Raw genomic sequence first — 57,671 nt, forward strand, 5'->3', positions numbered from 1 at the left:
TAATTTTAAATCACCCTAACCTTCCGTCAGTCCTATCCTATGGTACTCTCGCTGCTTAAAAACTGTCCGAAGTATTGCTATCTAATGTTGCCCACTTGGGGCAGGTGTAGGGATCGATCGCGCTTGGAGTCGGAGAGTGCGATCGTCCTATTGTACATCTGCGCGGGGATGCAAGACTCAGAAACTCTGTTTCTGAAAGCAACCAGGTTTTTGTAGTTTGGGCGATCCGCTACAATATGCTAAACCTTGTTAGCTGGCATTGTTCTCTATTCGCCAATAAATGGTTCCAAATTAATAGCCATTAATATTTTGGCTTGACTTCGCCCTTGAGTGCATTTACTCAAAAAGTATTGCGATTTTCAGGGTTATTCGCTAGAATAGCCAACCTGTCACGTAAAAAAATCCCATCAACAAGACAGACATTTCCCACATCCGCTTATGACCATTGCCTATACTCCACCTTGGCTGCTGAACAACGGCCTATTAATGACGTTGTACACCGCATTAAGGGCTAGTCGCCGCTGGGAAAAGACGATCGCTGACCCAGAGCCCCCTTACCGAGAACACATCTTTACTGGTGCCTGTGGAGTCCCGATTTTCGGCTGGGTTGCCATCCCCGAAAATCCCCGATATACCATTGTCGGCACTTACGGCATTACTGGCGATCTGGATAATCAATGGTATCTCAAGCTACTAGGCCGTAAAGCTTATGCCCAAGGCTGTGCAGTGGTGTTATTTGACTGGCGAGCTCACGGCAAAACTGCCCAACTCTCTCCCACCCTGACTTCTGATGGCTTATACGAAGGCGAAGATTTCGTTCGGATTGCTGCGGCTGCTAAAGAAATGGGATGTCCCGCCCCTTTTTGGTTCACGGGTTATTCTCTGGGCGGACAATTAGCCTTGTGGGCTGTAAAATCAGCTCAGACGATCGCAGATTGGGGGCCGGACTTAGGGCTCGAAGAGTCAGAACTAGCAGGCGCGGCGGTGATTTGCCCCAGCTTGGACTCGAACCGTTCTCTGTCTTATCTAGTTAAAGATGAGTGGGGGAAATTTTTAGAAAAAGCGATCGCGCGACAGTTAAAAAAACTAGCAAAAAACATCGCCGCATCGCATCCAGGGGCGATCGATCCTGCCGCCATTGAACGCGCCAACAGCATTTGGGGCTTTGACCACGAACTGGTAATTGGCCCGTTAGGTTTCTCCTCTGTGGAAGAATACTATGAGGCTAGCAGCGCTCTACACATTTTGCCTCACCTCAAAAAACCCACTTACATCCTTTATGCAGCCGACGATCCGATGTTTGACCCGGTGCTTGTCCCTGAGTTGCAAGCCATTGGCGCGAACAATTCTGCCTTAGAATTAGTGGTGACAGCCTACGGCGGTCATGTTGGGCATATCAGTAGTAAACGTTGTCAGCATCAATTTGGTGATAGCGATCGGTGGTGGGCATGGAATCGGATTTTACAGTGGTTCGATGCCTTGAGTGTTGATTAAGATTATCAAATAAAACCTTAACACTCCTCGGCAATAGTTGCGGGGAGGAAAGGATTAGGGGGTTTAATCCCTCCAGTCCCGAAGGTTAAAAATCTTTCGCAAAAACACCAGACATCTGGGTGCAAGCTGAATGGATTACTGAGACACAATTGTGCATAATTTGCACAGCCAATTGACTTAACCTCGATGTGACAACAGCATAAGGATTAGAAGCAATTTTAGTTAAAAACTGGTGAATAAATATCGATTAATTTATTCGTTTTTTTGCGAATTGTGTCAGCTATTAACTAGGTAAAACTAAAGCTCCAACTCTCAATCTAATCAAACCGCAAATTGCGATAATTACTCTCTGGTATTTAGAGTTCGCTGTAGTTGGCTAGCATTGTTAGTGTTATCATCCCACGTCCTTGATTGATGCCCTCGTCCTCGGCAACAACAAACAGCACCGCCTCGTACAAAATCTTATTTTAGTTGAGAGACGGGGCGATCGCATCAAAACCAAAGAAACCGGGTTTTTGGGCGTGGCTGTCAGTTTTAACGAAGTATTTTCGTCAAAAACCCGGTTTCTGACTGCCTGCGCGTCAAACAAAAGAAACTAAAGAAACCGGGTTTTTGGGCGTGGCTGTCGGTTTTAACGAAGTATTTTCGTCAAAAACCCGGTTTCTGACCACCCGGCTTCGATTTTCAGCTTTTAGAGAGAGGTAAAAACTCGCCCGATCGCTACACTATTAACTAGGAACTCAGCAATTTTGGAGAAGAGGTGAATTGAAATTCGTTTCCGACCCGCAAATAAAAGTCAAAATCCGCAAAATGAACGAGCGGGTGCGGTGGCAAGAACAGTCGATCGTCGATCGGGGAATCGACCAAACTCGGATGGTTTTGGAATCTCCAACCACCGACTCTCCAGAGTTTTCGTTTTTAGTCGTAGGCGACAGCGGCACGGGAAATCACCGCGGCTACAATCCCCAGCGGCAGATTGCCGAACAGATGGTATCCGAGCGCGAAACTTGCCGTTTCGTCCTCCACACGGGCGATGTCGTTTATCTCGTCGGTTCCAGCGAATATTACTTGCAAAACTTTATTCGCCCCTACCGAGAATTTATAGTCGGCGGCGAGCATCCCTCTCGGATTGCCTACGATCGCATGGTGTTTAACTTTCCGTTTTTGCCCGTACCGGGAAACCACGACTATTACGACTTGCCCATAGTCTACGGGATTCTTTCAGCGACAGCTTTGCCGCTGCGGCGGCTGTTGGGTTCCAAGTTGGATCTCGATGTCGGCTGGCACGGTTCCGATCGCGGAAATGCCTACGCCAAAGCGTTTCTCGACTACCTGCAAGCTCACAAAATGCCGGGAGAACTCGATCGCCACCTAGACGCCCACTACACCGCCAGCACCAGCACAGGCCGCTGCATCCGCTACCAACCCGGACGCTTTACCCGCTTACCCAACCGCTACTACACCTTCCGCAGCGGCGGCATCGACTTCTTCGCCCTCGACTCCAACACCTTCAACGAACCGTTACCGATCCCGAAAACCAAACAGGGCGACATTCGCCGCCAGGATTTGGAACTCGATCGGCAGAAGTTGGAACAAGAAAAATTGGCAATGCTCGAAATGTGCGATCGGCTCAACCCCCAAATTCCCGAGGAAGACGAACAGCTAGACGACTTGGGCGCCAAGTTAGAGCAAGTTGACGAAATGTTGATGGATATTGACAAACAACTGTCGTCGCACAAAACAGCCGCCACAGACGTTGAACAGCTCGAATGGCTGAAAAAAAGGCTGATTGCGTCTTGGGCTGATTCCGAGGTGCGGGGGCGGGTAATTTACCTGCACCATCCCCCCTACGTGACAGAGGCGACAAAGTGGAATCAAGCTCAAACTTTGGCGGTTCGGTTGCGATTGCGCGAGGTGCTTGACGGGGTAGCCGATGCAGTTGGGGAAATAGCGCGGGGGCGTCCGCTAGTAGATTTGGTGCTGACTGGCCACGCTCACTGTTTGGAATACCTGCGGACTGGGGATACTGGACACGGCGACTCTGGGATTAATTGGATTATCTGCGGGGGAAGCGGCCACAGTCTCCGCCGCCAGCGCCCGGAAGGGCCGATGTTGCAGGAAGCATTGAGTCCTGAAGCTTATCGATTGGCGCGTGAGTCTGGTTCCGAAACAGCCAGCCGACGGGTAGCGGAATCTTTGCTATTTGTCGGCCGCAGCGGCCAAGGTTCCCACAAACGCCGTCCTTATTCGTGTTTGCGGATTGATGTTCTCGATGGGTGTCCCCCGAAGTTCCGCATCCGACCTTTGATTGTCGAACGATTTGAGGGGAAATGGCAGGATATCTCGATCGAACCTTTTGTGATTTAACTTTCGTTTTTCTGTAAGTCTCCATCGCCCTTAAAAAGGTGGACTTTGACCGATTCCGGTTCCCGCCTTTTTAAGGCGCCGGGGGCGATCGAGCTCCGAATGCTGGCACAAAATACTCGTATTAACTTAATTGAGGAGAAAAATTCAATGATTGCTAACTTAACCGCCACCGGCTGGGAAATAATTTACCACCGCGCCCATGCTTTACTCGCCGCCCAACTTGGCGGACAGTGGAAGCGCTCGAAATCTCCGCTTCGGTTGTACGAAACCATAGCCGCGATTTCGCATCACGATGATTTGGAGAAAGAGTGGGAAGAAAATATTTTAACTGAAGCGGGCGCGCCCTTTGATTTTACCTTGCAGACGGAAACTTCTCTGCCGAAAATTAAAGTCATGACGCAGAATGCCCTATATCGCGGTAGGTGGGTAGCCATGCTGATTTCTATGCACATGAGCTATCTCAATGAAGGAAAGCGGGGAGAGTCGAAGGAACTAGACGAGTTTTTGGACGAACAACTGGAAAATCAAAAAAAATGGCAAAAAGAGTTGAATATTTCTGAGGAAGATGCTAAGGCAGCTTATGCTTTTTTCCAGTGGTGCGATCGGCTATCATTAATTCTTTGCAGCCGCGAGTTACCCGCCGGAGAACGAGCTTTAGAAATTAGTGTCGGCCCGGACGGCAAGCGCTACGATATTGTACAGAACAGCAACGAACTCGTGACTGTAACTCCTTGGCCTTTTGAAGAAGATAAGTTTACGGTGAACGTCGAAGCGTGCCTTTTGGATAAAGTTAAGTTCGACAGCAACAAAGAAATAAAGGAAGCGTTGCACAAAGCTCCCCGCGAAGTCTTAGAGTGGACTTTTGTCAAGTCTTAATTAAACCTTTGAAACATTGGTGAGGGTTGTTGTCGAAGTTTAGCGGGCATGGCCTTTGTGTTAACTTAATCTTAAAACCATGTCTCATATTATGTCGGGTCGATTACCCCTAATACGGTAGGGGCGGGTTCACGAAAAATATCTGCCAATAATTGACAATCTCAAAAACCCGCCCTGTTAATTGCTCGATCCGACATGATATCAATCAGCATTATAGTTGAGTCTTTATCCCCCCTAACCCCCCTTAATAAGGGGGAGTAGGGGGTGGACAAGAACACTCAAAGTCAACTCCTACTCCCCTTATTAAGGGGGATTTAGGGGGAGCGAAACTTCGATATAAACGTTACGTATTACCTATTACCTATTACCAACTATGAAACGTTCAGCTTGCCTAATTTTCAATCCCGTCGCCGGCAACAGCAACCCAGACCAAGACTTAGCTAAAATTCAGGAACTTTTAGAGCCTTTTATTGACTTAGACATTCGTCTGACAACCCCAGAATTAGACGCAGATCAAATCGCCCGCGAAGCAGTTGCTAGGGGAGTTGAAGAAATTATTGCTTCTGGGGGCGACGGCACATTATCAGCAGTTGCTGGGGCGATTGTGAGCACAAATATTCCTTTAGGAATTATTTCGCGGGGAACGGCTAATGCTTTTGCTAATGCTTTAGATATTCCAAATACAATTGAAACCGCCTGCGCCACTATTTTGGGAGGGTTGACGCGGGTGGTGGATGCCGGGATTTGCAACGGTGAAATGCCGATGGTTTTGTTAGCTGGAGTGGGTTTTGAGGCAGAAACCGTCGAACTAGCCGATCGCGAAATGAAGAACCGCTGGGGAATGCTGGCTTACATTCTGTCAGGAATTAAACAGTTAAACAATTTAGAAAGATTTGAAGCGGAAATAGAAACCGACGATAAAATTATCCACCTTACTGCTGTGGCCGTAACAGTAGCAAATGCAGCGCCGCCTACTTCCATTTTAGCTCAAGGCCCGGCGGGGATTGTTTTTGATGACGGCTTGCTGGACGTGACGCTGGTTGCGCCTGAGAATAAAGCTGGGGCGATCGCAGCTTCTTATCACCTATTGCAAACCGCTTTGAGCGGCAATCCTACCGATCGCGATGACATCGGTTATTTGCGGGCAAAAAAAATAAAAATTACTACCGATCCGCCTCAAAAAGTGGTTTTAGACGGGGAAATTATCGGCCTGACTCCGGTTTCTATTGAGTGCGTTCCGGGAGGTTTAACTATTTTTGTACCGCGAGTTGAAGAAGCACCAGTGGTGGAAAAACTCACTGGTTTAGCGGACATCGAAGTTACATTGAAGCCCTCAACTTAAAAATTTTAGCGAAACAAACAAAAAGAAAGACCGCCCGGGCGGTCTTTTGTTTTTAGGCGTCTAAAATTTGGCGAATGCGGCGCTCCAAACGTTCGAGATCGAGTCCGCCTTCATCGCGGCTGATGCGTCGCACGGTGACGTTAACATTGCTCAAATCGGCAAGCAAATCTTGCAGGATTTCTTGTTGCTGCCGAGCTTGAGTTATTTCGCGCGGTTCCTGCACCAAATCGCGAACAATTGTATCTTCCGCGCGCGAAGCAACGATCGGGTCTGCTTCGCCGTCTACGTGCACGAAAGTGCGCCGACCGGGCCCCCGTTCTTCTTCAATTGGTATTACTGCTGTTACTCGATCGGAGCGTACATATTTGCCAAATCCCAGGTGGACTAAGACAGAAGATTGTATTTTCATAGATAGCAATTTTTATTTGTTAGTTATCTATATTTTAACTTTTAGAATTACGATATAACAACTAAACTGAGAGCTATTATTACTACAATATGTGTCGGTTTTTTCTCGATATTATAGTTGTCAATTTGAGGGAAATATGGTAATATATTTTACGAGATTTCCACGCTGTGGCAGGGGTTGAAATATTCGCATCATCCCACAGTGTGCCAGGGGTTGAAATATTCGCATCATCCCACAGTGTGCCAGGGGTTGAAATATTCGCATCATCCCACAGTCCGGCAGGGGTTAAAATATTCGCATAATCCGACAGTCCGGCAGGGGTTGAAACCCCCGCCTCATAGCGAAAGTCCTCTTAAGAGGACTGAATAATTTATTGAAAATTATCCAATTTGTGGGTAAAAAATTCGCAAATAATGTTAGTGCATATCAAGATAATACCTGGGTCGAATCAAATTACTAAATAAAATATGATTCCCTAGTCCTCTTTAGAGGACTTTTGCTATGAGACAGGGGTTTCAACCCCTGTCGGACTGTCGGATTATGGCAAATCTCGGACTGTTAGATTACTGTCGGAATATGGCAAATCTCGGACTGTTACATTACTATCGGAATATGGCAAATCTCGGATGGTTAGATTACTATCGGAATATCGCAAATCTCGGACTATTAGATTACTGTCGGAAGATGGCAAATCTCGGATTGTGCGAATCTCGGACTGTCAGGGCGCGACAGTTGGCTGATGGGTTAACATAAAAATAGAGCAGTTTGCGATCCGCAGCGCATTTCAGGGACACAGCCTACCGATTCTAGATTTGAGCATTACTTCCACGGAAAAACAGGAAAGCCTAAATCATGCTAATTAGTCTCGACTTAGTTATCAGCCTCCTGACGACAATTCCCTTCGGCACCATCAAAGACAAGTTTCAGCGCAACGAAACAGTTATCAAATTATTAAAAAGATTTAACCTCGACCCCGATGCTCCGCCCGCAGATTTTAGCGGAGTCTATGTTTATACTTTAGTAGAATACGGCGCTGGCAAACCAAAGCAGATTTTAGAACTGTTTCGCCAAAAAGAGATTGAATCAGCATTTCGCAAAGCCTTCGAGTCCGATAGCCCAGCCATTTTAATTCAAGCAGGCGATGAATATCTGAATGAGAGTGCTTTAGGCAAAGAAATTCGAGATTTAGGCATTGACCCCCGACGGGAATTCATGGCATTTGCCGCCGTGTTTATGGAAGTCGCAAAGCGGACGCGGACGCTGGGAGATGTGATGATGGGAAATTCGATCGCCTCTTTGCAAAAACGCCTATCTATGGTAATGGATCGCATCGAACGCCTCCCCACTATCGAAGGAATTCGCACCGAATTTGCACGACTGGAAGATCAAGATTATCCCGCACTTCCCGCTGCAGCATCAACTAATATTCAAAAGTCTCAAGCTTTTATTTTATCACAACAAGTTCGAGGTTGGTTTGAAACATTAAGTTATAAGTTTGAAACCTATCAAATCTCGGAAGATAACTATTTTGAATGGATTATCAATGTCCCCGTCAGACGCAATCGGTACGATCGCATTTTAGTGCGCGGAATAGCCGGAGAAGCGGGACTCAGAGACATCTCAGCCTTGCGCGAGTCGGTAGAAAAACAGCGCACCGATGAAGGCTGGTTAGTTACGGCCCGCCGCATCAGTCGCGCCGCGCGGGATGAGGTAGAGAAAGATGAAAATCGTAATTTAGCTTGCTATACGTTTGATGAACTACTCGACCAAGATGCCGATTTTACCGCTTATCTGGATTGGCTAGAAACAGAAATAACCAGCAGAGAAATTGATACTAAATATGTGCCGCTAGCCTGTACGAAAGAAGAAATTGACCCCGATACTCACCGCAAGATAGGCGTGAGTCATTATGACGGGCGAGATGGCTGGATCGAAGGTTATATTGACCTGTGGTTGAATGACCCAGTAAAAGAACATATTTCAGTTTTAGGAGAATTTGGGACGGGGAAAACTTGGTTTGCGATGCACTATGCTTGGATGGCACTGCAACGCTACCGAGATGCTCAAAAGCGCGGCTTAGAACGCCCGCGTTTGCCGTTAGTAATTCCTTTGCGAGATTACGCCAAAGCAGTTAGTGTCGAGTCGCTATTTTCCGAGTTTTTCTTTCGCAAGCACGAGATACCTTTGGCGGGTTATTCGGCTTTTGAACAACTGAATCGCATGGGCAAGTTTCTGCTGATTTTCGATGGTTTTGATGAAATGGCCGCTAAGTGCGATCGGCAAGAAACCATCAACAACTTCTGGGAACTAGCAAAAGCCGTCGTTCCCGGCGCAAAAGTCATCCTCACTTGCCGTACCGAACACTTTCCTGAAGGCAAGGAAGGACGAGCATTGTTCAATGCAGAACTGCAAGCATCAACAACCATTTTAACAGGCGAAACTCCCCAATTTGAAGTCTTAGAATTAGAGAAATTTAACGACGAGCAAATTGGGCAAGCGCTGTCATTTCAAACAGAAGCGGCGACCGTCGAAAAAGTCATGGGAAACCCGCAGTTATTGGATTTAGCGCGTCGCCCGGTGATGACCGAGTTAATTTTGGAAGCATTGCCCGACATTGAAGCTGGAAAACCAGTCGATATGTCGCGGATTTATCTGTATGCGGTGCGGCGGAAGATAGAGAGAGATATCAAAGCAGAACGTACTTTTACTTCTGTAGCAGATAAGCTTTACTTTTTGTGCGAACTGTCTTGGGAAATGCTGTCTACCGACCAAATGAGCCTGAATTATCGCGGTTTTCCCGATCGCATTCGCAGCTTGTTTGGTTCTGTCGTACAAGAGGAAAAAGACTTAGACCACTGGCACTACGACATGATGGGTCAAACGATGCTGATTCGCAATGCTGATGGCGATTATACTCCAGCGCACCGTTCGTTATTAGAGTTTTTTGTCGCTTATAAATTTGCAGCGGAATTGGGAGTTTTGGCCGCAGATTTTACGGAATTAGTTGCGCCTGAACAGTCTTGCGTCAATCCTGATGCAGCGCCTCAATCATACACCTGGTCTAATTATTGTCGGCTTCAGGCTCAGAAGAGAAATAACAACGAACTTATCGCGCCTTTAAAGGGATTTGTTGCTGAAGATTTAGATCAACTTCTTCAGAGTTTCGGACAAGCGCCACTGACGAAAGCAGTCATGGATTTGTTGTTGCCGATGGTTTCTGAAACCGGGGTTTTGCCTCTTCTAGAAATTCTGGAAGCAACGCGAGGTAAAACAGAAAGCGAGGTGGGTTATGTGGGAGGGAATGCGGCGACGCTGTTGGTCAAAAAGGATAATGCTGTTTTGGAAGGAAAAGACCTTTCTCATACCATCATTAAAGGTGCTGATTTTACAAAGGCTAGCCTGCGACGTGTCAATTTTGCTGATGCGAATTTAGCAGAGTCTGTTTTTGCTAAAGCCTTTCGTACAGTTAATTCGGTCTCATTTAGTCCAGATGGCAAACAATTTGCTACAGGTGGTAGTGATGGTGTTGTTCGTTTGTGGGATGCAGTCAGTGCCAAAGAACTTTTAACTTGTCGGGGACGCAAAAATTCAGTGCATTCAGTTGCTTTCAGTTCGGATGGTGAATGGCTTGCCAGTGACAGTGTGGACAATAGTATCAAGCTTTGGGATAGTCATACTGGAGAATGTTTGCGGACTTTCACCGGACATGAAAATTCCGTGCGTTCAGTTGCTTTTAGTCCCGATGGTGAATGGCTTGCCAGCGGCAGTTATGACAAGACTATCAAGCTTTGGAATAGCCATACAGGAGAGTGTTTGTACACTTTCACCGGACATAAAAATTCTATCAGCTCAGTTACCTTTAGTCCCGACGGTGAATGGCTTGCCAGTGGGAGTTTTGATAATACTATCAAGCTTTGGGATAAGCATACAGGAGAATGTTTGCGGACTTTCACCGGACATGAAAATTCGCTTCTTTCAGTGGCTTTTAGTCCAGACGGTCAATGGCTTACCAGTGGCGGTTATGACAATACTATCAAGCTGTGGGGCAGCCATACCGGAGAGTGTTTTCTGACTCTCACCGGACATGAAAATGGGGTGAGTTCAGTTACCTTTAGCCCCGACGGTGAATGGCTTTCTAGTGGCAGTTTTGACAATACTATCAAGCTGTGGGGCAGGCATACCGGAGAGTGTTTGCGGACTTTCACCGGACATGAAAATGGGGTGAGTTCAGTTACCTTTAGCCCCGACGGTGAATGGCTTTTCAGTGGCAGTTTTGACAATACTATCAAGCTTTGGGATAGGCATACCGGAGAGTGTTTACGGACTTTGACCGGATATGAAAATGCGGTGTTTTCAGTCGCCTTCAGTCCCGACGGTGACTGGTTTGCCAGTGGTAGTAGTGACAATACTATCAAGCTTTGGGATAGGCATAGCGGAAAGTGTATAAAGACTTTCAAAGGACATAAAAATAGAGTGAGTTCAGTCGCATTCAGTCCCGATGGTCAATGGCTTGTCAGTGGCGGTTGGGACAACACAGTTAAACTTTGGAATATCCATACAGGAGAGTGTATTAAGACTTTCACAGAACATAAAAGTTGGATTTATTCAGTGGCCTTTAGTCCTGACGGTAAATGGCTAGTTAGTGGTAGTTATGACACTACTATTAAACTCTGGGATAACCATACCGGAGAGTGTTTTCTGACTCTCACCGATCGTGAATCTAGAGTGCGTTCAGTTGCTTTCAGTCCCGGTGGTGAATGGCTAGTCAGTGGCAGTAGTGACAATACTATCAAGCTTTGGAACAGTCATACTGGAGAGTGTTTGCAGACTTTTACCGGACACAATAATTGGGTGAATTCAGTCACTTTTAGTTTTGATGGTGAATTGATTGCCAGTGGTAGTGATGACTATACTATCAAACTTTGGGATAGCGATACCGGAGAGTGTTTGCGGACTTTTATCGGACATGATAATTCGGTTTATTCAGTCGCATTCAGTCCCGAAAATCAACAGTTTGCAAGTGGCAGTTATGACAACACTATCAAGCTTTGGGATAGCAATACTGGAGAGTGTTTGCGGACTTTAAGCGGACATGAAAACGCCGTTCTTTCAGTCGCATTCAGTCCCAGCGGTGAATGGCTTGCCAGTGGTAGTAGTGACAACACGATTAAACTCTGGGATGTCAATACAGGGGAGTGCATTAAGACTCTCACAGATGGACTTTATGAGGAGATGAATATCACAGGAGTTAGAGGTTTAACGAAATGTGAGAAAACGACGATCAAAGCTTTAGGGGCTGTTGAAAATTAATCATCGCAAAGGAGAAATTATGCAGTCAGCAATACGAATTACAACCAAAGTTCTTGCAGGAAATAAACTTGAAATTCAAGTGCCGCCTGGATCTGTGGGTGAAGAGGTTGAAGTGTTTGTGATTATACCCGAAAAGCCTCCGGGGCGGCGTAAAGTGTTGGAATTGCTTACAGAAATCCGCAGCAGTCATGTTTCCAGAACTGTTGAAGAAATTGACCGGGAACTAGAAGAAGAAAGAAACTACTGGAGCAGTTAAACCTAATTTATTCTATGGCAAATTCAGTTAATTTCCGCATATTAGGAGGGTCAAAACCAAGTATAATATCTTGTTTAGGAACTCCCAGTTCTACGAGTTCATTAGCAATACCCACCTCGGTTCCATCTTGCTGAATCCAGATTTTATTGTCCATAATATCCAGGTGCAAAACCGGGCCATAAATTCGCCGCTGATTGCGCCAGCCGACATATACTAATTGATAATGATCGCGCTCGACATCAAAGATAGTTTGAGCCTGAATGCGCTCATCCCAAACAAGACTAGCGTGTTCCGAGAGCAGATTTTGGATGTGCTGCCGATAAAGGTCTACATTTGCCATTGTGCGATCGCCTCTTGCTCTATATCGTAAATCATCAAATGAATTTGATTTTGTTGAACTAAAGACTGAATAAACCCCATTGTAAAAAAACTATCGTAGACATTACTGGGTACTGCAAGGTATAAAATGCGGTCATTTTCTTGTTGTTGTAAAGCTGCTCGATAACTAATGAATTGTCCTAAAGCTGTGTAAAATTGGGATATTTTGGATGGGCCAATAAAGCTTTTGATTTCAACTGCGATTTTCTGTCCGTCTTTTTCTGCCGCAACCACCTTTTCGGCACCCAAGTCTATGTAAAGTTCGAGAGTTCCTGCCTGTAAAGTGTATGGATCGTGAGTAATCTCCCATCCATCTTTCTGGAGAGCGATTTTAACGACTTCGTGAAAGGCATCTTTAGCAGGCATGGTTGTACTGACTCGTTGTGTTTAATATCTTGGGTAGTTGTTGTATTTTAAGTATATGCCCTATTCATCTAGAACATCACTGACCCACGGGTGCCCAGAAACCGGGTTTTTTTCGATAATACTTCGTTGAGGCGAGCAGATGCGGCCAAAAACCCGGTTTCTTGTCGAACTTACTCACGGGTGGTCAGAAACCGGGTTTTTTTCGAGCATACTTCGTTAAGGCCAACACAAACGACCAAAAACCCGGTTTCTAATGTAGCCTACTGACTAAACTGTTGAGCGTAGTAGCCAGCATAGCGATCGCCCTTTTCCAGCAACTCCTCGTGCGTCCCAGATTCCACAATTCGGCCTTTTTCCAAAACTAAAATGCGATCGGCTCTCCGCACAGTCGCCAAGCGGTGCGCGATAATAAACACAGTGCGATCGCGCATCAATCTTTCCAGCGCTTCTTGCACTAAACCTTCGGATTCCGAATCCAGTGCCGATGTCGCTTCATCCAAAATCAATATTCTCGGATTAAGCAACACTGCACGGGCGATCGCAATTCTTTGTTTTTGGCCCCCAGATAAATTTACACCCCTTTCTCCTACCCAAGTTTGATAACCGTCAGGAAACTCACTAATGAATTGATGAGCGTTAGCAATCTCCGCAGCTTTTTGCACATCTTTCAGTTCATAATAAGATTGACCGAAAGCGATATTTTGAGCAATTGTACCCGAAAATAAAATCGTTTCTTGCGGTACAATTCCGATTTGCCTCCGCAGAGTATTTAAGGTGACATCTTGAATATCAATACCATCAATTAAAATCTGTCCCGCTTGCGGATCGTAAAATCTCGGTAGCAAATTTACTAAAGTAGTTTTACCCGCACCCGATGCGCCCACGAGAGCAATCATTTCTCCGGGAAGCACCAACAAACTCATGTTTTGCAGGATGGGTGTCTCTGAGTTATAGGCAAAATTAATGTTGCGATATTCGACTTTTCCGGTAACATGGGGAAGTTCAGTTGCCCCAGGCTTTTCGACTACTGTTGGTTGAATTGCTAATAATTCAAAAATGCGATCGCTAGAAGCCTCTCCCTGCTTGAAATCGCCGTAATTAGCAGTGGTAATGGCGATCGGGTCAATTAAAAGTGCCACCCCTGCGATATAACTGATAAATTCAGTACCTGTGAGATTTCCTTGAGAAATTTGCCAACCTCCCAGGAAAAAGAGCAAAATCACGCTCATAGCTTCCAGAAAGCCAACTACAACGAACTGAAGTGCTTTTATTCTTTCTGACAAATACTTAGCGCGGCGGTTTTGTTCTGCTTCTTCTGCAAAGCGGGCAATTTCGTAGTCTTCAGCCACAAATGCTTTGATTAAACGAATGCCGCTGAATACTTCTGTCAGCAAAGCGGATAAATCAGAGATGCGATTTTGACTTTGGCGCGAGTAACTTAGCAGTTTCTCGCCAAACCAACCAATTAAAATAGCCATCAGCGGTGCAATAATTAATGCACCTAAAGTTAATTGCCAGTTGAGATAAATCATATATCCCAGGACAGCAATTAGCTGCAAAACACAAGGGATAAACTGATGAAAAAATTTATTTACGACTTCGCCAATGCGGTCAATATCTTCTGTGAGGCGGTAGGATAAGTCTCCGGTTTTGGCAGTTTCAAAGTAGCCGATATTAAGTTTTTGCAAGTGGGAGTAAACTTTTTTGCGGATTTCCAAAGCAATAGTCAAAGCGGCTTTTGCCATCAGCGTATCTTGACCGTACTGGGCTGTACCGCGAATTAGAAATATAATGGCGCTGAGTGCAGCAATTTGAGCGAACCCTTGTAAATCTCCTTTACCTATAAATTTGGCAGTTTCGCCAACTAGCCACGCTATAATTGGCCAAAATATGGTAAATACTACCGTACAAGCTAATGCTTTACCGATGGTGTGTTTTTGGGGACGGAGGTAGGGTAAGATTTGCCAGTATGTCGATCGAGTTTTCAAGATATTTTGCCCTCGCAAATTCTGTTTTTGGGGATCTCTGCAAGAATATTCAAACTTCGATCCCCCCTAACCCCCCTTAATAAGGGGGGGACAAGATTATTATTGCAAGTTCCCCTTTTGAAGGGGGATTTAGGGGGATCTCTGCGTAAGTCATAGAGATATCTGAGCCAGAATATGATAACAGCGATCGGTAAATAATACTAATTCTCAAAACTCATGGAATAGTTGCTGTAGGGTGCGTCGCCATCTACAATCTTCAAAAACAGCGACAATCTCAAAGCGACGCACCTTACTATAACCTCGATCGGGTTTCTGGAAGTGGGTCGCCATTTATCAACAATCATTCTTGCCCGTCTGCATGAGTCGCTAGTACCTGAGCCCCCGCCACAACTTCGCCCCGAAAGGCGGCTGACTGTCCGGGTGCAAGAGTAACTGGTTGAGCGAAGATAAATCCGTTGTCAATTAAATTGCCTGACTCGTCCAAAACTTCATAATTAACTTTGACATTCTTGATTGTTTTGCAGCCTCGATTAAGCACTTGACCGCTGAAAAAGTTACCGTCATAATTAGCCGCCGCAATTGAAACTTTTGCAGCGATATTGGAACCGGGAATGCAAGTTTGGGAAGTTCCCGATGCTGGCTGTTTATCGCACAATTGGCCCAAGTCTAATGTTTTGCCGTCGGGGGTTTTCATGTAGCAAAACGGTTCATCAACTGGTGAATTTTGAGCAAGTGTATTTGTATAGTTTGTAAGCAAAGGGCGAGACGATAGTGGCGAGATTAGCCAACTTAATAAAGCTACTGTAAAATGTAAAAATTTCATATTTTTCTCGGCATTTTCGGAAAGTAATTGTACAATATAGTTTACCTCAAATTTAGGCTAGCATATCTATATGTAGGGCGCGCCACCCTCAAGCTGCATTGTGCTATGATAAGATATCAAACTTTAGAAAATAAAGTCATGGTCGTTACTCAAGATAACCCCAAACAAAAAACGGTAGAACTGACCGTAACTTGGGAGAAGTTGCCAGACGACTTCCAATTAGAAGAAAAACCAGTGGAGAATACAGGTCAACCGCTAATTGCTGGAGCACTGCGAGAAATCTTAGAACTGAGAGGAGCGATCGGGCCACGAATGCTGATAGCCAGCAACTTTGGCATTTGCGCTACTGTCAACGGCGAGTTAGTTATCAAGGCACCAGATTGGGTTTATGTACCGTCGGTACTGCCTGCAGAATCCAGAAGAGACCGCAAAAGTTATACCCCAAACTTGGAAGGAGAAATCCCGACCATTGTCATGGAATTCTTGTCGGAAACAGACGGAGGCGAATATTCTGTCAAACGTACTTTTCCTCCGGGAAAGTGGTTTTTTTATGAACAAATTCTGCAAGTACCAACTTACATCATTTTTGACCCAGAAACTGGCTTGCTGGAAGTATATCGCTTGGAAAATGGCAACTACGAATTAGAATTTCCCGACACGGAAGGTCGCCACTGGATGGCAGATGTTGGTTTGTATTTAGGAACGTGGCGAGGGGAGAAAGAACAGCGTTCAGGCTATTGGTTGCGCTGGTGGGATGAAGCAGGAAATCTGCTTTTATGGGGTGTAGAACAGTTAGCAGCAGAACGCCAGCGGGCCGATCGCGAACGTGAACGAGCCGATCGACTGGCTGAATATTTGCGCGATCGGGGAATTAACCCGGACGAGATTATTTGATAAGTTGTACGCCATATCTGTAGGGACACGGCATTGCCGTGTCCGCAATTACTCCCTATTATCTAATACTCGGCTTTCTATTCCTAAGATTCCGCGCTCCGGGAATTTTCCGGCTCGGACGGCGAGTGTTCAAACTGCTAGCAGTTCGAGCATTCAAAGCATCAGCAGAAGGTATCAAACCCAAGTCTTGCAAAATTTCAACAGCCGCTCTTTGTCCAGTTTCGCAACCGCCTTCCATGTAACCTTGATTTTCCAGCGAAGTGTGTTCTCCGGCAAAATATAAATTGCCAACTCGTTCGCCTTCAACGCCGTACATTTGCGTCCACTGTCCGACTAAATAGCAGGAATAAGAACCTTTAGAAAAGCGTTCTCCCGGCCAATATGCTCGCACAGCTTTGCCCGATCGCAAATTTCTCACTCCGGGAAAAACTCTTTCAAATTGGTTCAAAAATCTTTGTGCTTGGTCTTCTGGAGTTCCGGCACCGATCGACAAACCCTGCTTTCCTCCTGTAAAATTAGTAACTAAACCGTTAGGAGTAGGAGCGAAAGGCGTAGCTTCCCAGGTATTCTGGAATCCTAAATCGCTATAAACAGAAGCAGTCGATCGATAAAGTTCCCGCCAAATTCGGCTGCGGTAGCCAGTAATTAACTTAGAATTAGTACCGTAACCCAACTGCTCGATCGCCCTGCGCTTTGGTTGGGGCAAAGGTACGTTAATTTTAACGTCTCGCAGAGTGCTGAACGGTAAAGTTAACAAAACTCGCTCGTAAGTGCGATCGAACGCGCTTAGTCCCGATCGCAAATTTACCCGATAGCGGCCATCCGGCAAAAGAGTAATCGCTTCCAAAACCGTCCCCGCCTCGATCGAACCAGACAATTGACCCGCCAAACGGTTGATAATTTGACTGTTGCCGCCGTCAATTTGATAGCGCTCATCGCTGTCGCCGTACAATTCAAAACTGCCCGCTTCAGAACTGATTAAAAACAGCAGATTTAACGCCGACTGCTCCTCGGGATCTCGACCGTATTCCGTCGTGTAAGCAATGCGGAGTAACTGCCGGACAATCGTGCTAATCTCGGCTTGGTCTACATATTCAGCGATCGAAAGATTGTCCAATCTTTCCGCTGCTTCCGTAAAATCAAGATAGCTAATTTCATCGCCAACCGCCTGCAAATCAGCAGTAATTTTACTCGCTAGTGGCGCAAATTCCGCGATTAATTGCTCAAGAGAAAAGCGCCGTCCTTGAAAGAAAAAAGTATCCTTCACCAATCCACTCTGCACTTGGGCTAAGTCGATCGCCCGCAAACCCAATTCCGTCGCCAGCGAGATTAAATTAGTGTGGCCGGTGTCAATAAATTCTCCCCCCAAATCCGCCGGAATCAGCGTTCCAGCCACCTTGGGAATAGTGCGTATCCGCCCCCCCACGCGGTTCGTTGCCTCGATTATATCGGCACGCACACCCGCTTGGCGCAAGCGATAAGCCGCCGTCAAACCAGCAATTCCCGCACCCACAACCAAAATCGGCGATCGTCCACCCTGTTGAGCAAAAGCTCCCTCTCCCTCCCTGGTAAAAGTCGCAGCAGCGGCAGCCCCCGCAGCAGCTAAACCCCCGTGCAGCAAGCGGCGCCGAGATATGGCAGAATTAGGAATGCGATCTGTCAGCATCCCCAGCAGTTCATCAGCCGGAATGCCCGTTTCCCTTGATTTCTGGGCAATGCTTGCAGCGCGGCGCAGCATTGCCATCAGTGCAGATTTAGCCATAATTAAGACATCCTCACAAAACAAAACTTTGATGTAAACTGGATTCTCGATCGTGCAATTTCCAGACTAAAGTCCAGAGAGATTTTTTTAATAATGCTAACCCTCAGAACACTGTTCGACAGCAAATTTTATCTCGAAAACAACCCAGATGTCGCCGTAGCAGTTGCCAGAGGCACGGTATCGAGTCCCTTCGATCACTACCGAAAAATTGGCAAATTTGAAAATCGCGACCCGAATGCCCTGTTCGACGCCAGCTATTATTTAGACACCAATACAGATGTAGCGGTATCAGCCAAACTCAATGGCTTTTCAGGGGCCGATCACTTTATCAGATTCGGTCAATTTGAACTACGCAACCCCAACCCATTCTTCGATGTTAATTTTTATCTAACAAGCAACCCAGACGTGCTGACTGCAGTCCAAACCAATCAATTTACCCCATTTGAACACTACTTCAAAGCCGGTCAATTAGAAAACCGCAAAGCCAGCATTTTCTTCGATCCCAGCTTTTATCTAGAAAAATATCCGCTGGTAGCAGCAGCAGTCAATAGCGGCGCAGTTAAAAGTGCGATCGACCATTACATTCAATTCGGTCAACAAGAAGGATTGTTGAGCACTCTCCCCGATCCCGCCGACAATTTGAACGCAGCACAAAACCTGGGTATTCTCACAGAAATTCAAACGGCGAGCGATTTTGTGGGAGATGCTGAACCAGCCGACATTTACAGTTTCATCCTCAATACTCCCAGCCTTTTCAGTGTAACTGTTGACGGTTTGAGTGCAGATGTTGATGTAGAATTAATTCAGGATCTCAACGGCAACGGCGCTGTTGGATTAGACGATATTATTGCTTCGTCTAACAATTTAGGCACGTCTTCAGAAACAATTGTCAGTAATGGGGCTTTGCCTGCGGGGACTTATTTCGTCCGCGTTTCTCAATTTCAAGGCGATACAAATTATGACTTGAGATTGCTAGCCGCTCCCTCAGTAATACCGCCCCAAATTTAAGAAATCAATCGATTTTAAATTTTAAATTTTCGATGGAATAATTGCAGAATTTACCCACGGAATTCAGAAACACCGTGGGTTATGCACCTTCCTCCAGCAAAGATAATAAAGCTGCTTTTTGATGGGCTACATAAGCCACGGGATTCTTAGTTTTTATCGCCTTACCTTCTGCCACTGCTCTTTTTAACCATAGCCGCATTTGCCCTATTTGAACATCCAGAATTTCCGCAAGAGATTTATCATCTAACGGTTGCTCTAAATTACTGAGAATTAAGGGTAAAACTGCTTCGTAAATATCTTTTGGAGGAAATTGGACTGTTGGTGTTTTCTCGTGTACGCGCGGCGAAGCTATCCCGTAGGGAATCGCATCTTGCGAAGTTCCATTAGATGCAACATCTATTTCTTCCGAGGCTGGTGCTTCCACTTCTGTTTTTGCGGATACAATCTCCGATACTGAGTTTAACAGTGATCTATTTACTGCAATATCCGATGTTAATGAGTGTGTCACTTCCACATCTGTAACTGCGGCTTTAATTTCTAACAACGAACCTTGTTGTTGTGGGTTTTCCTTGGTTTCTATGGCAGTTTCGATCGCTCCCAATTCTGATGCTTTAGCTTCCAAAATTTCCCTTAACTTTCCCCTTATTGAACTCCCAGGTATAAATAATGGAAATGGCAAAGGTTGTGCTCCCCGTTTCAGCAGTTGGCGATTGCCTTCTGGTACGGCATCATCCAGCACAAAAACCGGGACATCTTTGATCTTTTCTAGCGCTTCCACCGCACCCGCCCAAGTACCGCCAGTACCGACGGAACAACTGATGACAAGGGCGCGATCGGCTAAGGCATAAATATATTTGTTTCGCCCCATCGCATTCCCAACATTAAAACGAGCATTGGGATCGCAAGCAGATACTAAAGTTAGTCTGCCTTCTTTAATGCCAGCGCGATATTTTCCAGCAACAGCAGAAGCGGCCAAACTGTCAGCCAGTACGCCAACAGCCGTTCCTCCCGCCTCCAGCGCGCTTAACATTGCCGCCGTATCAACCCCGCGCGCGCCGCCTGAAATTACCTGTATTTCTTCTTCGGCGCAAATCTGTGCAACTCTCTGAGTGCGATCGAGTCCTTCTTCATCAACATCGCGAGAACCGACAATAGCTAATCCTCCCTGGCCTAGCAATTTTATGTTGCCAATTCCATAGAGAATTGCTGGTGCTAAATGTTTCAAGATTTGCTTGAGGCGCTTGGGGTATTGAGAGTCGCTTCTTCCCAATATCCACAGCCCTTGATTCGTCCATTTTTCAACAGCTAAACTCAGCATTACCCCTCGTTCTAATAATGCCGAAACTCTGTTAAAGTCAAGCTTACTTGCCGGAATTGATTGTAACAAATTTAAACAATGTGAACTTAGCAAATCCGCTGGGCGCTTCTGATTTTCTAGCAGCCAACCAGCCAAATAATTATATTCGCTAAGCGTTAGAGGCTGCTGTTCTGTTTGCCGATTTTGCCCGAAGCTGGCGCACAAGAGTAAAATTGCTTGAGTATCTGGTGGTAGTACATGATTCATATATCTAATCGGCGAGAGAGTTGAGGGATAATGCTAGCGGAAAAACTGGCCCGCTACCACGTTGACGTAAAAGTGCCGCAATGACTGTAAAAGTCCATCGGGAATCTACCATATCGTCAACTAAGAAAACTGTTCCTTTTATTCCTTCCCAAGTGTCAATCGCAAATGCACCATCCAAATTATGAGCTTGCTGATAACTATTATTCATCTCTTTTTGAGGTCGTGTTGGGTTAATTTTCCGAATGACTGGCTGAAAGGGCAAATTTAATCTATTGGCCAGCTTTTGAGCAAAATTTGGTACTAACTCGGGACGATTTAAAGAAGGTACGCAAGTCACCCAAGTGGGAAATGGTTGAGGTTGCCAGCGCTGAATCATTTCAAAAGCGCCCTCAACCAGTGCATCATTAAAATTATTATCCCGATACTTACCTAGTTTAACTAATTCTCCCCAACCTGCGTCACCCCATAAAGACAGAGCTCTTCCGGCTTCGGCTATTAAATTAGGTTTAATATTTCCCGATAAACGGTAAATTGGAAATGCTTGAGAAGGCCATTGTTTTCGGGGTTCGATAATTCGATCGCACCGCCGCAGGTACTGAGTTGCTTGATTTACCATTTCCAGAGAAGGTGTTTCTGGCAGTAAAGGTTTACCCAAACACACAGCACATTTGCCACAGTTAGTTGGATTGGGGTCATCTAATTCTCCTGCAAGAAAAGCCATGAGGCATTGTGTGCTTTCGCCCATGTATTCTCGCATTTTATCTTGTTCTTGGCGGCGAATTTCTGTCAAAAGTTCAATTTTATCGGTGTCTGGCTGATAGTTGACGGGGGTAGCGCACCACTTGGAACTTTGTTTGATCACCGGGGCGGGTGATTCTAGGGATAGTAGTTTTAAAACTTTTTCAATCAGCCCTCTAGAAAGATTTAGTTCTTGCTCTAATTGGAGAACAGATAAGCCATTATTGGCTTGGTTTAGTGCGTGTAAAATTAATTTCGTATGAGCTTGAGGAGGAAAAGCTGTCCTAATAAAATAGTTGGTAATGTCATCATCTTCATCGCCACTTAAAAGGATACCATATGCTTGTTCTACGGCTCTACCCGCTCGCCCTACTTGTTGATAATAATGAACGGCGGAACCGGGACGCTGGTAATGAATGACAAATCCTAAATCTGGTTTGTCAAAACCCATTCCTAAAGCTACAGTTGCAACTAACGCTTTAATTTCGTTGTTGAGGAGTTGGTCTTCTAAGGCTTCTTTCTCTACATTCTCTAGCTGGGCGTGGTAGGCTTTAGCATTAATTCCTTGAATGGTTAACCAGTCCGTAACCCGTTCGGAATCTCTGACAGTTAGGGTGTAAATAATGCCGCTTCCCGGTAAGTTGGGCAACTGTTCTGCTAACCATGCCATTCTTGCTGCTGAACTGCCCAGAGCGATATTTTGGAGTTGCAAGCTTTCTCTAATTAAGTTTCCTCTGATGACGCGGAGATTTGAACTTAATTGCTCGACGATATCGTTAACAACTCGGTTGTTAGCTGTAGCGGTTGTTGCTAAAACAGGTATGTTTTGAGGAAGAGCTTGTAAAATTCGGACAATTCGGCGATAATCTGGTCTAAAATCATGTCCCCAGTCGGAAATGCAGTGGGCTTCATCGACGACAAATAACCCAATTCTCGGAGATATTGGTAGCAGAATGGTGTTTGTAAAGTCTTGATTGGCGAGTCTTTCGGGGGAAATTAGGAGAACATCTATTTCTCCTGCTAGCAACTGAGTTTTTACGAGTTGCCATTCCTCTGTATTGGAGGAGTTAATTGTTGCTGCTTTAATACCAATTCGCTCGGCTGCCGCAATTTGGTTTCGCATAAGAGCGAGTAGAGGTGAAATCAGGAGTGTGGGGCCGGCTCCTCTATCTCGCAGCAGCCGAGTTGCTAAAAAATAGACTAAGCTTTTACCCCAACCAGTGCGCTGTACCACCAGCAGTTTCGATCGCTCTTCGATTAAAGAGGCGATCGCTTCCCACTGTCCGTCTCGAAAGTCAGCTTGTGTGTTGTTGAGGGCTATCTGGAGAAGCGATCGCGCCCGATTTTTCAATTCTACTGTCATATTGCTAACCTGTTGGTAAAAGTTCCTGATTTTGTAATTTAGTGCTAAAAATAACAGGACTAATTACTAACATGATATCACCAACTACCCAAGTCTTAATTCGTACTTTTTTGCCCGCTGGGAGAAGGCAAAGATTGAACAGGTGCCGGAGGCCAATTAGAGCGACTTCTCGTTAGAGTAGTAGACACCAAAGCATAGCCCAAAACAGCAGGAAGCACGATCGCACTCAGAAACACGATCGCCACAGCCCAATTCATCGCAGTCGAGATTGGGCCGTAATGAGTGCGGTAAGGGTCAAACGTTGGTAAATTAGGCATCGGGGCGTCCCGCAGCGCGATCGAACGTTTGAACCGCACCCGCCTGTCGTCTAGCTTTTCGAGCAAAATCCAGCCAACTTCCGCCTCTTCACCGCATAGCTTGTGAAAAATCGCAGGATTGCGGAACAAATCGTTGCTAGCCCGCACAATCTTGTACTCCCAAACCGTCAAATCAACAGAATTGGGATCGGATTTGGGATTGCCCTTGGATCGCGCATTTTCAGGCGCATTAAAATTACCATCTTGAGATTCGTACCGAGTCAAAACTTCCTCCTCCTCATCGCATTTTTGCCCCGCATCCCATTGCTCGTGGCTCACCAAAATACCCACAACCGCAGCCTCCAAGCCGAGACTGCCAACCATCAAACTCCAAATCAGAATTTCAACCATAAAAGGAGTTAAAAGTTAAAAATCAAAAACTCAAAAGACTCGCTTTTAACTTTCAATCTTTAATTTTTAAATAGCCTTCAACCACACAATCTGTACCCACTGTGCGCCAAGAAACCCGCTCTAAAGTTAAAGCCTCAGTCATTGCCGAAAAGCCCAAATCTCCCACCGGAGTTGGAGCTCCTTGGCCACCGACAATTTTAGGAGCAATAAAAGCCATAATTTTTTGAACTGCACCCTCAGCAATTGCCCTCGCGGCCAAAGTGCCACCGCACTCCCAGAGTACAGAAAGAAAAGATCGATCGTACAAATAAGCCATAACATTAGTCGGTGTCAGAGGCGAGAGCTCCACAACCTCCACCCCTTTGGCGATCAAAAATTCCTGAAATTCCGGGTTAACCCCAGGCTCAGTCAGCACCAAAGTAGCCGCCACAGAGGTTTCCCACAACCAAGCCGACTTCGGCAAATCCAGAGTGCGGCTCATCACCACCCGCAGGGGATTATTCCTATCAGGCTGGTGACTCGTCAGTAGGGGATTGTCCAGACGCACCGTATTTCCCCCAACAATCACAGCATCGCAGCCGACGCGCACCCGGTGAACCTCGCTGCGAGCCTCCTCGCCTGTCACCCAAGCGCTGTGGCCGCTACTGGTAGCAATTTTACCGTCCAAAGTCATCGCATATTTCAAAATTCCCAAAGGCCGGCGGTGCAAAATCCGGTGCACAAAAGCCTCGTTGAGTTTTTGGCAAGCTTCCCCTTCCACTCCCGCCACCACTTCAATGCCAGCCTCTCGCAACCGGGCTAGCCCAGTGCCAGCTACCAAAGGATTCGGATCGACCATGCCAGCCACTACTTTTGCCACCTTGGCCTTAACTAAAGCTTCGGAACAGGGAGGAGTCCGGCCGTAGTGGTTGCAGGGTTCCAGGTTCACGTAGACAGTCGCTCCTTCGGCAAGTTCCCCCGCTTCCTGGAGCGCAAAAACTTCGGCGTGAGGTTGACCGGCACCGGGATGAAACCCTTCGCCGACAATCTTGCCGTCTCGGACAATTACAGAACCGACAAGGGGGTTGGGTGCGGTTTTGCCCAGAGCACGGCGAGCCAATTCTATGCAGCGGCGCATCATGGCTCGATCGAACTCTTGAACTTCGCTGTTTTCCAGTTGTTTTGTACCTTGCTGCTGTCCGTTAGCTAAGCTGGCGATCGCTTTAGCGTGCGCCGGAAAAGTTTCCATGAGATTTTGCTATGATATCTATCCCTGAGTGTACTGAGTTTGATGCTAATTTTGGCAGCGAACCCACAATCAATTGCGGCGGGGGCAAAATGTACGTTACCACTGAGATATTGCACCATTCTCAATTAGCCTTTATGAACAGGCTTTCCGGCCTGTTCCACAAGAAAATTTATCTTTTGTGGAACAGGCCGGAAAGCCTGTTGCTGACAAGGGTGCAAGATGTGAGTTACCAGGAGTGAAGGGCTATTTAGGCCGATCGACCCGCGCGCCCGATCGCATAGCTTTAAGATTAAGAAACAATAGCAGGTGCTTGAGAAAACAATGAGTCAGGACATGGAGCGGGAATTTGCCAGCCGCGACGAATTAATTGCCTACGTGCGCCAACAGTTCCCCGAAGCCGCCGCCGGGGACAGCAGTGTACCCCCGATCCTAGGCGGGCGGAAAGCAGCCGAGACAGCCCTGCAACAAATTGACCCCGGCAAATACGCCTCAACCCGCAATTTCCTCAACGGTGCGGTAACGCGCTTGTCGCCCTATTTGCGCTACGGCATTTTGAGTCTTGCCGAAGTCCGGGATGCCGTGCTGGAGAAGGTGCGGCATCCAGAAGAAGCTGTGAAACTTGTCAACGAGTTGGGTTGGCGGGATTATTGGCAGCGACTCTACGCCGAATTGGGCAACGGGATTTGGGAAGACCGGGAACCCTACAAAACTGGTTACACTGCCTCATCTTACAGCGAAACTCTGCCGGAGGATGTCGTCGAGGGATCGACTGGTTTGGTTTGCATCGACAGTTTCAGCCGCGAGTTGCGAGAAACTGGTTATTTGCACAATCACCAGCGGATGTGGACTGCCGCTTATCTCGTACACTGGCGCCGCGTGCGCTGGCAAGCCGGAGCTCGCTGGTTTTTGCAACATTTGCTAGATGGAGATCCGGCGAGCAATAATCTTTCTTGGCAGTGGGTAGCCAGCACTTTTAGTCACAAACCTTATTTTTTTAATCGGGAAAATTTGGAGCGTTACACTAAGGCGGTTTATTGTCGCGATTGTCCTCTGTATGGGCAATGCGATTTTGAGGGAACTTACGAATATTTGGAAGGGAAGTTATTTCCTTTGGGAGAAAAGGTCGATCGTAGCGGCGGTTCTAAAAGTTGGGATCGGCCTAAAAAAGCTCGCAGAAATTAAAATGTCATTAGTAGACCTCTTGCAAAAATCCTTTTCCTCAATTGATGGGACGGGCTCTGGGGCCCATCCCACAAGAGTTATTTTTTCTTGTGGGATGGGCCCCAGAGCCCGTCCTAATTATTTTTGCAAGAGGTCTAGTCATTAGTCAGTAGTCAGTAGTTATCAACAGTTAACAGTCAACAGTCAAAAGTTAACAATTACTAATTTATGAACAATCCGATTATTTGGCTGCACGGTGACTGTTTGAGTCCTGAAGGCCCCGCTTTTCAAGCGCACCCAGAGGCACCGGCAATCTGGGTTTGGGATGATGCGCTGATTGATGAATGGCAGTTGAGTCTCAAACGAATGGTGTTTATTTACGAATGTTTGCTGGAGTTGCCGGTAGTTATTCGGCGGGGCGATGTGGCTGCGGAAGTTATCGCTTTTGCGATCGAATCCGGTGCGAATCAAGTGGTAACTACCGAAAGTCCCAGTCCTCGCTTTCAGGATATTTGCCGGAAAATTAAGCGATCGCACCCAGTAGAAGTTTTGCCACCGGAACCCTTTGTCCGCTACGATGGTTACATTGATTTGAAGCGTTTTTCTCGCTATTGGCGCGTCGCTGAAAAATATGTTTTCTAATTGTAATTGGAAATTGGAAATTGGAAATTGGAAATTGAAAAGAGGTGTTCTTTTCTCTTCTTCCCTCTTCCTTCTTCCCTCTTCCTTCTTCCTGAAATCCGTTACATCCGTTACATCCGTTACATCCGTTACAGAACTTCCTTCTTCCTTCAACTCCCCTTCAAACGCTCCAACAGCCATTGAAATCTCGATGCCGCCAAATCGGGATTTTCGACATTTCCCCGGAGGGCGTCCTCGCCGTCGGGATCTTCATATATTAAACCATCACTATCATCGCCGAAGCGTTTGACTGTACCCCGCAGTCTCGACGACAGAAATTTGGTAATCGCCCGATAAAACCGCAGGGAAAAAAGCACGTCTTGCTCGAGTTTTTCAGTTAACAGTCGCCGGGGAATTGACAGGATGAGGCACTCTTCAATTGCCGTGACGCTAGCAGAAGGAAGCCTCCCGTCTACAAAAGACATTTCGCCTAACACTTCCCCGGAAATAATTTTTCCAATTTCTTTGTCGCCCAAAGATGATACAGCAACGCTCAAAGTTCCCTCCAGAACTATGTACAGGGCGTCTAAGGGCTTACCTTCGGTGATCAGGGTTGTGCCGGGGAGGACTTGGGTGCGGGTGCCGTTGGCGAGCATCCAATCGATGTCGCGATCGCTCAATTCGCCTAATATCACTAGAACTTTGCTCATAAAGTCAGGTTGAGATGAGATAATTTGTATTTTTTTACTTGTTTAGTTGCGTGCTGTTGTGAGATGGTCAGACCCTGAGCGAAAGCGATGGCTAAACTTTACAAATAGAACACTAAATTTTACACAATTTTCATAATATTCAGTAATTTTGACACGATCGAGCCACAAATCTTTCTCGAATCGGTGGTATTATTCTACATTACTTGTCAGGAACCCTGCAGCAGCCGATCGCGTTGTATTAACTGCACTTGCTTGGGACGGCGGGGTTGCCCAAACTGTTTTAAAAGCTTGTTGTCTCTTGGTTTAGAGCTGGTGCGCCCTCAAAAACCGGATTTTTCCCGCGTGGCTGCGAGTGCAGCGCCCCCAAGTAAAGTATTGTAGGATGCAAGCGAGGCGAACGATCGACCCCTCAATTAAACAGGATTAAGGATGAAATCATCCCTAGGATTGATTTTTTGCCGATCGATCTGTAAATTAAAATTAGCCTCTAAACCCACCGTCCGTTCTTGAATCTAATCAGCTTGAGAGTTGACTATTCAACGGTAAAATGGCAATCTAGGAACAACACAACTCATATTTGTGTCTTTTTTTCCCAAAGCTCTCGACGTTCTCCCTCAAACACTTACACTTTTAACACACCCTTCATTGAGGAGTTGCTATGAATAGTCTATTTTCCAAGTCTACTTTTGCGTTAATAAATCTTGCAGCTTTAGCTGTTTGTTGTAGTACCATGTCAGCGAAAGCTGAAACTGGCAACTTGCCCGATGTCGCTACAACTGCAACAATCGCAGCTCAAAATATTGACCAAACTTCTGAGCCAGCGGCAACTTCAGCAGTTAAACCCGACGCAGAAACAACGGCTAGTAATAAAAAAATTGATTCAATCAGTTGGAGCGAACTAACAGAAGCGGCAGAGCCAGCAGCCTCTGAACCGGCCGCCAACTTGCAAGTATCTATTGCTGCACCCGAAAAATCGGAAGCAGCAACATCTGAAATTGCTGAGACAGAAACAGCGCAAAATACATCCATTGCTGCTGAGACCCAAAAGTCGGAAGAAACCGCTAAAATTGCTGATAATGGTGTCAAAGTGCAGTCAACAGTCGAGACTGTCAAAAAGAGCGATCGACCTACCTCAATTGTTGCCCAGAGCAATAATCTTGAAGTAACAGCAACAAAGGAAGAAAAAGAAGTCCAAACAGCACAAGAATTGTTGAGCAATCCTGTCAGCACTTCCGCCTCAGCTCTGACAAACCAACCGAAAGTTGCCCAAAAACCTGCAACTGTCTCCGAAGCAACTGAAAAAGTAGCTCAAGGAACTCAAATCCGACCAGGCCGAGCAACCCGTTCTGGGCCCAGCTACATCGGCATTGGCGGCAATCTAGGTTTTGGCGGAGATTCAGCTTTAGGCGACGGTTCATTTGCCATTATTAGCAAAATCGGTTTGACGAACAATTTGTCGGTGAGACCGACTGTTTTGTTCCAGGACGACTTAGCTTTTCTAATTCCCGTTACCTTCGATTTTGTATCTCAAAATACCGTCGAAGTCACCGAGGATTTTGTGATTACTGCTGCTCCTTATGCAGGTGCTGGCGTGATAATTTCTACCGGGGATGACGGTACTTTGGGCTTCCTGATTTCGGGGGGTGTAGATGTGCCGCTGACGAGAAATTTTACAGCCACAGCCGGACTGAATATTGGTTTTGTAGACGGAGCTGAAGTGGGATTGTTGGTCGGTGTCGGCTATACGTTCCCGAATATTGCCCGGTAGTGTTGCTGTTTGAGCAAACGCAGGAAAAATAAATATGTGCGGGGTTGGCTGTAGGAATACAGTCAACCCTTTTTGATGATGGAAAATCTGCCTATGCGATCGATGTAGGGTGCGCCATAAGCACAGACCGGTAATGTAGGTTGCCTCATCAGCACAGAGCGCCGATATTGATTTTTGTGAAAGATATAATGATGGTGCGATCGATCTGAGATGTTGCGTCATTTTCAATAAGGTTTTTATGGACGGGCAGGATGCCCATCCCACAATCAAATTCACTCATGAGTGGAACAGGCATCTTGCCTGTTCTTGAAAATGGTGCAACATATAAGATCGATCGCACTTTCTCACCAATCACCCGAAAAAACCGTGACTAAAACAGAAATCTTAGCAGCACTCAAAAATCTGACAGCAGAAGAACGCCTAGAAATCATTGAAACAGCTTCGCGGATGATGCGCGAAGAAATAGAAGAAAAAGCCCAGCGCAAAGTTGAGAGAAAGCGGAGACTCAGAGCCGCAGCAGAAGCAGCGGTTCCTTTGTATGAACCAGGAGGGCCACTGCACGATTTGTGGTCGCCCGACAGCGAACCCTATTTCGATTCAGAGGAAGAATACCTGAGCGCAGGGGTAGAAACTAATGCGTAAAAGCGAAATTTGGCTTGTCAGACTAGATCCAACGGTGGGAGATGAAATTGGGAAAACTAGACCTGTTGTGGTTGTCAGCGATGATGAAGTGGGAAATTTGCGGCTCAAAGTAATTGTTCCAATTACAGCATGGAACGATCTTTTTTCCCGCTTGATTGGATGGTGCAGCTCGAACCGACATCAGAAAATGGCTTGGCGAAACTCTCCGCCACCGATACTTTTCAAGTCCGTTCCGTTTCCCAACAAAGATTTGTCCGACAACTCGGAACCCTGTCCGAGACAATTATGGAAGAAATTACAGAAGCACTGACAATTGTTCTGGATCTAGATTGAATAACTAGGCAACAGCGTACAAATAGTGTTATTTATAGATAGATTGTATGGCGCGATGGCCTAAATGATTCCTATACAACTTACACTCAAAAATTTTCTCAGCTATCGCGAAGCTGCTTTAGACTTTCGCGGCCTGCACACCGCTTGCATTTGCGGGCCTAACGGTGCTGGAAAATCCTCCCTCTTAGAAGCCATATCCTGGGCAATTTGGGGCTGTTGCCGCAGCGATACGGAAGACGATATCATCCATATCGGCGAAACTGATGTGCGCGTTGATTTCACTTTCTCCACAGGCGGCCAAATCTACCGGGTGATTCGCAACCGCCGACGCGGACAATCGGGAAGTTTGGAATTTCAAGTAGCAACAAACCCCCCCTTCCCCCCCCTTGGTAAGGGGGGGCCACAAGAAGTGAATTCTTCCCTTGGTAAGGGGGGGCCACAAGAAGTGAATTCTTCCCTTGGTAAAGAGGAACCCGAAGAAGTAAATTCTTCTCCCCCCCTTAGTAAGGGGGGGTCGGGGGGGGTGAATTTTCGCACGCTCACAGACAAAGGTCTGAGAACAACTCAGCAAAAAATCCTCGAACACATCAAACTAGACTACGATACTTTCATCAACTCGGCGTATTTGCGGCAGGGGCGAGCTGATGAATTTATGCTCAAAAAGCCGATCGAACGCAAGCAAGTTTTAGCCAACCTACTCAAACTCGACTCCTACGACACTTTATCCGACCAAGCCAAAGATACGTCCAAACAATTTAAAGCTCAAGTCGATGTACTCAAACAGAGTTTGCAAACCGTACAAGAGCAACTGCAACAAAAAGAGACCATCGCCTCCGAACAAACTCAATTGCAGCAAGCAACCGATTTACTTCAGCAGCAGCAGCAAGCCGACACAACCGAGTTACAGCAACTGCAACTCCAGCACCACAACCGCCAAACTTGGCAAAAACTCCTCGCCGGCCACCAGCAACAGCACTACAATATCACTCAAGAATGCCGCCGCTTGCAGCAAGAACTTAGCGCAGCCAAACAGCAGCAAAATGAGCTACAAGCCCTCCTAGGGCAAGAAAAGGAAATAACAGCAGGCATCGCGTATTTCCACAGCTTGCAAGCCACAGAAGAAAGTCTGGCGGGAAAATTTAAGGCAAACCAACAAGCCCAAAATCAGCGCCAGCAATTGCAAGAACAGCAGCGGCAAGAACTGAGCTTTTTGCAAAGCAAAATTCAGCAATTGCAAGCTCAATTAGAGGTTTTAGAACAAGATGAAAAAGATGTTCTGGAGATTCTCAAACAGCAGCCGGAGGTTGACAAAGGACTCGCACAGTTGCAAGCAGTTCGATCGCGCCTCAACGAACTAGAGCAACTGCAACTGCAAGTTTCGCCGCTGCTACAACAGCAGCAGCAAAAGCAACAAAAGCTCGATCGCGCCCGCGCCGGTTTAACCGCCCGCTTAGACGAAATCAACCGACAGGTGCAAGTTCAGCAGCAGCAGCGACAACCCCAATTACAGCAGGAAATCTCGGCCATCGCCAATCAAATTTTGCAGTTGGAAAACAAGCGAGTTTATCAGCAGCGAGTCCGCGAAAAAGGTCAAGAAAGGCACGACTTTCTCGGAAACCTGCAAGCCAAAAGCCGCGACTATCAAACCAGACTTGCCGAGATCGACCAAAAACTGCAACTGCTGCGGAAACATGAAGGAGAAAAAACCGCAGGCGAAGGTAAAGCCTCGAATTTTGCAGAAAACGAGCCATCGAATTCGCATTTAATGGTGCGGGATGCAAATTTTGGCAATTGTCCTTTGTGCGATCGACCTTTAGACGAACACTACTGGAATTTGGTAGTCACAAAACACCACACCCAACAGCAGGAAATCTGGAACCAACTGTGGGTTGTGCGCGAACAGTTGGCCGTCTCCGAGCGCGAAATTCAAGTTCTCAGACATGAATACCGCGAACTAGAAGAGGAATTAGCGCCCTACCAAGAATTGCGAGAACGTCGCAGTCATTTACAAGCACAATTAGATGGCCTTAGCCAAGACGAAAACCGGCTGCAAAGTATGCGTCAAGACGCGGCGGAAATAGAGCGGTTGCTACGCAGCGGGGAGTATGCAGCCGATGACTTGGGCGAACTCCAGCAAATCGAACAGCAACTGCAACAGCTCAATTATAGCGATCGCAGCCACTCCCTCGCCCGCAGCGATGAAAAGCGCTTGCGGTGGGCGGAAATTAAGCAAGCTCAAATCAAAGACGCTCAGCAGAAACTGAATAAAATTAATGCCCGTCGCCCAGATTTGCAAACTCAATTAGCCACGGTACAGCAACAGTTAGAACAGCAAAAAAATAGCTCGGAAATCCAGCAGCAAATTCTGTCTTTAGATAGATACATTGCGGAAGTTGGCTATAATTTGGAACAGCACGAACACGTCCGCAGCGAAATGCGCCGAGATCAGTTTTGGATCGCCCGCGCGGAAAAATTGCGATCGGCAACTGTGCATTACCCGCAAGTGCAGCAGCGGGTTAATGAAATAGCAAATTCCATCGCAGTGCGCGATCGAGATTTGCAAGCTGTCAGCGCTCAAACTTCCGCGATGAACCAGCAGTTGCAAGAACATCCCGATCCCACAGCGCGCATAAGTGCGATCGAACAGCAAATCAGTCGCCGTCGCCAGCAGCTAGACCAACATTTGGGAAGTCTCGGACGCCTCCAGCAGCAGCAGCAAAATCTGGAAAATCTGCAAGTTCAGCTAGTAGCTCAAAAAGAGCAAATGCAAGTTGCTAAACGCCAGCAGCGAGTTTATCAAGAGTTGGGTCAAGCATTTGGTAAAAACGGCATTCAAGCTTTAATGATTGAAAATGTTTTGCCTCAACTCGAAGCTGAAACCAATCAGATATTGTCGAGATTGAGCGCGAATCAATTGCACGTTCAATTTATTACTCAGCGGGCTGCTGCTTCTAAAAAAGCAACTAAATTGATTGACACTTTAGACATTTTAATTGCTGATGCTCGCGGTACTCGCGCCTACGAAACTTACTCGGGCGGTGAAGCTTTTCGGATTAATTTTGCGATTCGGCTGGCGCTGGCGAGACTGCTGTCTCAGCGGGCGGGTACGGCTTTGCAAATGTTGATTATTGATGAGGGGTTCGGGACTCAGGATGCGGAAGGGTGCGATCGGCTGATTGCTGCAATTAATGCGATCGCCTCCGACTTCGCCTGCATCCTCACCGTTACCCATATGCCCCACCTGAAAGAAGCTTTTCAAGCCAGGATTGAAGTAAGCAAAACTGCTCAGGGTTCTTGCCTTAGCTTGTCAATTTAAAAGGGTTGATGAGCCGGATGGAAGGAGGAGAAGAAAAAAAGTTAAAAATCTCAGTATTTTCACCTTCTGTTTTATGGATAAGTGCCTAATGCCTTCGGTGATACTATTTTCCCAAAAGAAGGCAATTGTAGACCCATCATCCAAACCATGATGGAATCAGTCATTGCCATTCCCAAATCTAACATCTAAAATGGTATTATATCATGTCCCATCATTGACCATAATATCCCGGCAGGGCGGGTTTTTGAGATTGTCAATTATTGGCAAATATTGTTGGTGAACCCGCCCCTACAAGAATCACGATCGATTGACCGGAGATGGTATTAGTCGTCTCCCTCGCCGACTTTTTTGGGCTGCTGACTTTGTTCACAAAGCTAAATTAAAAATAAGATTATAGAATAAGAATAGCTTAAGGTGTGTAGAATTTTTTATTCTTCTGTCCGCTCCGCAGGAGCGTGAATATTGCTACAGATGACAACAGACTCTTTCAACCTGTCTCTCCTAGAACGGGCGATCGCAGCGTCGAGCAACAGCATTCTCATCGCGGATGCTCGCAAGCCTGACATACCTATTATCTACTGCAATCCTGCTTTTGAGAAATTGACCGGTTACAGTGCCGAAGAAGTTATTGGACGCAACTGCCGGTTTTTGCAGGGCCCCGATACCGATCAGGCAGAATTAAATAAACTCCGCCGCAGCTTGGAAGCGGGAACGGAAATTCAGGTAGTGCTCAAAAATTATCGCAAAGACAAAACTCCTTTTTGGAACGAATTAATGGTTTCCCCCATCTTAGACAATGAGGGAAAAGTAACTCATTTTATCGGAGTTCAGAACGATATTAGCAAAAGAGTAGCAGCCGAAACTGCCAGGGAAGAAAGCGAAGAAAGATTGCGCGTGATCGCCAGTACAACTCCCGTTCCCCTGTTAATTACGCGCCTAGAAGACAGCATTATTTTGTATGCAAATCCTGCTCTTGGTGAAAGTTTAGGTTTGAGTAACGAAGAACTAATTTTTGGCAAAACAATTGAAATTTATGCTGATATCAACGACCACATTCAATTGCTAGAATTAGTCCAAGAAAATGGCTTTAGCGACCGCGAAGAAATCTGCCTCAAGAAAGGAAATGGCAGTTTTTTTTGGGTAAAAATGTCGATGCGAGCGATTAATTTTAATGGCGAAGCCGCAATTTTATCGGCATTTTACGATATTACCGATCGCGTAGAAGCAGAAACAGCACTACGGCAAAGCGAAGCGAGGTTTCAAAAACTAGCCGCCAATGTTCCGGGAATGATTTATCAATTTCAGTTAGCAGCAGACGGCACTATGTCATTCCCCTACGTCAGTTCCGGCTGCCGCGAGCTCTGGGAATTAGAACCTCTTGTACTGCAAAACTCAGCTATTCCCGCGCTCGAAATGATTCATCAAGACGATGCGCCAAGCTTCCATGAATCTGTTGCGATCTCAGCTAAAACTTTAGAGCCTTTGCGGTGGGAAGGCAGATTTGTTTTTCCGGGCGATCGGATTAAGTGGGTTAGCGGGGCTTCCCGGCCAGAACCGGGCGAAAAAGGTGACATTATTTGGGACGGCGTGTTGATTGACATTAGCGATCGCAAACTTGCAGAATCAGCACTGCGGCAAAGCGAAGCCAGATTTCAAAAAATGGCCGCCAATGTGCCGGGAATGATTTATCAATACTTGCTGCATCCCGACGGTTCAAATGAATTCATTTATCTCAGTTCCGGCTGTTGGGAACTCTACGAATTAGATCCTGAAAAAGTTCAACAAAACTCCGATTTAATTTGGGCAAGGGTGCATCCAGAAGACCTAAAAAATCTGTTAGAATCAATCGCCCTTTCCGGCAAAACTCTCAAACCTTGGATATATGAAGGACGGATCATAACCGGATCGGGAAAAGTGAAATGGATTCGTGGCATTGCCCGCCCCGAAATGCAGCCTGGGGGTGATATACTGTGGGAGGGAGTGACAATCGACATCAGCGATCGCAAGCTAGCAGAAATCGCCCTGGGCCAGTCAAAAATCGCCCTACTGCAAGTCAATCAAGAACTTGAAAAGCGCGTTCTAGAACGCACGGAAGCCTTGCAAACATCCAAAAAAATGTTGTGGTCGGTAATCAACAACATCCCTCAGTTAATCGCCTGGAAAGATCGAGATTTAGTTTACTTGGGAGGCAACAAAAACTTTGCCAAAGTCGCAGGTTTCAATCACCCCAGTGAAATCGCCGGTCTCACCGACTTCGATATGCCCTGGAAGCCGGAAGAAACAGAATTTTTTCGAGCCTGCGACCGCCGGATTATGGCAACCAACACCCCAGAATATCACATCATAGAATCTAAAATGCAAGCCGACGGCACCCAGTGCTGTCTGGATACAAATAAAATACCTTTACACGACAATTCCGGCAATGTTGTCGGCATTTTGTCTACCTTTGAAGACATCACCGATCGGCTTTCGCTAACAGCTAAAGTCCGGGCTAGCGAGGAACTATTTCGCACAATTTTTGAAGATGCACCCATCGCTATCTACTTAGCTAATTTAGATGATAACAAGTTAGTGAGAGTCAATAAAACTTACTGTGAAATGCTGGGATATACCGCAGCAGAATTGCTAGCCAAAACATTTATTGAACTTGGGCATCCCGACGATTATCCCAAAAATGTCCAAGTTGCTGATTCTCTCGATCGGGGAGAAATTACTCACTATCAAATCGAACTCCGCCAGATTACCGCTACAGGTAAAATTGTTTGGGTAAACGTGACAGCTACTTTGATTCGAGACGGTGAAGGACAACCTATTTACAACTTAGGGATGATTGAAAATATAACCAATCGCAAAATTTCCGCCGCCGCACTCCAAGCTTCCGAATCTCAATTAAGAAAACAAGCCGCCCAATTGCAAGAAGCCTACGAACAACTACAAAACGCTCAAATCCAATTAGTTCAATCAGAAAAAATGTCGAGTCTTGGTCAGATGGTGGCTGGGATTGCCCACGAAATTAACAATCCGGCAACTTTTATTAACGGCAATATTTCTCATACTTACAACTATTTTCACGATTTAATTGAACTGTTAACTCTCTACCAGGAATGCTACCCGTCCCCTGGGCCTCAGATTGCTGAAAAAATTAAGGACTTAGAGTTAGATTTTCTGAAGGAAGATTTGCCAAAAATGCTAAATTCCATGAGAGTAGGAGTAGAAAGAATCAGTAAAATTGTGTTGTCGCTGCGGAATTTTTCGCGACTGGATGAATCTGAAATGAAGTTGGTAGACGTTCATGAAGGGATTGACAGTACACTATTAATTTTGCAGCACAGATTGCATCAGGCAAGTATAAAAAGCGGGATTGAAATTATTAAAGAATACGGAAAGATATCCAAGATTTACTGTTGTGCGGGTCAGTTAAACCAGGTATTTCTCAATATTATCAGCAACGCGATCGACGCTCTAGAAAACCAACCGCAACCTCGGACGATCGTGATTCGCACCCTCATGAAAAAAGCTGGGTTGAAAAGCCACAGTAAAAACCAGCTCAGTAATTGCGATCGCATTGTAATTTGCATCGCCGACAGTGGGCCGGGAATGAGCGAAGAGGTTCGCAAGCGGCTATTTGACCCGTTCTTCACCACCAAGCCCGTAGGGGCTGGAACCGGCCTAGGATTATCCATCAGCCATCAGATTGTGGTAGAAAAACATAAGGGAAGCCTGCGGTGCATCTCAGCGCCCGGACAGGGAGCGGAATTCTGGATTGAAATCCCCTGCTGAGCGATCGTCGATTAATCTAAAAGTTTAAATATCTAACTTTTAACTCCCAATTGCCGTCGGTGCTTGAGTTATCAGGGTTTTGAATTAACCGCACTCAGAGACCGGAACAAATCGCACTCAGCGGTGTGCTAATCTGCTGCCCTTATTCGCTAGGCAATTATGCTCAAAAAACTACCTTTATCCTGGTCTCGCTACATTCCAGCCGGGTTGACGCTGGGTTTGGGTGTGGGACTGTCGCTTCTCACATTCGCCTTGGTTTGGGACTGGGAAGACAAGCGCCGCGACTACGAAATGCACCGCCGCATTGACGATATTTCGATCGGCATCGAACGCCAGCTCAACTCCGACTTAGATACTGTTCTCGCCCTCAGCGACTACATGAAAGCCTTCAACACCGTCGAGCGTTCCTCTTTTGCCCGGTTTGTCGCCCGTCCCCTATCCGTCCACCCCAGCCTGCAACTCCTGGCTTGGGCCCCCCGCGTCCCCCAGGACGAGCGACGCAACTACGAAACCAAAGCTAGAACCGAAACCGACCCCAGCTTCGAGATTACAGAGCGCGGGCCGCGAGGAGAACTCCGCAAGGCCCTCCAGCGTTCCGAATACTTCCCGGCTTTCTACGTCGAACCACCAGCCGGAAACGAGACAGCATTAGGCTTTGACCTCGCCTCCCACCCAGAAATCCGCGCCGCGCTCGATCGAGGGCGCGATACAGGAGAAATGGTTGTCACCAACTACATCGGCTTAACTCAAGGCAATTCCCCGGAACTAGGTCTTTTGGCCATAGTTCCGATTTACGAAAACAGCAGTAACCCGACTACCCTGGAATCCCGTCGCCAACTGCTACAAGGATTTGTTCTGGGCGTATTTCGAGGCAAAGATATTTTCCAAACCTCTTTAAAAGGACGCAATACCGAATACCTCAATATTTATCTCGTTAGCGAGGCTCCAGACAAGCAACAAGCAGCGTCGCTGTTACCCCAAACGGCCAACCCGGTTCTCAAAAATCTCCCTGCTGAGGGGCAAATTCAGCAATTTGCGGTGCAGTTCCAATCCGCAAGCCAACAAGTGCTTCCAGCATCAGCCGCTGCGGAACCCTCCCTCATGCAAAACTGCCCGATTCTTGACAATCCAGGCCCGAACTATACAGCTTGCAGAAGGCGGCTAAAAATTAGCGGCCGCCAGTGGTCTATGTACGTGTCGGCAACCCCGGAAATTCGCAGGCTTCGCAAGCACTGGCGCTCTTGGGGAACTCTGACGATGGGGATGCTGTGGACTCTGATTCCGGTGACATATATGCTGACATCTTTGAGTCGCACCGCCCAAATCGAAAAGCTAGCCGGAGAAAGAATTCGCCAAGCCGAACAGTTGCAGGCTGCTTACCTACAGTTGGAACTCGAACAAGCTAAATCCGAGCAACTGCTGCTGAACGTTTTGCCCGCAGCGATCGCCCTGCGTTTGAAGGACAATGAACACAATATCGCCGAAAGTTTTGCGGAAGTAACTGTGATGTTTGCCGACATTGTGGGGTTTACAGAGCTTTCGTCGAGAATTTCAGCGACGGCGGTGGTGGAAGTGCTCAACGATATTTTTTCGGCTTTTGACCACTTGGCCGATCGCCACGGTTTGGAGAAAATTAAGACTATTGGTGACGCTTACATGGTTGTCGGCGGTTTGCCTACGGCTAGAGAGGATCACGCCGAGGCGGTGGCGAACATGGCGATCGATATGTTGCACGAAATTCGGCTCCTCAGTTTAGAACATTCGGAACCTTTCAGCATTCGGATCGGGATTAGCAGTGGGCCTGTCGTTGCCGGCGTTATCGGCTTAAAAAAGTTTATTTACGACCTCTGGGGCGACACAGTAAATATTGCTTCGCGCATGGAATCCCACGGGATTACCGGCTGCATTCAAGTCACCGCCGAAACCTACGAGAGATTAAAAGATAAATATACTTTTCAGAAGCGCGGCGCCATTCAAATCAAGGGCAAGGGATACATGGTTACTTATTTACTGACTGGGAAAAAAGATTATTAACTCAGCCCAAAAACGGATACAAGCCTCCGATTCCCCGATCGACTAAGACTTTCGATGGCCAAGCTAAGATATGATAAGCTCAAGGCATTCTGTCACGCCTGCACCAAATGAGGAAAAACCATGACGACGCTCCTAATCCAAACCGAAAGCGTCCCACTGACGGTCAATTTCCCTGCGATCCAATCGATGACTGTTGAACAGTTTTATGAATTCTGTCTAGTTAATCGCGATTTGAGAATTGAGCGTACAGCCAGTGGGGAAGTTATCATTATGTCACCCGCCTTTTCAGATACAGGGAACCGCAACATTAAAATTGCTCAGCAACTTGCGAACTGGGCAGAAGAAGATGGCACAGGTGAAACGTTTGACTCCAGTGCAGGCTTTACCTTGCCGAATGGAGCAACTCGCTCTCCCGATGTCTCATGGATTAAACTAGAGCGCTGGAATGCCTTAACTGAAGAAGAAAAAGCCTCATTCGCACCGATTTGTCCAGACTTTGTGATTGAATTGCGGTCTGCTAGTGACACTCTCAAGGGATTGCAAAAAAAGATGCAAGAATATATTGACAACGGTGTATCGCTCGGCTTTTTGCTCGATCGCAAAAACAGAAAAGTCTACATCTACCGTCCCAATCGCGAACCTGAAATCTTAGATAATCCTGAAACAGTCAGCGCCGATCCAGAGTTACCGGGATTTGTCTTGCGGATGGCAAAAATCTGGTGATTTAGATCGTTACACCATACTCAAAGACATCAATTCATCGGTCATTTCAAAATTAGCTGTCACGCTTTGCACGTCATCCAAATCTTCCAGTGCGTCCATTAACTTCAGGAGCGATCGAGCTTTTTCAGGAGTGTCTATTTCCACTGTATTGCTGGGAATCCAGCGAGTTTCCGACTGCACAACAGCAAAAGTTTTTTGTTTCAAATGATACTCCCCGCTCTTTCAGAGACTGGGATTCTTGGTTCATAGATCCTTTATTTTTTAGCTCGAATCACTAAATCAATTAACTGTTATCGTCCCAGAGTTTTACCCCATTCGCTTGAGCCAGTTTATGAGCATTGGATTTGACATTTCCGGGCGTGAACGCACGGAGTAGTTTGCGATCTAGCTTAGACTTCAGTTTGTGCTTCAGTGGGTTACGATACCCCATCCTCGATCGAAGTTGGCTAGGCTTGCTTTTGAGCTTGCTTTCTTTTCCTCAAAACAGCCCGTTGAATTGTCAGAAAAATTTTCCCCTCTTGTTCATTAATTTCACCGTCAGCCTCGATCATCTCAGTGCATCGCTTTAAAAGTGGTTCGGCAAAGTCGAGTTCGAGTTGTTCGAGTAAAATATCCAACTTGGGAGGCAATTTAGACTTATTTTTCACAGCTTCAATCTCAGCTAAAGACTTGGGATTTAAATTTGCCGCTTGTAATTGAGGTAATAACTCATCCCATCGGGTGAATTTTTGGGTGGTATAGACGACATACACCAAAATCCAATCCATCACCGTTTCTTGTGCGATCGCTGTCTCTAAATATTGCTCACTTTCCGCTTGCAATACCTCTTGTAAATCTTCGAGCTTGGTTTCGATTTTCGAGGAATCGATATCGGCTTCATAAAACCGACAGGCACCGTATCCCAGCGCGTAAATCATTGTCGCACTGGCGCTAGCATTAATTACCGCACCCGCCAAGGGAATATTGCTGACAAGCGTAACTCCAGCTTCGATCGCTAAATTGCTACCCAAGGATAAACCGAAAATAGCGACAACTTCTTTTTGGCGATCGCTCGATTGCAAATCCTTTCCATAGGCGGCAGCTATTTGATAAACCAACTCGGCGGATAACACCGTCATTGCCGCTAAATCCATGCCAGCCAATGCCAAAGCTGCGCCCGGAACTAAACTGCTAACCAAGCCACTTCCTGCAGCTAGCAAGGCTTTTTCCACCATTAAGCGATGTGCGATTTCTTGAGGTTTCTCGTGAGGATATTGGCGCTGCAACTCTCGAACTTGCGCCTCGGCAGTCACAACATCAACTTTATTGATCGCATTAACTAACCAGTCGATTTTGAAATTTTCAGTCAGTTTTTTTAGGATAGGACTCTGGGAAATCGAACCGAGGGCTGAACCAAAAAAATTGGGAAATTGGAGTGCTGCACTTCCGGCATTCCCTACCGCATTCCCTACCGCACTCGCGGTATTAACAACAATCTCACCTCCAGCACTGCTTGCTGCATTGCCTACCGCACTAGCCGTATTAACAATCGCACTTCCGGCATTCCCTACCGCATTACCTACCGCACTCGCGGTATTAACAATCGCACTTCCGGCATTGCCTACCGCACTCGCGGTATTAACAACAATCGCACCTCCTGCACTGCCTGCTGCATTCCCCACCGCACTCGCGGTATTAACAATTGCACTTCCGGCATTGCCTACCGCACTCGCGGTATTAACAACAATCGCATCTCCAGCACTGCCTGCTGCATTGCCCACCGCACTCGCGGTATTAACAATTGCACTTCCGGCATTCCCTACCGCATTCCCTACGGCACTCGCCGTTGCAGAGACGGCTCCGAAAACGGAACCGAACCAATTGGATTTACCCCCTGGTTCAGCCTGCACATTCGATTCGGATATATCCTTGGTTTCGGATACTTCGGTTGCTGACAGAACTTCTTCTGAGTGCGTGCTGTCCATTTTGCTTTCGTTGTTATCAAAAAATTTGGTTTAAAACCCCTTCTTCAGTGGCCGGCTTTAATTTCTTAAATCCATGCCTAAAAATCAGGGAACTGCTGGTATTTGTAGTATACTACAATCGTCAAGGTTAAACTCCTGTGCCATCGTGAAACAGTTAAGACACACTTTTAGGCATAAATTGTTGGACTCAGAGCAGCGAATACTCTTAAAACAGCTAGAGAATCAACGCATTCTCTTTACCAGAAAACAAATAATTTGGTTCATTTGTTAAGTAGGGTAGGGCATACCCGAACTCGCTTGTTCATATCAAGCGTACGCTTTTGGAGATAGACCCTCTGGGGTTGCTGTGAGTTGAACTCGTCAATTGGTATTTTGTACGGTTGAAAGGTTTAAGAATTGCCGCAAGGACATAGCGCTTAAAGGTCAGTCGATGAATTAAGAATCCCCACGCCTTCAGGCCCGGGAGTGTCAACTAGCATGGCTTTACTGTGGGTTGAGATTTTCAATGCAGCTTTTTCAGCAATGCGTTGGATTGACACTCCCCACTCGCGTACAGATAGGGATTCGTTTCCTGGTAATAGTGTAGCGCGATCGTCCCGCTGGCGAGTTTTCGTCTTTTTTTGCAGTGCCAGCAGGACGCTCCAGATCCCTCATCTTTCAACCATTAAACCATGACCGAAGACATCAATTCATCGCTCATTTCAAAATTCGCCGTCACACTTTGCACGTCGTCCAAATCTTCCAGTGCATCCATTAACTTAAGGAGCGATCGAGCTTTTTCAGGAGTGTCTATTTCCACTGTATTGCTGGGAATCCAGCGAGTTTCCGACTGCACAACTGCAAAACTTTTTTGTTTCAAAACATCAGCCAACTGTTCCAAATTAGCCACACTTGTAAATACCTCTGCACCTTCAGTATCCTCATCAATTAATATCAAATCATAAGATTCCGCCGCCGCCTCTAGGGACGCTTCAAACAATTGTTCCTCATCAATCGGGCCGCGTACCGTACAAACTCCTTTGTTGTCAAACATCCAGCCCACACAACCAGTTTCGCCCAAGTTGCCGCCATTTTTAGTAAAAGCTTCTCGCAAGTCAGCCGCTGTGCGGTTGCGATTGTCTGTCAGCGCTTCAATCAGAATAGCAACCCCGCCAACGCCGTAACCTTCGTAGCGAATAGCTTCTAATTCCGAACTTCCCCCCGCCAAGCCGGCACCTTTGGCGATCGCCCTTTCTATGTTTTCATTAGGAATATCCGCCGCCTTGGCTTTTTCAATAGCCGTCCGCAGTTGAAAATTGCCAGCGGGATCGGGAACTCCGCTGCGGGCCGCGACAATAATTTCGCGAGATATCCTAGCAAAAACCTTGCCTTTAACGGCATCAACTCTCGCTTTTTGGCGTTTAATATTCGCCCACTTACTGTGTCCAGCCATACCGATTTAAGATTTTCGATTTAAAATGTGCGATCGAGATTAAACAATAACACCCAGATTCGGACTAATCAGATGAACGTAGGGTGCTCTTCTGCCGCGCACCTTACACACATAGCATAAAATGCGATTTTTCGCACGAATCTCAACTTTAATTAAACCGGATCGCGGTTTCAGAGTCAGTCAGGTGAGAAGTATCGCCATTAAGTGCGATCGACCATTCTCCCTCACCCCGCACCACTTTCACCAAACAGCACAAAGAAGCGTTTATTTCCGTTTCCGCACCGCCCGCCAGCCCCATCGCAGTTCCTAAAACCGACGCACCGTGACCTACCAATAACATATCTTCGGGAAACTCAGCCGCGAGACGTTTAGCCGTTTCCCCCGCCCTTTTGAAACAAGCTTCCACGGTTTCGGGATAATTAGCAATACCGCTTTTGTAGGAAGCATCAATCCTGGGAAAACGCCTGCACAAAGCTTCGAGGGACTCAGTTTCCGGCATTTCTGTCATCCATTCAGGATTCAGCCATTCGCACAATCCCCACTCTAGTTTAATTGACAAATCGAGAGCTTCAGCCGCGTGATTTGCTGTTTGGACAGTTCGCAGAAAAGGGGAAGCAAAAATATGAGAAATTCCTTCACCTTTGAGGCGATTTGCGAGTTGTTTAGCTTGAATGTGACCGTCTTCGGAAAGGTGGGGATCGTAGCGGTGTTCTGCGGTGAGAAACCAGTCGGGGTTAACGAAGTCGATGCGGTTTCCGTGTCGTGCGATCCAGACTGTTTGTGGCATGAGTTGGTTTGAGTTTTGCTTCTAGGTGTAATATTATATCAAAGATGCTGATTTGGGCTCTTTATGAAATTCGAGTGGGATGAAAACAAGGCTGCGGTAAATTTGTCCAAGCATGGGATCTCATTTGAGGAAGCCAGAACGGTTTTTGACGATCCCCTCTACGTCGATTTCTACGATCCGGATCACTCTGATGAAGAAGATCGCTATATTATGGTTGGAGAGTCCCAGCAAGGTAATTTATTGATAGTGTCGTATACAGAAAGAGCAGATTTTATTCGTTTGATTAGCGCCAGAAAAGTAACACGAGTGGAGCGAGAAGTTTATGAAGAAGGATGAAACAGGGATGGACGATGAGCTTCGGTCGGAATATGATTTGAGGAAGTTGCGTGTAAGAAGGGTAGGATCGGGACGAAAGACCTTTGGTGGTGTAAATATTCGTTTAGAACCGGATGTTGCAGAGATGTTTCCCGATTCTGAAGCAGTGAATGAAGCTCTGCGGTTTTTGATTAGAATTACTAAAGAAAACGTGGTATCTGAGAAATAAGCCCGCGAAATAAGCCCCCCGATCGATCCGTGGGGTCGCTTTAAAGTCTTTAATTAATTTTATCGCCACTGTGCCTGATAGTATGTGCAACTATTTGACACTGCGCTAAAATTAGATCACTCACTCTGTATTGTCGTCAAATGGCTCAATCTATAAAGCAACTCCACGCCCAAATTCAAGCCATGCCCAGCGATTCGGTTAAGGCGATCGTGCTTTCATGACTGAATCAGTCCAACGGTAATCTCAGCGACTTTGAACGCCTAATAGCAGAAATTGCCCAAGAAACCGAGGGATATCAGTGGGGAGAAATTGACACAGCAAATGAGTTTCAACCCCTCAGCGAAGAACAAACGATCGCAAGCAGTCTCGCAGCCTTGCAAGATTACCAGACAAACAAGACGGGCCGAAGAGCACGATCGGGTTAAGCAATGGGCAGATAGTCTAGGGAGCGATCGTTTTGGCTACCTATGCCAAAATAAAGTTAGAAAATAAAGTTAACCATTCATCATAACTTTTATGACTCTTACACTCACCTTACCCCCCCAAATCGAAGCACTGCTGCGCCAACGGGCGGAAAGTACAGGACAAGATATAACCAGCGTTACCCTAGCTGTTATCGCGTTCGGACTTAGCTTTGATGAAAGCGATTTCTTCGAGGCATTAGAAGGGATTCAACGCGGACTTGATGACTTCGATCGGGGTCAGTTTTCTACTCTGGAAGAGTTTGTCGATAGACAAAACCAGAAATACGGACTTTCTTTGGAAGCATAATGTATCGCATTGACTTTTCCAGTACAGCTCAATCTGAAGCTGATGCAGCGTTTCTGAACTTTTCCAAATTCACGACTCCCGAACGCGCTCAAGCATGGTATCAGGGTTTGATTAAAGCGATTTCCTCACTGAAAGAAATGCCGCGTCGTTGTGTTTTAGCCCGTGAAAACGCGTTTTTCAGCCAAGAGATTCGCCAGCTTCTGTATGGAAGTGGTAAAACCACGTATCGCATACTCTTCACTATTTTTGACGATCAACCCATACCAACGGTGAGGATTATCCACATTCGCCATGCAGTCCAGCGTGCGATTGGCGAACCCCAAGATGAGGCATGACCTTATGCTTAGCTTATCTAATTTTTTTGAAATAAGCGATCGCAAATTGCCATGCCCTCCGCAGCCGCGAATTACATTCGCCCCCTAACTCGCAGCATCTTATTCCCACCTTTTTGAAACTCATAAGGAGCCTCTTGAATTTCTACACTAAAACTTCTCTTTTTCAATTCTGTGAGAATCGGATTTAAGTGATCGGATTCCTCCCCGCTAAAACTCTGCAATAGAGGGAAGACTCGGACTTCCTTCGCAACTCGACACATTTCTGTAATTGCTTCCAGATGAAATTCTTCGGAAAGTAGGTGAGAATAAGCAAATAAGAAATGGCTGCACAAACCTAAATCGAATTCACCGTTCTCGAAAGGCAAAACAGGCAGCTCAGCATTCAGGTAGCGGCCTTGCTGCAAGCCTGATGGAAAATCTTCTAAAAATTCCTGCATCGCCTTCATTCGCACTTCGCCTAGCTGGTACGGCGATTCAAAATTATTCCACAGGTAGCCGTCTAAATTGGCTTTAACACCGTCAATCACAGTTTGATATGTTTCTTGGATGCGATCGCCAATTTCCACCGCAGTAAACTGATAAACTGGATCGCAAGAAATTACCTTTTTACCTTGGCGAGTCATTTCGGCATTGAAACTCGCCGGGCCGCCTGCACAATCAAGAATTGCTAGTTTGAGGTCACTTGATGTCAAGCTAAACATTCCTATGTATTCATCCAAGCAGCGTCCCCAGGGAATTACTTTATCCAATTTTAGTGACACTTGTCTTTGTCCCGCAGAGAGAATTATTTAATATTTTACCTCAAATCAGGGTGGTTTTTTCCTATCTCCTTTCTGTGGCGGGTTGATTTGTATCGCGAGTTATGTATAGCAATCCTTGCAGGAGTCGTACAAAGATGTAGGGTTAGTGCCTTTGTTTGCCTACCCCGGCCTCATGAGGGCAACCACGGGGGGTTTGCCCCTACAAGAATTACACAAATGATGCGAGGATTGTTATATGAAGAATTTTGCTCAAACGAGATATTAATCCTGACAACAGTTGGCGGGCTTTACACTTTCTTTACAAACAAGGGGCAAAATAGTTAAGTGCGATCGCACAATTTTTATGCTTCCACCTGTGGATTTTGCAGCGAAGCGAGGCTACACTGGACAGCAGGGAAAATAAACTAAAATCCACTAGCTAAATTGCTCTTGTTCAATGGCAGGCTGCAACCAGGGAAGAAAGATGAAACATACCATTCAAACCGCTACAAGTCTGAGTTTGTCAGCACTCCTGGTGCTATTTAGTTCGCTGCCCAGTAGAGCTCAGTTACCTGCAGTCAGAAATCCTGCGCCTGCTAGGAACCCAAACCAACCCAGAGTACCGCCGCCACCTCCGGGTTCGAGTTTGCCGCCGATCGGCAATTCTGGTTCGCTGACACAAGAAGCAGCTTATACTTTAGGATCGGGCGATCGCATTGCTTTAGAGATATTCGGCGTCCCTGAATTCAGCAGAGAATATCAAGTGTTAGTTGACGGGACGCTCAATTTGCCAATCATTCGTAGCGTCTCAATTCAAGGGTTGACGCTGCAACAAGCTGCTAATGTGATTACCCAGCGATACGAACCCTTCATCAATGTTCCCGTTGTTACCGTGACTCTGGTAGTCGCTCGCCCCCTAAATATAGGTCTTGCCGGTGAAGTTACTCGCCCGGGTTCCTACAAGATTAATCCCACTAGAGATGGAGGAGGAGTAAAATTCCCGACTTTGATGGAAATGCTGCAACTCGCACAAGGGGTGACATCAGCAGGAGATATGCGAAATGTCCAAATTCGTCGTCCCCGCAGAGGCGGGCCGGAGCAAGTTACTACTGTTGATTTGCAGGATTTTTTAGATACGGGAAATTTGCGTCAAGACGTTACCATTCGAGATGGAGATACAATTTTTATACCGACAGCAAGTGCCCTGAATACTCAAGAAGTTCGTCAAAGAGCCAGTGCTAATTTTTCCGCTGATATTACTAAACCAATTGGCGTAGTAATTGTCGGGGAAGTAAACCGGCCGGGGCCTTATACTGTATTTGCTTCGGATGTGCGATCGAGCAACCAACAAACAGAGTTGAGTTTTGTATCTATCGACCAACAGCAAGGAGCAGTTGTGGGCTTACCAACAATAACTAGAGCACTGAAAATTGCTGGTGGTATCACTACAGAAGCTGACATTCGCCGCGTACAAATCCGCCGCCGAGTCAGAGGTGGCAACGAACAAACTATCATGGTAAATCTGTGGGATTTGCTGCAAAAAGGCGACGCAACTCAAGATATTTTGCTGCAAGAAGGAGATAGTGTAATTATCCCGACAGCAGCTACTGTAGACTTAGCTGAAGTTTCTCAAGTTGCAAATAGCAGTTTTTCTCCGAACGCGATTAGCATCAATATTGTAGGAGAAGTAATTAGGCCTGGGGCTTTGCAGGTGCGGCCTAGTACGTCCCTGCACCAAGCTTTGCTGACAGCAGGCAGTTTCAATCAATTGCGGGCTAAAAAAGACAAGGTAGAACTATTGCGTTTGAACCCCAACGGTACTGTTTCTCGCCGCACGATCGAGGTGGATTTTGCTCAAGGCTTGAATCCTAATAATAACCCCACTCTCCGCAACAACGATGTGATTCTGGTAGCGCGATCGGGCTATGCTAGGGTAGGAGACAATATCAACAGTTTCTTGCAGCCAATAACAGGAGTTGCAAGTGGGATCAACGCTGTTAGCGGCGTTTTTACTGGGTTTCAAGCAACTATCAACGCTTTTCAAAACTTATTTTTGGGAGGGGATTTCGAGCGACGAAATCAGCTCAGAGAGCTTCGCGAACAACGTGAAGACAGACAAGAGCAACGTCAAGACAGACTGCTAGACAGAGAGCTACAACGTGAAGATAGATTGCAGCAAGCAGAAGACAGAAGACTGCAACTTGAAGACAGACGCTTGCAACTCGAAGACAGACAGCGACAAATAGATCTTGAGAATCGGCAAATCGAGATCCAGGAGCAGCAACTTCAGCTCCAAAATCAGCAGCAGCAAATGCAGCCACAGCAAATTCAGCCAACTACTCCTTGATAAGGCTCGGGTGTTGAAAGTTAGCCACCCTCTTTTTGAATCGGCGGTTGAAACTGCTGCATAGAGTCAAACGAAGTTTGAGCAAAGGGGGACTAACAAATAAAGGGGGTATTCAAACCGGATTTGCTATTACATGGCACATCCCAAATCTACGGCAAACATCCAAGGCGTTGCTGATTTACGGTATGAAACGTTAAATATGCCCGTCATAGAAACCTGTCTCCACAAAGCTTTTGGATTTTAAAGTTATTTTTTTTTCATACCCTGATTAAGTAACGCCACCTTGAGATTGCTTCACTGAGTTCGCTGGGCAACAGAAATACCTTACTTTTGCGTAAGTCCTGTAATCCTAACAATTCGAGCCTTGAAACGTATAAGTTGCTACATCAAAGATAAAGGTTCGATTGAAATTGTTCCCCTTTGTCCATGTCCCAAACTACATCAATCATGAGAAAATTTTTGTCTTCGGGAAAATTAATCAACCTTTCGTTTCCAACAACTGCGGCTGCAAAACCTGATTTAATTTGCCGCTGCGAAACCCCTCCAAATCCAAAGTCGCGTACACAAAACCAAACTCCTGAAACACCGCCACCAATTCAGGCAAATCGGTATTTAGCACAAACTCCTGAATCTCCTCTGCAGGTAACTCAATGCGCGCCGTATCTCCGTCCGATCGCACTCGCAGATTTTTCAGTCCCAACTGCCGCAAATACCGTTCGGCGCGCCCCACTCTTTGCAACTTTCCAACGGTGATTTCTTCGCCGTAAGGAAAGCGCGAACTGAGACAAGGTTGAGCCGGTTTGTCCCACCAAGGCAAACCCAATTCTTTTGCCAATTGCCGCACCTCAAATTTAGTGATTCCTACTTCGGCTAAAGGCGATCGCGCGCCGCGTTCCTTTGCCGCCTGAATTCCGGGACGATAATCCTTTAAATCATCCGCATTAACCCCATCCACCACATAAGGATAACCCTTTGCTAGTGCTAGGGGTTTCAAAGTATCGTGCAGTTCGCTTTTGCAGAAATAGCAGCGGTTAACCGGGTTAGAAGTGTAATTTGGATTTGCCATTTCCTGAGTTTCTACTTCCTCGTGGGCAATACCAATTTCTGCTGCTTGAATCCGCGCATCTTCTAAATCTTCTGGCAGTAAAGACGGCGACACAGCCGTCACTGCCAAAGCGCGATCGCCCAACACATCAAAAGCGATTTTTGCCACCAAAGTGCTGTCAATTCCGCCGGAGTAGGCAATCAAAGCCCGTTCCATTTGTGCGAAAATAGTTTTTAATTCTTCGAGTTTTTCTATTAACATGATTTCAACTTTTATTACTGCTATTCTGGAGCGATACCGAGGGCTGCCAATCGAGCCAAAAGTTCTTGATTTCGCTGTCTTTCCTGTTCCAGCAGCGTCTCGGCTAACTCTTTGTCTTGCTGTTGGCGATCGGCCCGCTGGCGTTCATTTTCGGCCCGTTCTTCCGGCCACAAAAGCAACTCGCCCGCCGTATTCCACCAGCGCAGCCAATATCCCGTTCTACCTTCGCGAGTTCCCTGCCACACTCCCAAAAATAGATTTAATCCAGGTATTAAATAACGGCCGTTTTCATCAGGATTTTGATTCTCATAACGCTCGGATTCTAGCGCATAAACTTCTATTCTGCCTGTATGGGGCCGAAAAATGACATAGCGAGGAACTTTGATTACTTGTTCGTAAAAAAACCACTTGCCGATTTCTTCTGTGTGTTCGACAGAGTATTCGTCGCCGTAAGTAGCTGATAGAAATTCCATCACTACAAAAGGGACTGTTCCTTCGGTATGAGGCGTGTAACTGCGGCGGGGATAGTTGTGAGGCCAAGGTTGCACCGGCTGCACGTACATCCAGTCTGGTGCTTTGCAAATAGTGCGATCGTCCACAGCAGCGCACAAAGCAAAATTAGAAACTATTAGTGCGTCTTGCATTAGTTGCGGGGAATCCACTACAGACTGGCGCAAACCGTTAGCTAGCAAGGGATGGTCTATATCGTCTACAGGGTCGTCTGGTAGGATGAAATCATCGGGTAGCAGAGGCCAAGTAATCTTGAGCTGCGATATCGGTTTGTGAATTACAGTAGTCATAAGTCACCTCATTTTACCAATAAAAATTTTAGTTTTAGTCCAGATGGGCGATCGATAACCTTGTCTATATCTTAGCGCGCTAAGTCGATAATAAAATTAGTTTGTAGTAAGGAATTTAGTCCTCACTACAAACAATTACCCTGAAGGTGCGGAATGCGCGCTTTAAAATTCCCGGCGGGAAAATATGGCGATCGCAATTGACAACAGCAGCACCACATACAGCAAACCGTAGCCAGCATCTGTAATCAAACCTGCCAAGTAAGGAACTTGTCCGTAAACAGCATCATTTCTCAAATTGAATCTGGCTAAATCCGGCAAAACCAGATATAGTCCCATCATCAATTGTTCTAGGCCAGGATTTTTAGTTAACTTGCCCAAAGCCACTAAATCCCGCGTCGAATGTCCCATCAAATAAACGCCAAATGTCAGTAAAGTTGCCAACAGCGAACTGCTGAACACCCCAAATAAAATCCCTACACCAGCCATGAGACAAAGCTCAAACCAGATAAACAGCGAAGCGATTAAAATGCTTCCCAAAGGGAAAGGAATGCTACTCAAACTCAGAATAGCCAGATAGATAACAGTCATTGCCGCTACAAGCACCGCCAGCACCGCCGACAGTCCTAAGTGCTTGCCCACAATTAACTCAGCCCGACTTATCGGCTTAGCAACTAACAGATAAACAGTGCGCTTTTCAATTTCTTTGTTGACCAATCCGGTAGCCACAAACACTGTGGCAATTAAACCGAGAATGCTCATAGCAGCCAAACCGATATCTAAGATAATTTTCTTTTCGGTTGTCGCCGCCAATTCCGGTATCAACCGTACCGAGGCGCCCATCAACAGAGCAAAAATAATAATTAAGTAAAGGATGCGATCGCGAATTACTTCCCAAAATACATTGGTCGCGACTGTCAAGATTCTTCTCAAATTCATCTAGTTATTAACCCGCTGGAAACTTTCGCCATACTTTAGTGCAAGGAAGAAGGAAGAAGGAAGAGGGAAGAAGGAAGAAGGAAGAGGGAAGAAAGAGGATTTTTTCCATCTCAGACTCTCAGACTCTCCCACTTTCAGACTCTCCCACTCTCCCGCTATACCCATCGCAATTAGTTAACACAGACAGAATCAAACTTGAGTGTCCCCCGGCGTTCCATCTTTTTTCTGTCCGGGTTGAGAGCGTTTGATGGCATCGCACGTTACAGTCGCCCTATTGGCTATCTGGAACACCTCGCAAGATTTGGTAAACGAATATATTTCCGGTCTAAAAACCACTCCCAGCCAAGTTGCCTGCATATCTAACTGATAGCGAGACTCTCCTTGGACGATCGAAGTTTTGACATCCCACCTCCCATCTTCTGCGACTACCCCAGTTGTTTGTAAGGCTTGATTCCGCAGAAAAAATCGCTCATTGTCAATATCTATTAACATTTGCTCTACCTGCGCCCACGGTTTTGTGCGGGCTTCATTTCGCAGGTATCGCTCCATTTCATTGAGGATGACAACTCCTCGGGAGCGATTAATAGTTGGCTGTTGAAATGTCACCACATAATCGCTTTGCCTTAAATCCTGAGATAAAACACTCGGATACTGTTCTATCCAACCTTGAATTAAAAAGTGAAAAGCAAACCAACAGGAAAACAGCAGGTGAACGAGAGTAATCATCAAAAACTGAGGGCGCACCAACGACCTGATACCTTCCCGTTTTGACTCGCTATTCCAAATCTCTATTGTAGCAAGAACTGCTACTGCTATAAGTGGGCCTGATATCCATGCTATTTCCTTCCTATCCGACGGTAATCTTATCAGTAACCACAAGCCAATTAAGATGCTTGTCACCCACGGACTCAGACTTACTCCTTTAATCACAAAAGGTTGCTGGCTGGTCAGCAAACCCATTGAAAGTGTAAATAATAACCAGCTCATATCAAAAAGCAGAGTTCTCGTCCGCCAGTCAGTTACGGCTGCCACTGTCAGCAAAGCTAAAAATATGCTGAGTAGTAAAGGAGTCTTCCAGTGGACAACTTTAGGCGGAATCATCGCCTTTTGGATTTTTTTATTAGTTTCCCAAAGGTTGTTCGTCAGCTTAGTGAGTTGCTGAGTGACATCAAAAAATTGCTTCATCATAAATTTCAATACACGCTTTGCAAAAACAACACGGTTAAAATAACGAGATTGCTAACAGTGTGGGCGATTAAAATTCCCCCAAACTGGGTAGTTACTTGAAAAGTTTTTTTGGGAGGACGGCGGGTGAGGGTGGGCGGCCCTAAAAACTGAGGTTGGGAAGCTTTTTTATTGCCGACAACCATGTTTTCTATGAATTCTAAGCCCTGCCATTTAGCTAGAAAAGTTACTGCTAATACGGAGAGTGCTATCATAGTTATTGGAGCGTAAACATTATCCCCACGTCCTAATAAAATATAACCGATAAGCTGTTCCCGCAATTCTTTGCTAAGAACGCTTTCAATGCCGAAGAAAACTAACCAGCCTACGCAAGTGCAAGATAGATTGAGGATGGCTGTATATTCAATGCTGGTTTTGGGGCCGAGTTTAAGTAGTTTTTGCAAAAACCACGATTCGATCGCGATCGCCAAAAACATAATTAAAATTTGCACCAAAACAGTCCGAAATGGGAAAACACTCGCAATCATAAGCCTTTAGGTATATCAGTCCGTGTTAAATTTTAATTGTACAGCACAAACGGAATAATCTTAACCGGAGGTTTGAGCACCTGATTCCGTTAGATCGCTGCTTAAAAGATTGGGAGTTAGAAGTTATCGTATAATCTGTTGAGATCCGCCAACAGAATGGAAAAATTAAACATTCAAGGCGCGCGATCGAATACCCACCCCGATACAGACTCAAACAACTGCTGATTATGGTAAGGAATGGCATTGGTATTCGGACAGCCTCATCCCGCTCGGAACGCGCCGCGGGTCAGATTCACGTCTACGACGGCGCTGGTAAAGGCAAGTCTCAGGCAGCTTTGGGAGTAGTGTTGCGCTCGATCGGGCTGGGTATCAATTCTGACTCGCCCACGCGAGTTTTGTTGCTGCGCTTTCTCAAAGGTCCCGGCCGCTCCTACGACGAAGACGGGGCAATAGAAGCCTTGCAACGGGCATTTCCCCACTTGATCGACCAAGTGCGAACCGGCAGAGCCGAATATTTTGGGGCCGAAGCAATCACCCGCTTCGATCGCGCCGAAGCTCAGCGAGGCTGGGATATCGCCAAAGGAGCGATCGCCAGTGAGCTCTATTCCGTCGTGGTACTAGACGAACTAAACCCCGTATTGGACTTGGGTTTGCTGCCAGTTGACGAAGTAGTCCAAACCCTCAAAAACAAACCAGAATATTTAGAAGTCATCGCCACAGGCCGAGCGGCCCCCGAAGCTTTGCTGGAGATTGCCGACTTACACTCAGAAATGAAGCCCCACTATCACCCCGCAGCGGCCGAGCATCATATTTCGGGGATCGAAATATACACCGGAGCGGGCAAAGGCAAGTCTACGAGCGCTTTGGGCAAAGCTTTGCAGGCAATAGGTAGGGGTATCAGTCAAGACCAATCTCACCGGGTGTTAATCGTGCAATGGCTCAAAGGTGGCACCGGTTATACAGAAGATGCGGCGATCGCAGCTTTGCGGCAAAGCTACCCGCAGCTAGTAGACCACCAGCGGTGCGGCCGAGATGCTATAGTTTGGCGGGGGCAACAGCAAGAGCTAGACTGCATCGAAGCAGAACGCGGCTGGGAAATCGCCAAATGTGCGATCGCCAGCGGTTGGTACAAAACGATTATTCTCGACGAACTCAATCCCACAGTAGACTTAGAACTGCTGCCGGTAGAGCCGATCGTCGAAGCCCTGCTACGCAAGCCGCGGGATACAGAAATTATTATCACCGGGCGCTGCCACAAACCCCACGCTTACTTTGACTTGGCAAGCGTACACTCCGAGGTATACTGTCACAAACACTACGGCGATCGGGGCGTAGAACTAAAGCGGGGCGTAGACTTTTAAAGCCCGGAGCGGTACCGAGTTCAATCCGGGCCAGAATTATTAAATGAGGGCCCTGCCTGGAAAACCGGAAATTGCCACAAAGCCTTGTTACCAAGTAACAAATCTCCCAATTTTCCTTGTCTTCGGGATCACCCAGATCAGCCTTTTTTAATCTTTAATTTCCTCCCCCGGACGCGATCCCCGACCGCCAATCCAAAATGGAACATTAAGAATATGAGCCGCGTCTTGTAGAGCGTGAGCACCTGAGACAGTGCACCAGGATTATTAAAGGGTGAAGACATTGAATATAAAAGCTTACAAGCAAAAAATCCGCGAGGGAGAAAGTCTAGACAGGGTTAAGGCCAGTAGGCTAGACTTGCGGCTGGCAAACAGGTTAAACTACAGCGGAATCCAAACATTCGGTGTTCTAGGCAGTGTCTGTAGTCGCACCAGCGATGACCAACAAGTAGAGGAGTGAAGCTTTATGACAACGTTAAATGACGATTCTAATCAACTAGATTTAAACCTTCCGGGACTGGGCCCGGATACAATCTTCGCCGCAGGCGGGGCGGATTTCGTTAGAACTTCCACCCTGGGCGGCAGCTTAATATTTGGCCAAGCCGATAACGATACTCTGATTTCAGTTGGCCCGAACGATACACTGTACGGCGGCGACGACGAAGATTCAATCAGATCTCAGCGCACTCCGGCTTTGCTGTTTGGCGACCGAGGTAATGACACCATAGTCGCTGAAGCCCGCGCTACCCTGTACGGCGGCGAGGGAGAAGACTTCCTCCAAGGTACTGTCGAAGCTAACCTCATGTTTGGTAATGAGGGCGCAGATACGATGCTGGGAGGGGCGCAGAGAGGAGATTCCCTCTATGGCGGTAAGGACAATGACGCGATCGGCTTCTTCATCGCAGGCGGTGGCAACAACCTCTCTTTAGAGGGTGGCTTGGCTATTGGCTTCGCTGGCAATGAAGGCAGCAACTTCTTGCGGGGTGATTTGGGCGACGACTTAGTTGTAGGTATCAATGTAAGAGACAGTCTTTATGGCGGTAAAGGCAACGACACGCTACGTGGTGTGGCCAGCAACAGCTACCTGTCGGGCGATGATGACAACGACACCTTAGTCATTACCAACAGTACGCAAAGCAGCCCATTTACTACCGACGTCATCACGATCGGCATTGAGAGAACCACCTTGATTGGCGGTGGCGGCGACGATTCTCTCAACGGCGCGATCGGCGACTTTGGCGGCGGCAGAAACTTCTTTGACGGCGGCGAAGGCAACGACACGATCAACGTTTTTGCCTTTTCTGATACCGCGTTGGGAGGTGAAGGCGACGACTTCATCCGGTCGGCGTCGGTGCCGGATGTAATTTCGAGCGTAGGCGCGCGGAGTTCATTTCCAGGTTTCGCGGGTCGCAACTTGCTCGACGGCGGAGTAGGCAATGACACGATCGTTGCAGCTTTTGCGACGGATACAATGATCGGCGGTGAAGGCAACGACAGCCTGAGCGGTACCTTTACTAACGCAGCCGGTGGAGATGGCAACGATACTATCAATGCTAGCAATGCCATTTTTGCTGGTACTGGTACTGCTTTGATTACTCTCGAAGGCGGGCTGGGCAACGACTCGTTAATTGGCTACACCAATCCTACTACTGGCAGCAGCTTCACCGTCACCAACCTCATGAACGGTGGCGTGGGAAGTGACACCATCATCTTTGGCAGCCAGTTCGATCGCCTGATTGGCAACTTGGAGGGTAACGACTTCATCTCCTACGCTAGCACCATCACCTTTAGCGGCACAGTCGTCAACTTGATTACCGATACTTTAGGCAGCAACTTCATTACTGGTGGCAACGGCACTGATGTGATCACTACTGGTAACGGGGATGACATCCTGTTCGGCGACTCATCCAATGCTACCGACGCCGCTGGAGGAGCCGGGGACGATACCTTAATTGGCGGTGGCGGGAACGACACCATGCTGGGTGGCTTTGGTAACGACTATTTGATCGGCGGCGAGGGTAACGACTCTCTCGGCGGCGGCCCTGGTGCTGATACGCTGATTGGCGGATCGGGTAATGACAGCTTCTACTACAACAACTTCGGCGAGGGCGCCGTGGCGGGTACTACTAACGTAGACCAAATCGGCGATTTTACAGTCGGCCAAGACAAGTTTATCTTCCAAATCAATGGCTCCAACGGCTTCCCCAACTTGAGGGTAGTGCCAAATACGAATCGACTTTCTTCGCAGGCGTTCTTGGCGCTTGAGAGTGGGGCGTACGAGAGCAAGTTTGCTCCAGCCGGGGCGGGCGAGACAGAGCCGTTCGTCTTCTATGAAGGTGCAAACGGAACCCAAGGCGGACGACTAGGATATGACCCTGACGGTATTGCTGGTCCTAACCCAGGCGTTACGCTGGCAAATCTGAATGGCAGACCGGGCATTACGGCTGCTGACATTATCCTGATTTAATTTGGGTAAAAGTGGGTGGGGTCGATTCTAAAACATCGCCCTACCAACTCTCAAAACTCATTGTGCTATGTTTCGAGCTGGGGATATCCATCCCCGGCTTTTTTATTGGCATTGGGAATTGGGCCGAAAATTAGAATCTGTAGGAGCGGGTTCACCCATAAATTTTGCCACCCATCAATAATCTCGATAAACCCGCCCCCACCCAACGAAT

Annotated in this window: 49 protein-coding genes and 2 pseudogenes; 29 read left to right on the forward strand and 22 right to left on the reverse strand. The window is 46.7% G+C overall.

All coding sequences use genetic code 11. The features are described 5' to 3' along the window. The first annotated feature begins 438 nt into the window (after nucleotides 1-438). From QUB26_RS17835 to QUB26_RS17855, 5 genes are all read left to right on the forward strand, one after another. Nucleotides 439-1,494 (forward strand): alpha/beta fold hydrolase, encoded by a 1,056-nt coding sequence (locus tag QUB26_RS17835; protein WP_333236620.1) that lies wholly within the window; start codon nucleotides 439-441, stop codon nucleotides 1,492-1,494. Nucleotides 1,495-1,901: 407 nt separating this feature from the next. Next, nucleotides 1,902-2,093, forward strand: a complete 192-nt coding sequence (locus QUB26_RS17840; RefSeq protein WP_333302358.1) for a hypothetical protein — start codon at nucleotides 1,902-1,904, stop codon at nucleotides 2,091-2,093. Nucleotides 2,094-2,259: 166 nt separating this feature from the next. Next, nucleotides 2,260-3,861, forward strand: a complete 1,602-nt coding sequence (locus tag QUB26_RS17845; RefSeq protein ID WP_333319073.1) for a metallophosphoesterase — start codon at nucleotides 2,260-2,262, stop codon at nucleotides 3,859-3,861. A 147-nt stretch (nucleotides 3,862-4,008) separates the two neighbouring features. Further along, nucleotides 4,009-4,737, forward strand: a complete 729-nt coding sequence (locus QUB26_RS17850; RefSeq protein ID WP_333236616.1) for a DUF3891 family protein — start codon at nucleotides 4,009-4,011, stop codon at nucleotides 4,735-4,737. 373 nt (nucleotides 4,738-5,110) lie between these two features. Further along, nucleotides 5,111-6,079, forward strand: a complete 969-nt coding sequence (locus tag QUB26_RS17855; RefSeq protein WP_333236614.1) for a YegS/Rv2252/BmrU family lipid kinase — start codon at nucleotides 5,111-5,113, stop codon at nucleotides 6,077-6,079. Nucleotides 6,080-6,131: 52 nt separating this feature from the next. Here the strand turns inward: QUB26_RS17855 and QUB26_RS17860 are convergent, their stop codons facing one another. Further along, entirely contained in the window at nucleotides 6,132-6,488 is a 357-nt protein-coding gene (locus QUB26_RS17860) for a hypothetical protein (protein WP_006631047.1), read from the reverse strand. Nucleotides 6,489-6,989: 501 nt separating this feature from the next. On the opposite strand from QUB26_RS17860, the gene QUB26_RS17865 reads away from it, so the two are divergent. From QUB26_RS17865 to QUB26_RS17875, 3 genes are all read left to right on the forward strand, one after another. Further along, entirely contained in the window at nucleotides 6,990-7,241 is a 252-nt protein-coding gene (locus QUB26_RS17865) for a hypothetical protein (protein WP_333236612.1), read from the forward strand. A gap of 99 nt (nucleotides 7,242-7,340) precedes the next feature. After that, nucleotides 7,341-11,798 carry a WD40 domain-containing protein gene (locus tag QUB26_RS17870; RefSeq protein ID WP_333319075.1) on the forward strand — a complete coding sequence of 1,486 codons (4,458 nt, stop codon included), beginning with the start codon at nucleotides 7,341-7,343 and terminating at the stop codon, nucleotides 11,796-11,798. A gap of 19 nt (nucleotides 11,799-11,817) precedes the next feature. Continuing rightward, entirely contained in the window at nucleotides 11,818-12,054 is a 237-nt protein-coding gene (locus QUB26_RS17875) for a hypothetical protein (protein ID WP_333319077.1), read from the forward strand. A gap of 7 nt (nucleotides 12,055-12,061) precedes the next feature. Here QUB26_RS17875 and QUB26_RS17880 read toward each other — a convergent pair whose 3' ends face one another. The 4 genes from QUB26_RS17880 to QUB26_RS17895 all read right to left on the reverse strand — a co-directional run bounded on the left by QUB26_RS17880 (nucleotide 12,062) and on the right by QUB26_RS17895 (nucleotide 15,609). Next, on the reverse strand, nucleotides 12,062-12,394 hold the full coding sequence (locus QUB26_RS17880; RefSeq protein WP_333319079.1) for a XisI protein: 333 nt from the start codon (nucleotides 12,392-12,394) through the stop codon (nucleotides 12,062-12,064). Next, entirely contained in the window at nucleotides 12,382-12,798 is a 417-nt protein-coding gene (locus QUB26_RS17885; protein WP_333319081.1) for a XisH family protein, read from the reverse strand. The genes QUB26_RS17880 and QUB26_RS17885 overlap by 13 nt, the downstream gene beginning before the upstream one ends. A 260-nt stretch (nucleotides 12,799-13,058) precedes the next feature. Then, nucleotides 13,059-14,786, reverse strand: coding sequence for an ABC transporter ATP-binding protein (locus QUB26_RS17890; protein ID WP_333236603.1), 1,728 nt, complete (start codon nucleotides 14,784-14,786; stop codon nucleotides 13,059-13,061). 340 nt (nucleotides 14,787-15,126) lie between these two features. Continuing rightward, the gene (locus QUB26_RS17895; RefSeq protein ID WP_333319083.1) at nucleotides 15,127-15,609 is read right to left on the reverse strand and encodes an FxLYD domain-containing protein; all 483 of its coding nucleotides are present in this window, start codon (nucleotides 15,607-15,609) and stop codon (nucleotides 15,127-15,129) included. A 138-nt stretch (nucleotides 15,610-15,747) separates the two neighbouring features. On the opposite strand from QUB26_RS17895, the gene QUB26_RS17900 reads away from it, so the two are divergent. Next, nucleotides 15,748-16,503: a Uma2 family endonuclease gene (locus tag QUB26_RS17900; RefSeq protein ID WP_333319104.1), complete on the forward strand. Its 756-nt coding sequence runs from the start codon at nucleotides 15,748-15,750 to the stop codon at nucleotides 16,501-16,503. 58 nt (nucleotides 16,504-16,561) lie between these two features. On the opposite strand, the gene QUB26_RS17905 is transcribed toward QUB26_RS17900, so the two are convergent. Further along, on the reverse strand, nucleotides 16,562-18,265 hold the full coding sequence (locus QUB26_RS17905) for an NAD(P)/FAD-dependent oxidoreductase (RefSeq protein ID WP_333319086.1): 1,704 nt from the start codon (nucleotides 18,263-18,265) through the stop codon (nucleotides 16,562-16,564). Nucleotides 18,266-18,358: 93 nt separating this feature from the next. Here QUB26_RS17905 and QUB26_RS17910 point away from each other — a divergent pair, with 93 nt between their 5' ends. Beyond that, complete coding sequence (locus QUB26_RS17910) at nucleotides 18,359-19,273, forward strand: PPC domain-containing protein (protein ID WP_333236597.1); 915 nt, start codon at nucleotides 18,359-18,361, stop codon at nucleotides 19,271-19,273. Between the two features lie 79 nt (nucleotides 19,274-19,352). Here the strand turns inward: QUB26_RS17910 and QUB26_RS17915 are convergent, their stop codons facing one another. The 4 genes from QUB26_RS17915 to ribD form a co-directional block, all read right to left on the reverse strand. Next, nucleotides 19,353-20,837 carry a DNA-processing protein DprA gene (locus tag QUB26_RS17915; protein ID WP_333236595.1) on the reverse strand — a complete coding sequence of 495 codons (1,485 nt, stop codon included), beginning with the start codon at nucleotides 20,835-20,837 and terminating at the stop codon, nucleotides 19,353-19,355. A gap of 4 nt (nucleotides 20,838-20,841) precedes the next feature. After that, nucleotides 20,842-22,938 carry a RecQ family ATP-dependent DNA helicase gene (locus QUB26_RS17920; RefSeq protein ID WP_333236593.1) on the reverse strand — a complete coding sequence of 699 codons (2,097 nt, stop codon included), beginning with the start codon at nucleotides 22,936-22,938 and terminating at the stop codon, nucleotides 20,842-20,844. Nucleotides 22,939-23,033: 95 nt separating this feature from the next. After that, the gene (locus QUB26_RS17925; RefSeq protein WP_333236591.1) at nucleotides 23,034-23,645 is read right to left on the reverse strand and encodes a hypothetical protein; all 612 of its coding nucleotides are present in this window, start codon (nucleotides 23,643-23,645) and stop codon (nucleotides 23,034-23,036) included. A gap of 52 nt (nucleotides 23,646-23,697) precedes the next feature. Beyond that, nucleotides 23,698-24,873, reverse strand: coding sequence for a bifunctional diaminohydroxyphosphoribosylaminopyrimidine deaminase/5-amino-6-(5-phosphoribosylamino)uracil reductase RibD (ribD, locus tag QUB26_RS17930; RefSeq protein ID WP_333236589.1), 1,176 nt, complete (start codon nucleotides 24,871-24,873; stop codon nucleotides 23,698-23,700). An 11-nt stretch (nucleotides 24,874-24,884) separates the two neighbouring features. Here ribD and QUB26_RS17935 point away from each other — a divergent pair, with 11 nt between their 5' ends. The 3 genes from QUB26_RS17935 (at nucleotide 24,885) to QUB26_RS17945 (ending at nucleotide 26,676) form a co-directional block, all read left to right on the forward strand. Further along, the gene (locus QUB26_RS17935; RefSeq protein WP_333236587.1) at nucleotides 24,885-25,112 is read left to right on the forward strand and encodes a hypothetical protein; all 228 of its coding nucleotides are present in this window, start codon (nucleotides 24,885-24,887) and stop codon (nucleotides 25,110-25,112) included. Between the two features lie 82 nt (nucleotides 25,113-25,194). Further along, nucleotides 25,195-26,055, forward strand: a complete 861-nt coding sequence (locus tag QUB26_RS17940) for an FAD-binding domain-containing protein (RefSeq protein ID WP_333236584.1) — start codon at nucleotides 25,195-25,197, stop codon at nucleotides 26,053-26,055. A 207-nt stretch (nucleotides 26,056-26,262) separates the two neighbouring features. Continuing rightward, complete coding sequence (locus QUB26_RS17945; RefSeq protein ID WP_333236582.1) at nucleotides 26,263-26,676, forward strand: hypothetical protein; 414 nt, start codon at nucleotides 26,263-26,265, stop codon at nucleotides 26,674-26,676. A gap of 149 nt (nucleotides 26,677-26,825) precedes the next feature. Here the strand turns inward: QUB26_RS17945 and QUB26_RS17950 are convergent, their stop codons facing one another. Further along, a complete protein-coding gene (locus QUB26_RS17950; protein ID WP_333236580.1) occupies nucleotides 26,826-27,365 on the reverse strand; it encodes a cyclic nucleotide-binding domain-containing protein in 540 nt (179 codons plus the stop codon). Nucleotides 27,366-28,023: 658 nt separating this feature from the next. On the opposite strand from QUB26_RS17950, the gene QUB26_RS17955 reads away from it, so the two are divergent. Beyond that, the gene (locus QUB26_RS17955; protein WP_333236578.1) at nucleotides 28,024-29,133 is read left to right on the forward strand and encodes a hypothetical protein; all 1,110 of its coding nucleotides are present in this window, start codon (nucleotides 28,024-28,026) and stop codon (nucleotides 29,131-29,133) included. A gap of 148 nt (nucleotides 29,134-29,281) precedes the next feature. On the opposite strand, the gene QUB26_RS17960 is transcribed toward QUB26_RS17955, so the two are convergent. Next, nucleotides 29,282-29,428 (reverse strand): hypothetical protein, encoded by a 147-nt coding sequence (locus tag QUB26_RS17960; protein ID WP_333236576.1) that lies wholly within the window; start codon nucleotides 29,426-29,428, stop codon nucleotides 29,282-29,284. Nucleotides 29,429-29,499: 71 nt separating this feature from the next. Here QUB26_RS17960 and QUB26_RS17965 point away from each other — a divergent pair, with 71 nt between their 5' ends. The 7 genes and pseudogenes from QUB26_RS17965 (at nucleotide 29,500) to QUB26_RS17995 (ending at nucleotide 39,961) form a co-directional block, all read left to right on the forward strand. Then, nucleotides 29,500-29,775, forward strand: a complete 276-nt coding sequence (locus QUB26_RS17965; protein WP_333236574.1) for a hypothetical protein — start codon at nucleotides 29,500-29,502, stop codon at nucleotides 29,773-29,775. Continuing rightward, nucleotides 29,768-29,851 (forward strand): annotated as a pseudogene (locus tag QUB26_RS17970) (type II toxin-antitoxin system PemK/MazF family toxin); the annotation flags it as partial. The gene QUB26_RS17965 and the pseudogene QUB26_RS17970, both read left to right, overlap by 8 nt. Before the next feature lie 53 nt (nucleotides 29,852-29,904). Continuing rightward, nucleotides 29,905-30,108, forward strand: coding sequence for a type II toxin-antitoxin system PemK/MazF family toxin (locus QUB26_RS17975; protein WP_333236572.1), 204 nt, complete (start codon nucleotides 29,905-29,907; stop codon nucleotides 30,106-30,108). Between the two features lie 64 nt (nucleotides 30,109-30,172). After that, nucleotides 30,173-33,424: an AAA family ATPase gene (locus QUB26_RS17980; protein ID WP_333319088.1), complete on the forward strand. Its 3,252-nt coding sequence runs from the start codon at nucleotides 30,173-30,175 to the stop codon at nucleotides 33,422-33,424. Nucleotides 33,425-33,895: 471 nt separating this feature from the next. Beyond that, on the forward strand, nucleotides 33,896-37,204 hold the full coding sequence (locus QUB26_RS17985) for a PAS domain S-box protein (protein ID WP_333236568.1): 3,309 nt from the start codon (nucleotides 33,896-33,898) through the stop codon (nucleotides 37,202-37,204). A 159-nt stretch (nucleotides 37,205-37,363) separates the two neighbouring features. Beyond that, the gene (locus QUB26_RS17990; protein WP_333236566.1) at nucleotides 37,364-39,238 is read left to right on the forward strand and encodes an adenylate/guanylate cyclase domain-containing protein; all 1,875 of its coding nucleotides are present in this window, start codon (nucleotides 37,364-37,366) and stop codon (nucleotides 39,236-39,238) included. A 120-nt stretch (nucleotides 39,239-39,358) separates the two neighbouring features. Beyond that, the gene (locus tag QUB26_RS17995) at nucleotides 39,359-39,961 is read left to right on the forward strand and encodes a Uma2 family endonuclease (protein WP_333236564.1); all 603 of its coding nucleotides are present in this window, start codon (nucleotides 39,359-39,361) and stop codon (nucleotides 39,959-39,961) included. A gap of 9 nt (nucleotides 39,962-39,970) precedes the next feature. Here QUB26_RS17995 and QUB26_RS18000 read toward each other — a convergent pair. The 4 genes and pseudogenes from QUB26_RS18000 to QUB26_RS18015 form a co-directional block, all read right to left on the reverse strand. Then, nucleotides 39,971-40,165 (reverse strand): annotated as a pseudogene (locus QUB26_RS18000) (YebC/PmpR family DNA-binding transcriptional regulator); the annotation flags it as partial. 242 nt (nucleotides 40,166-40,407) lie between these two features. Beyond that, nucleotides 40,408-41,925: a hypothetical protein gene (locus tag QUB26_RS18005; protein WP_333236562.1), complete on the reverse strand. Its 1,518-nt coding sequence runs from the start codon at nucleotides 41,923-41,925 to the stop codon at nucleotides 40,408-40,410. 664 nt (nucleotides 41,926-42,589) lie between these two features. Continuing rightward, nucleotides 42,590-43,357 carry a YebC/PmpR family DNA-binding transcriptional regulator gene (locus tag QUB26_RS18010; protein WP_333319090.1) on the reverse strand — a complete coding sequence of 256 codons (768 nt, stop codon included), beginning with the start codon at nucleotides 43,355-43,357 and terminating at the stop codon, nucleotides 42,590-42,592. 148 nt (nucleotides 43,358-43,505) lie between these two features. Then, nucleotides 43,506-44,144 carry a histidine phosphatase family protein gene (locus QUB26_RS18015; protein WP_333236558.1) on the reverse strand — a complete coding sequence of 213 codons (639 nt, stop codon included), beginning with the start codon at nucleotides 44,142-44,144 and terminating at the stop codon, nucleotides 43,506-43,508. 63 nt (nucleotides 44,145-44,207) lie between these two features. Here QUB26_RS18015 and QUB26_RS18020 point away from each other — a divergent pair, with 63 nt between their 5' ends. From QUB26_RS18020 to QUB26_RS18035, 4 genes are all read left to right on the forward strand, one after another. Beyond that, nucleotides 44,208-44,480 carry a BrnT family toxin gene (locus QUB26_RS18020; RefSeq protein WP_333236556.1) on the forward strand — a complete coding sequence of 91 codons (273 nt, stop codon included), beginning with the start codon at nucleotides 44,208-44,210 and terminating at the stop codon, nucleotides 44,478-44,480. Beyond that, entirely contained in the window at nucleotides 44,467-44,688 is a 222-nt protein-coding gene (locus QUB26_RS18025; RefSeq protein WP_333054454.1) for a hypothetical protein, read from the forward strand. The genes QUB26_RS18020 and QUB26_RS18025 overlap by 14 nt, the downstream gene beginning before the upstream one ends. Before the next feature lie 516 nt (nucleotides 44,689-45,204). Further along, nucleotides 45,205-45,459, forward strand: a complete 255-nt coding sequence (locus QUB26_RS18030) for a hypothetical protein (RefSeq protein WP_242716968.1) — start codon at nucleotides 45,205-45,207, stop codon at nucleotides 45,457-45,459. Next, nucleotides 45,459-45,794: a type II toxin-antitoxin system RelE/ParE family toxin gene (locus QUB26_RS18035; RefSeq protein ID WP_333319092.1), complete on the forward strand. Its 336-nt coding sequence runs from the start codon at nucleotides 45,459-45,461 to the stop codon at nucleotides 45,792-45,794. Before QUB26_RS18030 ends, QUB26_RS18035 begins: the two co-directional genes overlap by 1 nt. A 71-nt stretch (nucleotides 45,795-45,865) precedes the next feature. Here the strand turns inward: QUB26_RS18035 and QUB26_RS18040 are convergent, their stop codons facing one another. Further along, nucleotides 45,866-46,555, reverse strand: coding sequence for an SAM-dependent methyltransferase (locus QUB26_RS18040; RefSeq protein WP_333236552.1), 690 nt, complete (start codon nucleotides 46,553-46,555; stop codon nucleotides 45,866-45,868). 463 nt (nucleotides 46,556-47,018) lie between these two features. Here QUB26_RS18040 and QUB26_RS18045 point away from each other — a divergent pair, with 463 nt between their 5' ends. Further along, nucleotides 47,019-48,881, forward strand: coding sequence for a polysaccharide biosynthesis/export family protein (locus QUB26_RS18045; RefSeq protein WP_333319094.1), 1,863 nt, complete (start codon nucleotides 47,019-47,021; stop codon nucleotides 48,879-48,881). Nucleotides 48,882-49,359: 478 nt separating this feature from the next. Here the strand turns inward: QUB26_RS18045 and larE are convergent, their stop codons facing one another. The 5 genes from larE to fraC form a co-directional block, all read right to left on the reverse strand. Further along, nucleotides 49,360-50,187 (reverse strand): ATP-dependent sacrificial sulfur transferase LarE, encoded by an 828-nt coding sequence (gene larE / locus QUB26_RS18050; protein WP_333319096.1) that lies wholly within the window; start codon nucleotides 50,185-50,187, stop codon nucleotides 49,360-49,362. Nucleotides 50,188-50,207: 20 nt separating this feature from the next. Beyond that, the gene (locus QUB26_RS18055; protein ID WP_333236546.1) at nucleotides 50,208-50,987 is read right to left on the reverse strand and encodes a Uma2 family endonuclease; all 780 of its coding nucleotides are present in this window, start codon (nucleotides 50,985-50,987) and stop codon (nucleotides 50,208-50,210) included. 162 nt (nucleotides 50,988-51,149) lie between these two features. Further along, nucleotides 51,150-51,923 carry an ABC transporter permease gene (locus QUB26_RS18060; protein ID WP_333236544.1) on the reverse strand — a complete coding sequence of 258 codons (774 nt, stop codon included), beginning with the start codon at nucleotides 51,921-51,923 and terminating at the stop codon, nucleotides 51,150-51,152. A gap of 189 nt (nucleotides 51,924-52,112) precedes the next feature. Beyond that, nucleotides 52,113-53,111 carry a DUF5357 family protein gene (locus QUB26_RS18065; protein ID WP_333247647.1) on the reverse strand — a complete coding sequence of 333 codons (999 nt, stop codon included), beginning with the start codon at nucleotides 53,109-53,111 and terminating at the stop codon, nucleotides 52,113-52,115. A 5-nt stretch (nucleotides 53,112-53,116) separates the two neighbouring features. Beyond that, nucleotides 53,117-53,635 (reverse strand): filament integrity protein FraC, encoded by a 519-nt coding sequence (gene fraC, locus QUB26_RS18070; RefSeq protein WP_333236540.1) that lies wholly within the window; start codon nucleotides 53,633-53,635, stop codon nucleotides 53,117-53,119. A gap of 227 nt (nucleotides 53,636-53,862) precedes the next feature. On the opposite strand from fraC, the gene QUB26_RS18075 reads away from it, so the two are divergent. The 3 genes from QUB26_RS18075 to QUB26_RS18085 all read left to right on the forward strand — a co-directional run bounded on the left by QUB26_RS18075 (nucleotide 53,863) and on the right by QUB26_RS18085 (nucleotide 57,460). Further along, nucleotides 53,863-54,996, forward strand: coding sequence for a cob(I)yrinic acid a,c-diamide adenosyltransferase (locus tag QUB26_RS18075; RefSeq protein WP_333039380.1), 1,134 nt, complete (start codon nucleotides 53,863-53,865; stop codon nucleotides 54,994-54,996). A gap of 280 nt (nucleotides 54,997-55,276) precedes the next feature. Further along, a complete protein-coding gene (locus QUB26_RS18080) occupies nucleotides 55,277-55,453 on the forward strand; it encodes a hypothetical protein (RefSeq protein ID WP_333319098.1) in 177 nt (58 codons plus the stop codon). Between the two features lie 6 nt (nucleotides 55,454-55,459). After that, on the forward strand, nucleotides 55,460-57,460 hold the full coding sequence (locus QUB26_RS18085) for a calcium-binding protein (protein ID WP_333319100.1): 2,001 nt from the start codon (nucleotides 55,460-55,462) through the stop codon (nucleotides 57,458-57,460). The last annotated feature ends 211 nt before the right edge of the window (nucleotides 57,461-57,671 follow it).

Origin of the sequence: Microcoleus sp. B4-C1, from assembly GCF_036705285.1 — a bacterium.
Lineage (GTDB): Bacteria > Cyanobacteriota > Cyanobacteriia > Cyanobacteriales > Microcoleaceae > Microcoleus.

Excerpts from the sequence above, each read along its gene's own strand:
- QUB26_RS17945 (WP_333236582.1), top strand. The coding sequence starts at position 26,263 with ATGAACAATCCGATTATTTGGCTGCACGGTGACTGTTTGAGTCCTGAA.
- QUB26_RS17955 (WP_333236578.1), top strand. The coding sequence starts at position 28,024 with ATGAATAGTCTATTTTCCAAGTCTACTTTTGCGTTAATAAATCTTGCA.
- fraC (WP_333236540.1), bottom strand. The coding sequence starts at position 53,635 with ATGATTGCGAGTGTTTTCCCATTTCGGACTGTTTTGGTGCAAATTTTA.
- QUB26_RS17980 (WP_333319088.1), top strand. The coding sequence starts at position 30,173 with ATGATTCCTATACAACTTACACTCAAAAATTTTCTCAGCTATCGCGAA.
- ribD (WP_333236589.1), bottom strand. The coding sequence starts at position 24,873 with ATGGAAACTTTTCCGGCGCACGCTAAAGCGATCGCCAGCTTAGCTAAC.
- QUB26_RS18085 (WP_333319100.1), top strand. The coding sequence starts at position 55,460 with ATGACAACGTTAAATGACGATTCTAATCAACTAGATTTAAACCTTCCG.
- QUB26_RS17895 (WP_333319083.1), bottom strand. The coding sequence starts at position 15,609 with ATGAAATTTTTACATTTTACAGTAGCTTTATTAAGTTGGCTAATCTCG.
- QUB26_RS18055 (WP_333236546.1), bottom strand. The coding sequence starts at position 50,987 with ATGACTACTGTAATTCACAAACCGATATCGCAGCTCAAGATTACTTGG.
- QUB26_RS17870 (WP_333319075.1), top strand. The coding sequence starts at position 7,341 with ATGCTAATTAGTCTCGACTTAGTTATCAGCCTCCTGACGACAATTCCC.
- QUB26_RS17880 (WP_333319079.1), bottom strand. The coding sequence starts at position 12,394 with ATGGCAAATGTAGACCTTTATCGGCAGCACATCCAAAATCTGCTCTCG.
- QUB26_RS17915 (WP_333236595.1), bottom strand. The coding sequence starts at position 20,837 with ATGAATCATGTACTACCACCAGATACTCAAGCAATTTTACTCTTGTGC.
- QUB26_RS17950 (WP_333236580.1), bottom strand. The coding sequence starts at position 27,365 with ATGAGCAAAGTTCTAGTGATATTAGGCGAATTGAGCGATCGCGACATC.
- QUB26_RS18005 (WP_333236562.1), bottom strand. The coding sequence starts at position 41,925 with ATGGACAGCACGCACTCAGAAGAAGTTCTGTCAGCAACCGAAGTATCC.
- QUB26_RS18015 (WP_333236558.1), bottom strand. The coding sequence starts at position 44,144 with ATGCCACAAACAGTCTGGATCGCACGACACGGAAACCGCATCGACTTC.
- QUB26_RS17960 (WP_333236576.1), bottom strand. The coding sequence starts at position 29,428 with ATGCCTGTTCCACTCATGAGTGAATTTGATTGTGGGATGGGCATCCTG.
- QUB26_RS17990 (WP_333236566.1), top strand. The coding sequence starts at position 37,364 with ATGCTCAAAAAACTACCTTTATCCTGGTCTCGCTACATTCCAGCCGGG.
- QUB26_RS17975 (WP_333236572.1), top strand. The coding sequence starts at position 29,905 with ATGGAACGATCTTTTTTCCCGCTTGATTGGATGGTGCAGCTCGAACCG.
- QUB26_RS18020 (WP_333236556.1), top strand. The coding sequence starts at position 44,208 with ATGAAATTCGAGTGGGATGAAAACAAGGCTGCGGTAAATTTGTCCAAG.
- QUB26_RS18065 (WP_333247647.1), bottom strand. The coding sequence starts at position 53,111 with ATGATGAAGCAATTTTTTGATGTCACTCAGCAACTCACTAAGCTGACG.
- QUB26_RS18060 (WP_333236544.1), bottom strand. The coding sequence starts at position 51,923 with ATGAATTTGAGAAGAATCTTGACAGTCGCGACCAATGTATTTTGGGAA.
- QUB26_RS17925 (WP_333236591.1), bottom strand. The coding sequence starts at position 23,645 with ATGGTTGAAATTCTGATTTGGAGTTTGATGGTTGGCAGTCTCGGCTTG.
- QUB26_RS18045 (WP_333319094.1), top strand. The coding sequence starts at position 47,019 with ATGAAACATACCATTCAAACCGCTACAAGTCTGAGTTTGTCAGCACTC.
- QUB26_RS17935 (WP_333236587.1), top strand. The coding sequence starts at position 24,885 with ATGATATCTATCCCTGAGTGTACTGAGTTTGATGCTAATTTTGGCAGC.
- QUB26_RS17985 (WP_333236568.1), top strand. The coding sequence starts at position 33,896 with ATGACAACAGACTCTTTCAACCTGTCTCTCCTAGAACGGGCGATCGCA.
- QUB26_RS17905 (WP_333319086.1), bottom strand. The coding sequence starts at position 18,265 with ATGGCTAAATCTGCACTGATGGCAATGCTGCGCCGCGCTGCAAGCATT.
- QUB26_RS18075 (WP_333039380.1), top strand. The coding sequence starts at position 53,863 with ATGGTAAGGAATGGCATTGGTATTCGGACAGCCTCATCCCGCTCGGAA.
- QUB26_RS17885 (WP_333319081.1), bottom strand. The coding sequence starts at position 12,798 with ATGCCTGCTAAAGATGCCTTTCACGAAGTCGTTAAAATCGCTCTCCAG.
- QUB26_RS18030 (WP_242716968.1), top strand. The coding sequence starts at position 45,205 with ATGACTCTTACACTCACCTTACCCCCCCAAATCGAAGCACTGCTGCGC.
- QUB26_RS17865 (WP_333236612.1), top strand. The coding sequence starts at position 6,990 with ATGAGACAGGGGTTTCAACCCCTGTCGGACTGTCGGATTATGGCAAAT.
- QUB26_RS17835 (WP_333236620.1), top strand. The coding sequence starts at position 439 with ATGACCATTGCCTATACTCCACCTTGGCTGCTGAACAACGGCCTATTA.
- QUB26_RS18010 (WP_333319090.1), bottom strand. The coding sequence starts at position 43,357 with ATGGCTGGACACAGTAAGTGGGCGAATATTAAACGCCAAAAAGCGAGA.
- QUB26_RS17900 (WP_333319104.1), top strand. The coding sequence starts at position 15,748 with ATGGTCGTTACTCAAGATAACCCCAAACAAAAAACGGTAGAACTGACC.
- QUB26_RS17940 (WP_333236584.1), top strand. The coding sequence starts at position 25,195 with ATGAGTCAGGACATGGAGCGGGAATTTGCCAGCCGCGACGAATTAATT.
- QUB26_RS18035 (WP_333319092.1), top strand. The coding sequence starts at position 45,459 with ATGTATCGCATTGACTTTTCCAGTACAGCTCAATCTGAAGCTGATGCA.
- QUB26_RS17860 (WP_006631047.1), bottom strand. The coding sequence starts at position 6,488 with ATGAAAATACAATCTTCTGTCTTAGTCCACCTGGGATTTGGCAAATAT.
- QUB26_RS17910 (WP_333236597.1), top strand. The coding sequence starts at position 18,359 with ATGCTAACCCTCAGAACACTGTTCGACAGCAAATTTTATCTCGAAAAC.
- QUB26_RS17995 (WP_333236564.1), top strand. The coding sequence starts at position 39,359 with ATGACGACGCTCCTAATCCAAACCGAAAGCGTCCCACTGACGGTCAAT.
- QUB26_RS18025 (WP_333054454.1), top strand. The coding sequence starts at position 44,467 with ATGAAGAAGGATGAAACAGGGATGGACGATGAGCTTCGGTCGGAATAT.
- QUB26_RS17855 (WP_333236614.1), top strand. The coding sequence starts at position 5,111 with ATGAAACGTTCAGCTTGCCTAATTTTCAATCCCGTCGCCGGCAACAGC.
- QUB26_RS17920 (WP_333236593.1), bottom strand. The coding sequence starts at position 22,938 with ATGACAGTAGAATTGAAAAATCGGGCGCGATCGCTTCTCCAGATAGCC.
- QUB26_RS17875 (WP_333319077.1), top strand. The coding sequence starts at position 11,818 with ATGCAGTCAGCAATACGAATTACAACCAAAGTTCTTGCAGGAAATAAA.
- QUB26_RS17850 (WP_333236616.1), top strand. The coding sequence starts at position 4,009 with ATGATTGCTAACTTAACCGCCACCGGCTGGGAAATAATTTACCACCGC.
- larE (WP_333319096.1), bottom strand. The coding sequence starts at position 50,187 with ATGTTAATAGAAAAACTCGAAGAATTAAAAACTATTTTCGCACAAATG.